The sequence below is a fragment of the Larkinella soli genome (assembly GCF_003703975.1).
In the GTDB taxonomy this organism is placed as follows: domain Bacteria; phylum Bacteroidota; class Bacteroidia; order Cytophagales; family Spirosomataceae; genus Larkinella; species Larkinella soli.
In genome coordinates this window covers 1-57,671 of record NZ_QTJY01000021.1, presented here as the reverse complement: position 1 = coordinate 57,671, position 57,671 = coordinate 1, and the positions used below count along the sequence as shown (strand labels likewise).

Below are 57,671 nucleotides of genomic sequence, written 5' to 3'. Positions count from 1 at the left end.
AAACCGGCGGCCGATCAGCCGGTTGATGCCGTCCCCGGTAAGGGCAATGCCTTTGGCCAGCACCGGCGAAAGGGACGGGATAAACCGGCCTCCGGCCTGTCGGGCAATGGCTTCCTCCAGTTCCCGGACGGATGGATGCACCCCGTCGGTCAGATTGTATATGCCTCCGGCCCGGGCGGCCGCCGGGATAATTCCGGCGACGTCGTCGGCCAGAACCATGCTGCGCCGGGCCGAGCCGCTGCCGATTCGAACGTAACGACGGCCTTGGATGGCCCGGATCAGGGCAGCCAGATTTCCCTGCGGCTGCCGGCCGACGACCAGCGGCAGGCGGAGTACGGTAATCCGCACCCCGGTTCGATCGCCCCAGGCGCAGAGGACTTCCTCGGCCCGGACTTTACTTCGGCCATAGGGGTCGGCGGCTCTCAGGGGCGTCGCTTCGTCCAGCCCGACCCCCTCCGGGCATCCGTAGACCAGCACCGTGCTGAGATGAACGAACGCTTCGGGTAAAGCACCCGATTTCTCCAGGGCCGCCAGCAACCGGCGAAGGCCCTGAACATTTACTTCCTCATATTCGGCTTCCTCGGCCGGATTTCCGGGAACCGAATGAGCCTTCCCGGCGGCATGAACCACATAATCGAAGCGATAGCCCCCCAGGTCCGGGGTCTGGGCGGCAAGATCACAGACGACAGCGTCCGGACTGACGATCTTTCGCCCGAGCGTGGTGACATGGTCGGAATGCCGCAGGGAACGGTACAGGCAGCTGCCGAGAAATCCCGAAGCTCCCGTAAGCAGGACGTTCATGGGGTCAAAAGCTATGGGTGGTTTCCGCTTCCGGCGCGGGATGGCCGGTCTGACGCAGAATTTCCAGGGCCATCCGGCGCACGATGCTTTTCCGCTGAAATCGCTGCCGGAACGCTTCGCGGGAGCAGCGGGTCGGCGGAAACTCTTTCAGCCTCCGGACCAGCGTGTCGGCATCACCCGGATCGAAGAGCAGACAATGGTCGACGTGCCGACGGATAAAATGACGCGCATACCCGGCGACACCGGCCAGAATCGGTTTATCGGTGGATGCGTATTCAAAAATCTTGGAAGGCAAAACCCGCTCGAAAGCGTTCAGGTCATTGAGGTGCAGAAAAAGATAATCGGCCTTTCGATACAGGTCGATCAGGGCTTCGCGCCCAACCGGTTTCCGGAATTCGACATTATCTGCCCCGACGGCTTCCAGCGCGGCCTGAAGTTTCTGCCGGGCACCCCCATCGCCGACAAGGACGAATCGGAAATCTTTTCCCAGTTCCCGGGCGGCCCGGGGAATGATTTTATGCAGCCCCTGCCCTTCCCCGATATTGCCGGCATAGACGATGGTATAAGGCGCACCCGGCTGTCGGGGCCGGTCCTCCCCGGCCGACAGAAAAGCCTCATCGATCCCGTTGGTAAAAAAGGTATAAGTGGCCTGCGGGTAATCCTGAAAGTAAGGCCGGAAGCCTTCGGAAACCAGATTGATGTGACCGGCGTAACCGAACGTATACCGCTCGACGGCCCGCAGAACCGGATTCAGGCCCCACTTTACGACCGGATTGGTCAGAACATCCAGCACCGATTCACGGAAAATGTCGCGGACGTCCAGAAACAGGGGGATGCGCTGCTTCCGGGCAATCCGGGCACCCAGAAAAGCGGTAAACAGCCGCGAGGAGGAAGCCACGACCAGATCATACTGGTGCCGGGAAGTCAGTTTCAGAACCTGACGAAAATACCGGCTGAACGAACGGACCTGGTCCCTGAGGCCGCTGGCGTGTGCCGGAACAGCGATCCGTTCGATGATCAGGCTCGACCCGTTGCTGCTCTGGTGGAGTTCGTGAGCTGCGGCCGGAACCTGGAAACTCCGGTAACGATTGGGCTGGGTGGTCAGGACGTGCAGTCGGTCGCCCCGGCCCAGCAGCCCGGAAAGCTCTTTTACCAGGGGCGTGTTCCGAAACGATCCGGCACATAAATCCGGCTCGAAGTAGAAAGTAAGATATAAAATATTCATTCCGGGACGGTTATCGTCATGATCAGCAAATCGGTAAAGGAAATTTCGACGCGGAAAGCCGGCCGCAGGCGGTGAAAGGATTCGGCGTAATCGTAGCTCCCGACCGACACCTGCTCCATTGAGACGTTCATTCCCGTGATTTGTAACGGTCCGGCCGTTAGTCCCCGATCATTTTTTGTCACCTTCACGGCCGGGTGAAAATGAAGCCGCGCAACGCCCGGGACGCCCGGGCGACCCACCAGCCGGTCGGAGATGACCAGCGTGCGGCTGTCGGGCAGGTGCCAGGACCGTTCATGATCGATGCCATACCGCCGGTAGCCGTCGTGTCGGGCGGCCAGGCGGCAGGACGTATCCTCCAGGAGGGTCACCTTCGCGCGGCCGGCTACCCGAAAACTTCCCCAGACTTCCGACGAATCGGCCCCGGCTACCTGTACGGTATTATGCGCGGCCGTACTCCGCTCCCACTGCCGCCGGTCGCCGGGGTCATACGTGGAGGTTCCGGCGTCTACGATCAGAGGCTGATTACCGGCATACAGAATAAAACTGAAGGTATCGGCGTGGGCATGGCCGGGCTGGTGCGCCGGACCCACCGGCCCGACGTCCATGAAGACTTCCAGAAACGGCGTTCGGAACATCCGGTAGCCGCTGTCGGAAAGCGGATGTTCAACGGTTGCTATTCCGGCTGAAACGGCTTTTACGCGGATCTGCCCGGTGGTTGGAGCGATGCCGCCGGCGGCATCGTTCACCGGCGGCCATTCGCCGTTCCGGAAGGTAACCGCTTCCATCCAGGCCAGCATCCGGCCGGCCTTCCGGTACAGAAAGTCCCGGACGGAAGCCTCCGTGAAAGGCCCGCCTTCCGGCACCATCAGGCACACGTCCAGCAGCCGGTCCAGTAGGATTCCGTGATACATCGGGCTGCGTTCTTCATGCCCTCCATCGGCCAGAATCTGTTCGTCGAGTTGTTTTTTCAACAGCCGGACCGCCGGCTTGTAGATTCGCCGGTCACGGAAATACAACGCCCCGACAAAAAGCGCCAGTGCATTTTCAAGGAGATGATTACCAAGCAGATGGTATTCCAACCGGTTTTTCAACAAATCGATCTGCCCCCGCAGATGGGCATGGACGGACGGATCGTTTACCCGGTGCCGGGAGAGGAACCGCACCCAGTTGATAAGGCGGAGGGAGGTCGGGTACGGGTCAAGACCTGCGGTAATCCGATCGGTACGGCGGATAAACTGATGAATCAGATCCATTCCCGATTCCCGGCTCATCGCGGGCTGGTTCAGGAAGTCGAAATAATTGAGATTGTACTGCCAGAGTTTCCCGAAACCGTCATACTCCCAATCGACCACATCCGGAAAATGGACAGTCCGATTCAGGAAGATAAAATACTGACCACGAACGCTTTGCGGCTTATCCGGTGCAGGAACGGCCAGAAAATAAACCGGCGGTATCCGGGCAGGAATCGATAAAACCGGCTTCGACCGAAGCCGGTGCATGATCTGATAAACGATCTGCTGAAACCGCAGAAACCGGATCGTATTCCAGTACAGCCGGATGCGTCTCATGCGGTCGGTTCGGGATCGACCGGTTCGGTGACCACTACCGGCACCTCGACCCAGCGGTTCTCCCGCAGGCTCTGCAGGGCGGCCAGCGTAGCCCGGGACGTATTGATCAGTTCGGCAAACGGGATGAGCGGCTCCCCACCGGATCGGATTCGGTCCACCAAGCATTGAAACTGGGTCCGATGTCCTTTGTCCTGCCGCGTCCTCAGGCTCGAAAACCCCTTGAAACCGTAGCCCTTCAGCGTCCGGAAGTTATCCAGAATTAGTGTCCGTTCCTGGGAGAAAACCTCGATACGCTCCTTGGAATAGGCTTTATGGCCATTTGAGAAGTAATTAACCACACCGGTCGAGCCGTTTTCGAACCGCAGCAGCAGCGAGGCCGAATCGGTGGTTTCCTTCGGCTGCCGGCCCAGGGCGGTCATGCACACCGCCGATACGGGGCTGCCTGTCAGGTAAACGAGCAAATCGACGAAGTGACAGGCTTCTCCCAGGATTCGCCCGCCCCCGAGGTACCGGTTATGAAACCATAGATTTCCGGGAATAAACCCGGCGTTCATGGTAGCGACGAGGTGCATCGGCACCCCAGCGGAGTCCGGCCCTCCCAGCAGGGATTTCATTTTAAGGGAGTGGGGAGAAAAGCGCCGGTTAAAACCGACCATGACCGTTTTGCCGGTTTTCTGCTGAGCCGCGATCACCTGCTCCAGTTCTTCTTCGAAAATAGCCAGCGGCTTCTCAACGAACACGTGTTTACCGGCCTGAAGCGCTTCCACCGTCATCCGGGCGTGCTGGTGATGGCGGGTAGTGATGACCACCAGATCGATCTCCGGATCGTTCAGTACCTCCCGGTAGTCGGTCGTGCTGACGGAAAATCCGTGTTTCTTCGCCAGGAGCGTTCCATTGAGTCCGCCGGCGCTGGCGATCGCTTTCAAACGCGCCTGCCCTTGCAGCGCCGGCAGGATTACGGCACCGGTAAAATTTCCGGCCCCGATCAGCCCGACGACGCCCGCAGTGCCCTTATACCGGATTTCCCGCAGTTGAATCCGGGGATTCAACGACGGCTGTTCCGGGTAGGTCAGCAGGGAAGCGATGGATCGGGAGCTCCCGATCCGGTCATAAATAGTCCGGTATTCTTCGAACGGAACCACTTCGGAGATCAGGGGCTGCACCTCCAGCCGGCCGGACGCCAGCAAACCGAGCACCGTCTCGAAGTTGCGGTTCTCGGTCCAGCGAACATACGGGAGAGGATAGTCCTGCCCCAGGCGCTCATACGTTTCATCGTACCGGCCCGGGCCGTACGAGCAGGAAACCTGGAACGTCAGTTCTTTTTCGTAAAACTCGGTCCGGTTCAGGTTCAGACCGACCACCCCGACCAGCACAATCCGGCCTCGTTTGCGGGACATACGGGCGGCCTGCGAGATCAGCTCGTCGCCCTGGGCGGAAGCGGTGACGATCACCCCGTCCGCGCCCACCCCGCCGGTATGACCAAGCACCGCCCCGACCGGATCACCTGCCGTCGGGTTGATCGTGTAAATGCCTTTCTGCCGGGCTATTTCCAGTTTTTTTTCCTCCGGGTCGAGGCCGATGACCCGGCAACCATTCAGTTGGAGCAGTTGGGCCGTCAGGAGGCCGATCAGGCCCAGCCCCATCACCACGACGGTTTCTCCCAGCGTCGGATTGAGCAGCCGGAGGCCCTGCAAACCAACCGCTCCAATGACCGTAAAGGCCGCCTGTTCGTCGGACACTTCGTCCGGGATACGGGCCACCAGATGGCGGGGAACGCAGACCACCTCCGCATGCGGTCCGTTGGAAGCCACCCGGTCGCCAACGGTCAGATCCGACACGCCCTCACCCACGGCCAGCACCTCGCCGGCGTTACAGTACCCCAGCGGTAGCGGCTGATCCAGTTTATGAAATACCGCTTCCAGCGTCGGGATCAAGCCATCGGACCGGATTTTATCCAGCACCTGCCGGACCTTTTCCGGCTGCTGCCGCGCCTTGGCAATCAGACCCGCCCTCCCAAATTCTACCAGCATCCGTTCGGTTCCGGGCGACACCAGGCTCCGGCGCGTTCGAATCAGCACCTGACCCCGGCTTACCTGGGGAGCCGGTACTTCCTCCAGCAGGGTTTCACCGGTCCTAAGATTCTGAATGAGCTGTTTCATAAAGTATCATTTGTGTGCCCGAAAGACCAATGGCTAACCCACGCTCAGTAAATTCAAACAGGATTTTGTAACTATGTCCCACCCGGGTAGCCGCGAAGAAAGGTGTTTGCCAATTGCTACCTTTTCCGCCATCTCAGTGGGATTTTGGTAAGCGTTTTCCAAAACGGCCAGCATTGATTGCGCCGACAATGGGTCAAAATAATAGGCGCAATCACCGCAGATTTCAACCGCAAAATCCCTTTCTGACGTGAAAATGGGTATCTGAAAATGCAGAGCATCAACATAGGTAGCCGTGAACGACTCCATTAGCGTCGGCAGAATGAGACCGTCGACCTGACCGTATAATCCAGGTACCGAGGCTGCCGGAACCGTACCGAGGTTGATAACGATCTCTTCCAGGGATTCCTGCTGCCGCCGATTGAGCCATTTTTTTGCGCCGGGATGATGCCTGGCATCAATGGTCGTAATGATCCGAAAGGGCTTATGGGCCTTTTTGATTAGGTTTGCCAAATCCAGCAACCCCTCCAAGTTCTTATGTGGATAATAGCGGGAAAGACAGATTAGGTATTTCAGTCCGGCTGCCTTTGGCAATAAAATTTCGTTCTGTTTTCCGTTGTCCAGTTGAGTATATGCATTGGGCAGCAGTTCGATAGGCGGCATTGGCGAGAAACGGCGGCTGATCCGGTCTCGCATCGTTTGAGTTTGCACCAACAGGGTGCTTACATATTTCAGCCGGCGACGAAACAGACGGGTCCGCAGCCGATTTTTACATGACCCTCTAAAGCCCAGCCGACTCCGGATTTCCGGCAAATCGGCATAGACAAGATGTGGCAAGTGCAGGAGCACGACCTGCCTGAGCCGGATGGGAAGCGCGAAGTTGCCCATAGTAAAGACGACATCCGGCTTTATTTTCTTTAACAACTCACCTACGCGGAATTCAGCATAAGGCCTCAACCACCAGACCGTTTGCCAAGAGGACAGACAGTGAATGTGAAAGTTTTCTCCTGCCAAATCCTCATATCCGCATCCTGCCGGCCCAACTACATGAACCTTACACTCGGGCGGTTTTAGTTGGCGCAGTTCCCTCAGGAAATTCAGAGCTACCGTCAGCCCGCCCGCCGTGGACAGGTTGATGGCGTTAACGAGAACTATCATAAAACGGTTGAGTAGCCCGGCCAATGCTACCGGCGACCAGCCAAATGGGCAGGGATAAATAGACGAAATGATCAACAAATTGTGGAAAGTATCCCCGGGTAATGAACTGAAACAGAGCCAGAGTAAAAGCAAGTTGTTTCAGGAAGCCCAGCGGCTTTTCTACTGGATTCCGGTCAGTGACAAACCGAATCCAACGGCCCATTAGTAAGGGAAGAATTACATAACCGGCTAACCCGAAGGCGGCATAAAACGCGCCGTAATGAAGGCTTGCTTCTCCCGTTCGGGTCCAGCTATTAGGCAATTCGAGAGAATCGTCGAGGGTGCGGACAAACGGAGATGGATACGGTTTTTCTCCATTTGGGAAAAAGGCTCGCGGTAGCGCTTTAATTAGGATGTATCCAAACATGGACAAGCCCCAATCATGCTTTGCGTCAGTATTCTCTTTAAAATACCGCAGCAGGTTCATATCCACCAGTGCACCATGCGTCTGTTCGAAGAATACAGTGTATTCAAATTCGGCCGGATTGAAGGTCAAATCCTGTAAATGTCCTGCTATGAAATTCCAGCGGTTATAGGTAATAAAAAGAATGAAGTAAGCCAGGCCGAATCCGATCGCTGCCCAATGTCGGATGTTTCCGACAAAAGTGGACCTGGAACCGTAGACGATGAGGAGGCCAAGTAAGGTCAGTATGATCCGATATCGAAACCCCATGAGAGCAAACAGCACAAATGCCGGTATCATGAGCAGAAGCAGTTGACTACGCCGACCCTGCATGTACGCAAAGAGAATGATCGTTGTGATGAGACAATCGGCGCAGTTTCGGAAATAATGCGAATTGGTGGCACTCTCTGCGCCAAACAAGTCTTCGTCGGCACTGCCGAAAAGAATATCCAGGGGATTGAGTCCACTGATGAATAAGTCGGCCAGAACAATTCCTGTAAACAGAAGGTATAATCCGATAGTCTGCAAGCGGAGTGAGGGGAGCGAGGTGGGCCTCAATTCATGGCCCTTCGTGGCCACACTTCTTCGCATAGCCACAAAACCATAAATGAAATGGGTGTTTGCGATTAGGTTCAGAAACATTCCCAATTCGTAATAATCCGAAATCGACTTCCCTACAAATCGGAATACTCCATCATCTCCCAATGGCGTCTCCCGGCCGGTCATGTAAAAAAAAACTGGGCTCAACAGGCTATAAACCAACAATAGAATCAATGAAACCGTGAATGGCATCACTGATTGAAACCCCTGCTTTCGGGCATAGTAAAGCCCGGCCACCAATACAAGGAAATTCAACAGGATGCACGCCCAAATCATATCGTAAGATCTTCACTAACTACATCAAATAGGAGGTTGGCGTACGACCGGGAGTCGGTTTTCAAAGCCAGAGCGGCATTGTACGAACCCATTTTCCGGCGGATTTCAGCTGAATGAATAAGCCTCTTCATCGCATCATATAAGGCCAGTTCATGATTGGGAGGACAAAGGATGCCATTGACGCCATTGATGATCCATTCCTGCGCGGCTCCTACCGTTTCAGTGCAGATAATGGGTAAACTGGCCGCGATTGCTTCGTTGATAACGACTCCCCATCCGTCGTAACGAGACGCAAAAATGAAGACGTCGGCCAGATTGAAGTAAGCCGGAAGTTCCTCGGCCTGGCGGAACCCCAATAGTTCAATTCTGGAATCTTTTTCCGTGTATCTTTCCAGTTCTGAACGTTGTGGGCCTTCGCCAAGGATCAGTAAACGGACGTTGGGATATTGCTCCGTATCCAGAAGCCGAAAAGCCCGAACGAGCGTATCCATGCCTTTGCGATGAATCAGCGCTCCAGAACTGAGAAAGATCAGCGTATCGTCACATCGATATTGGGATTGCAGAATGCGAAGCAACCGGCTGGTTACTGCCCGAAACTTTTTGCCGTCGAGGTTGTAAGGTATATTTGTAATTGGAAGCTGAACGCCAAAAGCCTGATAGGTTTGGGCAGCCTCCTGCCCGATAGCAAATATCCTTCGGCAACAAATATGAAGGGGTTGTAAAGCCAATAATTTCATTATTTTGCGCCAACCAGTGGCTCGCGATGAAATCCGCTCCCCGAAAAATGCAACAGGCTTTCCCAGTAGCCAGGCATAAATCATAACAATTAAGGAATTCGGAATCCAATACGCACCTCCCACGATGATGTAATCACTCCGATCATTACGCACGATGCTGAATAGCTGCCAGCTGAAATGAAAGTCTTTCACCCGCATCTGGAACCAGTCAGCTATCCATGAATTCCTGAGTACGATCACATTATATAAGTCGAGATTGGTTTTGAATTTCCATTGCCGTCCTTTTTCGGTTTGAGCATAAAAGACAACATTCAGTTCGAACCGTTCGGCTAACGCCTGGCAGAAATCCAGCTGGTAGGGTGTCGGGATGTTAGTGTAAAAGCTTAACCTCGGCTTCATGGCAGGCTGTTAAAGAAATTAATAAGGCGTTGGGAATAAGCTTCATAACTGGCATATTTAGCTTTTAACAGGGCCGCTTCTGCCATTCCATCTCTTGTGTCGGCCTCCTTTCCCAACTGTTCGATGGCCTGCACCACTGATTCCTGTTCTCCCACCGGCACGATCAATCCCTCCTGCCCGTGCTCGATCACTGATCCTGTATTTGGCGTAACGATCAGCGGAAGTCCGTGCTGCATGGCTTCGTACGTAACCGTGGCTGAGCCTTCGCACACTGAGGGCAGCAGAAATACGTCCGCCCAGCGGTAATGTTCGTGCATCCGGTCGCGCCTGACGCTCCCGATTAGTTCTATATTTTTGGCTAATCCGCCCAACACCGTTCGTGGTACCCGACTGTAATCACCGACCATTCGGAAATTGGCGAATCCTTTGAGTTGCGCGGAGGCCTTCATGACGTAGGGACTCCCTTTCCGAAGCCCAACTTCGCCAACCGTCAGCACGTTCAGTTGCCCTCTGCTTTTTTTTGAACAGGATGCGAGCCCAACGGACCCTGCGCGACGCCATACGGGATTACCTGTACCTTTTCCTCACCGACCGATTGCGCGATAAGTCCTCCTTTCACAAATTCCGATCCACAAACCACCCTGTCGGCGAGCAGAAATTCGTTGCGTTCCCGATCTGCATACCTATTTGAATTCAACGTAAATTCTTGATTTATAGCCCATTCAGGAAACTTTTCCTTTTCAATTTTTAGCAATTGCTTCTCAATATAGTGCAAGCATATTGTTTGCTCATGCACAATAAAAATGCCATTGGCTTTGGCAAACTCCATGATTTCAAGCGCTGCGGAGTTGAAAGTATAAACCACATCTGGTAAATTTTTCCGGATTTGTTTCAGTACCAGCCTCGAAAATTCGAGTCCCCCCTCAAGGTGCCGGCGGATGCGATCTTCTGAGGTCAGGCAACGACTTCGCCCGAGGGAATACCTCAGACCGAAAGGCGGAAAATGACACACTCTGCCAGCCGGTAAACCAGGATGATGTCGGGTATTTAAACGTTTGACGGTAGAAAAAAAAGGCGCTTTTTGTAATAGAGCAAATGGATATTTTCGGCTGTAGAAATCGGTGTACAAGGTCTGTAACAGCCCATTTTCGTGAAGAATCCGCGGAACCGCATAATGCATTCGGGCACCTAACTGAGCAACGGCTATTTTCCTATCCGTCATGATCGGGCAACTATCATTTTGTCTTTCAACCACTCAAAATCAATCAAACCGGAGAACAGCTCCTTTCTATCTTTATGCTGAAGAATGGTGACACATGAGCCGAACACTACCCCGATCATACAGCCGTCAGTTAGCAACAACCCAAGAGGTAAAGCCGGTAAACCGATGGCAGGGATGAGCAAGACAGCACAGAAAAGGCCTAAAATACTCGAACCGACAAACCACAAAGATTCCTTCCGGTGTCGGTTGACCGACATGGGAACTGTGAGGCTGGTCGCCCAGACCGTGTAGGTAACAGTAGCCAGCAGCATGAAGCCGAAGAAAGGCTGGTCTATCGACACCTCGCCCAGAGTCCACCATGCAATCGCATGTTCTCCAACCAGTTGGAAGATAAAGGCTGCTCCAAAGGCAAGACACAGATTAATCTGGCTGGCTCGTTGGTGAAGTCGGCGGGCCAGCAAATAGTTGTGCTGTTCAAGGGCCGGTGACAACTCGATCCAAACCGTACGACTGACGACGGAGATGCCCTGCCGGATCAGGCTACTGAACAGGCGAACCGTCGAAAAAACGACTACCGTTGCGGGCGAAAAAAAGTGGCCTGCCAACAATAGGGTGCCCTGCAACATCACGGCATGTCCCAACGACATAATAAGAAAGCTGAACGACGGCTTTAACAACCGTTTAATCAGCAGATAATCGACGCTGTACATGCCTTTCTGCCGAAACCAGGGATACTTTTGGTAACACGCCCGGAGCATAGCAACCCAGAATACGAGCCGAACAACGGGATACAGGAAAGCCACAACAAAGCAAGACGCTCCGAACATTACCGCCAGGACCACTACAAAAAATTCTACCAGTCTGGTCCGGATAATCCACACCCGACCAATCGTGTATTCTTGAGCCGCCCTGTAAATACTGCTAAGTAGTTCCTGCTGCACAACCAGCAGTGCATGAAAAGACAGCAAAATCGAAATGAGAGCGACCGTCTTCTTATCCATCTCCGTGATATGGAGTTGTGATCGGTAATCAATCAGAAACAACGATGCCAAGAGCAACGCCAGCAGCATCGCTCCCATCAGCAGAACCAATAGCCTGCCCTGGAAATACACTTTTAGTGCCTGCTGGTAATCCTGCCGCACTCCATAAAGAGCCATCTGGTTATCAACAGCCGAGTTGATGCCGAAATCGCTCATTTGAAAGAGCGTGCTGCAGCTAAACAGAATCAACCATTCTCCATAATCAGATTTACCCCAGTAAGTGATAAATATGGGCACGGAAATAAACTGAATAAGAGCCGTTCCTGTCACCTGAAACAGATTGACGGACATTATTTTGACGATTCTTTTTTTCAAGATAACTAAGCGAATGAAAATCTGGAGCCACTATCTCTCTAGGCCTGATTTCATGGAATGATGGCGATACAAAAGTCATGAGCCTGAAGAAACTGCCTACTGTAGTCTTTCCCTTTACATAGACGACAGTGGTGTCAAAAAGTCACCCTACCGGTCACTTCTTTCATCCTAAGGAGGAATAAATTACATCCGCCAGTATTCCATCCCGTCCAGATCTCCGGTTGCATAGAGGCCTTTCAGGTCCAGAAGGATTGGCTGACTGTTCATGATGGAGCGGAAATACGCAATATCCAGTTGCCGGTATTCGTCGTGTCCGACGGCCACCACTACCGCATCATATTGGTTCGAGGGTGAGTCCATCAGAGTCAGGTTATACTCATGCGCCACCTCGTTCGGTGACGCCTGGGCATCGACGATATGGACGTTGACGGAATATTTCATCAGCTCCCGCACCAGGTCGGCGACCTTGGAATTCCGGATGTCGGCGACGTTTTCCTTAAAGGTGATTCCCATGATCAGCACTTTCGTCTGCTGCGGGGCTTTGCCCCGCTTGATCAGCATCTGCACCAGCTTCGTGGCGATGTAGGCCGGCATACCGTCGTTGATCCGGCGGCCGCTGTGAATCACCTGGGGGTCATACCCCAGCTGACGGGATTTGTAAAGCAGGTAGTAGGGATCGACCCCAATGCAGTGTCCGCCGACCAGCCCGGGCGTGAACTTCAGGAAGTTCCACTTCGTCCCGGCGGCCTTGATCACCTCCTGCGTGTCGATACTCATCTTATCGAAGATGATAGATAATTCATTCATCAGGGAGATGTTCAGATCTCGCTGGGTATTCTCGATCACTTTGGCGGCCTCGGCCACCTTGATGGTCGGAGCCTTGTAAATTCCCGCCCGGATGATGCTTCCGTATACGGCCGCAATCTCCTCCAGGGCCTCGGCGTCACTTCCTGAAACGATCTTAAGGATATTGGGCAGGGTCCGTTCCCTGTCGCCCGGATTGATCCGCTCCGGTGAATAGCCGATCCGGAAATCGGCACCCAGCTTCAGGCCGGAGAACTGCTCCAGGATGGGCAGGCAGTCTTCCTCCGTACAACCGGGATACACCGTCGATTCGTAAATCACATAGTCGCCCCGCTTGAGCACTTTTCCGACCGCTTCAGAGGCTCGCTGGAGCGGCTTCAGATCCGGCACCTTATAATCATCGACCGGCGTCGGAACCGCCACCACGAAGAAATGCGCCTGCCGCAGCACCTCGGGATCGGCCGTAAAACGGATGTCTTTACCTTCAAAATCCGCCGGTCCGATCTCGCGTGAGGGGTCTTCCCCGCGCTGCATCATGGCCACCCGGTCCGGGTTGATGTCGAAGCCGATCACTTTGAACTGCCGGGCAAACTCCAGCGCAATCGGAAGCCCCACGTAACCGAGGCCGATCACGGCGATCTGTTTTCGTTTCTGCTTTAATTCCTGGTACACAATTAATTATCTTTACAACAAACCGTATCAATCCTTCCGCTCCGGCCCTTCCTGAGTAATGAAACGAATGCGTCGCCGGAGATGGCCGAGCACATCCGGCCCGGTTATGAGCAAATATATACTGCCAATAACGAAACCGACGAAAGAATAAGTCAATACCATCAACATCCTTTTGGGAGATTCCCGTTTCAGAGGAATCTTCGGCGGTTCGAGTACCTTGAAAACGGGGGTCCGTTCCTGCACCTTGATCCGGGCCTGTTCATGCTGCCGGGCCAGTTCCGAATACACCGACTCGGCGATCACCAGTTCGGCATCGAGCCGCTTCTTCTCCAGAGTGGCCGCCTGAACGATCATGTTTTTATGCTGATCATTGTATTGAAACACCCGATACTGGGCCGCCTGAAAGCGTCGTCTGGCTTCATTGAGCCGGGAACCATAAAACGCCAGATCTTTGCGGGCCTTTTCGGTCCGGTAGCCGGTAACATACCGGGTCAGATAGTCCATGGCCAGTTGGGCGACGGAAGCGACGGCCACCGCGTCGGGCACCCTGGCGGCAATGGTAATAACGCCCGACCGTGTATCCATGCGGGCCGAGATCCGTTTCTGAGCTTCTTCAAGAAGATCCTGCTGGTCTTCGGTTAATTTGATCGGACCGGCCCCGTCGGCAGCCGGCGGAAGAGGCAGTTGAGCTTCCGGAAAAAAACGAGCCTTCCAGGATACCGCTCTCAGCATTTCGGAAACGGTTTTCCGGGTTCCGGCACCGGTCAATACCGGTCGCTCCAGTAAATAAAGAATAAAAGGAGAACTCTGAAGAATGTTGGGGTACAGGTCCGGACGAACGGCTTCAACTTCCTCGATATCGCTTAGATTGAGCCCGGCGAAACCGGCCGCCGAGGCTAACTTGCGAAAGGTATCACCGGCTCCCGGATGCATCTCCGGCATGATTCGCGCTTCGGAAACATACTCGGGGGCGGTCAGCACCGCCAGCACAACTCCCACTCCCGAAAAAAACAGCGTAAATACCGCCAGCGTTCTCCGGCAATGCCATAAGAGCCGGACGGCCTTTTCCGGAGTCAGGCTAACCCAGCCGTCTCTGCCGGGTGCGGGCTCGGCCACTTTTGCTTCTGTCGTCATCGGAGCGGCTTTCATTGGAACAATCGGACCACGGTAAGGACGACGGCCGCCAGAGAGGTAAGGCCCGTTGCAACGGCTACCCGTTCGGCCGGCGTCAGTTTGCTGTCTCCCCGGGGAACCCTGGCCGGCGCGATGACTTCCATCCCCGGCTCGGCATCGGGATAGAACCGGAGGCCCAGGAAGCTTTTTGTCCGCTGAACTTTGCCGTTCGCGTAAACCACATAAAGCTTTCGTCGCATCGCTTTGGTCGTAAATCCGCCCGCTTCATTCAGATAGGATTTCACGGTTTTGACCGGATTATAGTCGACGACCGACGCGTTGAGCACCTCTCCTTTCACCCGAACCAGCTCTACCTGGCGCGGAATATGAATCGAATCGTTGGGAAGGAGAAGCAGATTCCCGGTGTCGGAAGGCCGGGCGAGGATTTCTTTAATATCGACCGAAATCAGTTCGCCCCGGCGCATAAACCGGGTGGCTTTCAGGTAAGCTTCCGGACGAAGGCCTCCGGCACGGGCAATCAGATCGGTGATGCGTTCGAGTTTATCCCGGATGGGATAGCTGCCCGGGTAACGCACTTCGCCCGAGATGATCACTCTTTTTTGTGGTTCGTAGCGGGGCGAAGTTCGGACATAGACCTGGTCAAACGGCTGAAGCGAAAAGCGGGCCTCCGCTTCGGTCAGTCTTAACTGATCATTCAATTCAAACTGGAACAGGCGGACGTTCTGGCTGCGGGGCAGGTCGGCCGTATCGCTCCGGACACGACGCGCAATTTCGATCCGGGAGGCCAGGGCCCCGTCGGTAAAGCCGCCGGCCAGAACAATCAGGTTGGCGATGCTGAGGCTGTCGACGAAATCGTAGGTTCCGGGCCGGTTGACGGCGCCCTCGATATGTACCTTCCGTTGCCCGCGCAGATCCCCATACGAAGCAATAGTGAGAACGTCCTCCCGTTGCAGCGAAATATCGGGCGCCTGCCCACGCATGAGACGGCCAAGATCGACGGCCACCAGTTCGGGATCCAGGTTATCGCGAAGCCGGCGCAGGGTGGCCCGGTTCAGAAAAGCGTCCTCTCTCAGCCCTTCGGCGGATTTGATCAGCTGGCTGAGGGTACGGTTTTTTTCCAGGGCAAAGATTCCAGGTCGGAATACCGCTCCCTGAATCGTTACCCGGTTCTCGTACCGGTCGAGAATGGCACCAACCGTGTATCGGTCTCCCTTTTGGGGCATAAACCCGGCGATTTCGGCGGCCGCTACGGTCAGGACCTCCAGTTCGCGGGGCGTTTGACGGCGCAGCGTGATGGAGGAAGTGTAGGCCTTGTCGGTGAAGCCGCCCGCGAAAGCCAGCACCTGCTTCAGCGGCTCTCCTTTCTGCACTTCATAAACGGCGGGTTGCTTCACTTCCCCTGCCAGCTCGATGCGGGTCTGGTAGTGATTGACAAACAGCACGTCCTGATCCTGAAGGCGAATGTTGTCCTTCTGGTCGGCCCGCAGCAGGAAATCGTACATATCCAGCGTGCGGATCAGTTGGTTATTTCGGTATACCCGGATATCCCGGAACGATCCCCGGCCCGGGTGGGGCCCGCCGGCCGCGTAAAGCGCGTTAAAAACGGTCGCCAGCGAAGAAAGCGTGTAGGTTCCCGGACGCAGGACCTGACCGATCAGCGTGACTTTGATGCTTCGGATGCTGCCCAGAGTGACGGTGGCATAAACTCCGCCGGACCGGGTATTCAAACCGGCGTACAACTGCTGCAACCGGCTGATGATGCGCTGTTCGGCCTGCTCGACGGTCAGCCCGTTCACATAAATGGGGCTCAGATTTTCCAGCCGGATGGCGCCCTCGGGGCTGACTTTCACCCGATAGTTCTGTTGCGCATTCCCATATACGTCGACGATGAGTTCGTCCTCCGGCCCAATCTGGTAATTGCGGGGGGTCGGAATTCGCAGGTTGGGTTCAAAAGTGAGACTCGGGTTGGAAAACAGAGAAGCTCCGAAGATGGGCAATTCCGATTCAACGGCCTCTGACTTTTCCGGAGCCGGCCTTACGCTCAATTCAGCTTGATTCCCTTGTTCCCTGCCGGTCTGAACCGGCGGGCCGGATGGGGGCCGGGCGGGGCTGTTGAGTTCGGCGATCCGCTCCCGCATCCTGGTTATATCGGCGGCCGTAAAGCCGCGTGCGAGAGCAAGCTGTTCGATCTGACTTTCACTCAACCCACTGCCGGCCGCCTGCCGGACGAACTGGCGAACCTGTTCATCGGTCAGGTCACCGACTTGTTGCGAAACAGCCGGAAGGGTAGTACAGAAAAAACAAAACAGAAGCAACAGGAAAAATTTCAAATCCGAAAGCAACACTGGCAAACCGGTTAAATTCCAACTTTTTGCCTCAGGCCGAGACGTCCCTATTGAGACGCAAAAAGCCCCGGCAGGTTACACCTCCGGGGCTTTTTTATTCGGATAAATTGAAAGTCTGTTTTACGGAACCAGTCGGAGTTCAACCCGGCGGTTCTTGGTCAGGCCGTTCCGGGAGTTGTCACCGATCGGTTTGAAGGAGCCGAAGTAATCGATCACAATCCGGTTCGGATCGTTCAGACCCTGTTTCACGAGGTAATTCTTGACGGCTTCTACCCGGCGACGTGAGAGAGCGATGTTGTAGCGGTCGGAAGCCCGGCGGTCGGCATGACCGGAAAGCTGCAGACGGCACTGGGTTTTGTTCATCAGTTCAACCACTTTGTTCAGCATGTCGAAGAACTGCGGTTTGATGATGTTTTTATCCGTATCGAACGTCACGTTGGCGAAGATTTCGGCACAGGCAACACCCGGCAGGGCTGCGCTCACGTATTTTTCGAAGTCGATGGCTTCCCCGGCACCCGACACGATACTGCCGGCAGGCGTGTTGGGCTGACGGTCGAAGTAGTCGGAAACACCGTCGTTATCCGAGTCGGTCAGCAGGCGCGGGTCGATGTCTTTGGGACGGTTGGCTTTAGCTACGGAGTCGATCTGTTCCAGCGTAAGGATAACCGGCGGTTTGATCAGGAGTTTCGGATCGGTCCAGCGCAGGTGGTAGGTACCCTTCGTAGTATCGTACTCATACTTGCCGTTCACTTTCTGAACGCGGATGGCGTTCTTGCCTAATTTATAGGTAACCATGACGGCTCCATAGCCGAGTTTATCAAGGTTGGACTCTCCTCTCCGCTCGGGCGCTCTGTCGAAAGCACCGCGCGTTCCGTAACCATCGAAATAGCTGGAGGAATTACCGCCCACGGTCGCGTCGATGCGGTCGGTGTTAACATGGGTGATCCGGAAGTCCAGGCCGACGTCGAAACGGGGGCTCACCTCATAATGAATGGCGGCACCCAGGGGGATGGCCCAGTCTTTTTCGTATTTGGCTTCGCGCAGGATGCCGTCCCCGTTGTTGGTTTTGGTCCACCGGCGCACGCGGCCCGTTCCGATTTCATAGGCCGTCGACTTGAAGAAGACCACCCCAATCCCCGTATAGGCATCGATTTTCCACCGCTTCATTTTGTTCGGCCCGAACAGGAGGCTTTTCAGGTTGACGCTGCCGGTCAGATCGGTTTGAATGAAGTTGGAGCGGAAATAGGAGAAATATTGACGACGCTTCATGCCGACCAGGTTGCCAAACTGGGCGTCCAGCTGGAGACCGAACAGGTGAGACAGTTGCTTACCGACGGCTACTCCGAAAAAACCAGAATTACGTTCGTTGTAGCTGTCAGAACTTGTCTTCCCGACCGGATAGAAATCATATTCCCTAAGATCTCCAAAGAATTGAGTGGGTCCCCCCATGAGCGAAACAGACCAGGTGTTCAACTTAGCCGGACCCTCATAGGAGGCTTTCGGGTTATACTGAGCACTGGCACCTGTCGCTGCCAGCAGACCCAATCCCATTGCCTTTACGAACAGGGATACTTTTTTCATACTTATCAGGTTATTGTTTGACAGTTTAATAAACCATTGAGTGTGGTGAAACAACAGGAATTGGCCGGCGGAATGCGTTTTAAACGCGATTTTCTCGCTTCGGCGCAAAACTATGGATTTTCGCTTAGTTTACAAACAAGATACGGACGGCTTTGTTTGTACCGTTCTATCAGAATTTGCCGGCACAAGAAAATCAGGATTTTTCATCCATCAAAGACGTTGCATCAGTTTTTTTACCATATTACTTTTCCAATAAATGAAAGTTCCATCCTCGATATGCCGCCTTGCCTGCCTTATTAACCATAAATAGAAAGTAAGGTTATGAAGACTCGCAATCTGGGCCGCTAAAATTTCTTCCGAACGTATCAGGTGCCGTAAATAGGCCTTTGTATAAAAGGTACTGGCATAACCGCCCACTTCCTCGTCAATTGGACTAAAATCATCTTTCCATTTTTCATTCTTTATATTGATCACGCCCTGCGACGTAAACAGAATCCCGTGCCGGGCGTTTCGGGTGGGCATGACGCAATCGAACATATCGACGCCAAGCGCGATAGCCTCCAGAATATTTTCGGGAGTACCAACGCCCATCAGATACCGCGGTTTGTCGGACGGAAGGATCCGATTGACCAGTGCGATCGTCTCATACATCTCCTCCGCCGGTTCGCCGACGGCCAGCCCCCCGATGGCATTCCCCTCCCTTTCCTGAGCCGCTACGAACTCGGCCGACTGCTGCCGCAGGTCCCTGTACGTACTGCCCTGGACGATCGGAAACAGCGTCTGCCGATACCCGTAATGGCCTTCGGTGGCGTCGAAACGCCCGATGCACCGGCGCAGCCAGCGGTGGGTCATCTCCATCGACTCCCGCGCGTAGCCGTACTCGCAGGGATAGGGCGTACACTCGTCGAACGCCATGACGATGTCGGCCCCGATCGTCCGCTGAATATCCATGACGCCTTCCGGCGTAAAGACATGCTTCGAGCCGTCGATGTGCGATTTGAAGGTCACCCCTTCCTCCTTAATCTTCCGGGTGTTGGACAGCGAATACACCTGGTAGCCACCGCTGTCGGTCAGGATGGGGCGGTCCCAGCCGTTGAACCGGTGCAACCCGCCCGCTTTCCTTAAGACGTCAAGACCCGGCCGAAGATACAGGTGATACGTATTTCCAAGAATAATTTCTGCTCCGACGTCCTCTTTCAACTCCCGCTGGTGAACGGCCTTGACGGTACCGGCCGTCCCGACGGGCATAAATATAGGTGTCTGCACTGGCCCGTGGTCTGTTGTCAGGACCCCGGTCCGGGCCTGAGAGTTGGGATCGGTTTTATGAATGGTAAACTGCATTGCTTTCTCAGGATTCCCGGACGCCCGACGTCAGGCCGGGAAGCCCAGGATACAACTTTTGATCCGCAAAGGTCGAAAGGCGGAAGGCGAAAATCAAAATCAGTATATTTGCCGATTCATTGAACGGCCGTCTATTGCCAATTTTTTTACTACTCCGTGACTTATATCTTGCTGATTGTGTGCCTGTTGTCTGTAGGCATACAGCTTTTTTATATTCTGGCCATTTTCTCCCGAACCGCCTTCCGGGCTGTGCCGCCGGCTGTCAAACCCGCCGACAACCCGGATCTTCCCGGAGTAACCATCATTGTCTGCGCCTGGAATGAACTGGACAATCTGCGCGCGCTCCTGCCGCTGCTCGATCAGCAGATTTATCCGAATTTCGAGGTGCTGGTCATGGACGACCGTTCGAGCGACGGTACGAAAGAGTTCCTCGAACGGTCGGCCGGAGCGTTCCGGCACGTCCGCTTCATCCGGATCGACCGCGAACACGAGCACGTCACCCCCAAGAAATACGCCCTGACGATCGGAATCCGGCAGGCGACCCACGACATCGTTCTGCTTACCGACGCCGATTGCCGGCCGGCCGGAGATTCCTGGCTGGCCGGAATGGCCGGCCGGCTCGCCAACCCGCGTGTGCAGATCGTGCTGGGCTTCGGACCGTATCTGCGACACCCGGACAACCGCTGGCTGAACCGGCTGATCCGGTATGAAACGCTCTACACGGCCGTTCAGTATTTTTCTCTGGCGCTGGCCGGTATCCCTTACATGGGGGTGGGCCGGAATCTGCTGTACCGCCGGCAGCTGTTTCTGAACAATAAAGGTTTTTACACCCATATCCGGGTTATGGGGGGCGACGACGATCTGTTCATCAACGAAGTGGCCACCTCCCGAAACACAACCGTCAGCCTGCATCCGGAGACCTTCACCTGGTCAAGTCCGAAAGAGACCTTTGCGGCCTGGCGACACCAGAAGCGCCGGCATCTGTCGGTCGGAAAACACTACCGGACCCGGAATAAACTCTGGCTGGGGGTGCTGTCGGTTACCCATATCCTGAGCTGGATGACCGGCCCGGTTGTGGTTGCCCTAACGTCGGCACGGGTTCTAACCGAAGGGTTTCCGGCCCTTGTGACCCACCCGCAAGGGCAACTTCTGCTGGCCGTGTCCGGGCTGTTTCTATTTCGACTGCTGGCGTTCTGGGGAGTGGTAGGCCGGATCAGTTACCGGCTCGGGCGTACCGTTCACTGGGCAGGAATACCGGTAATGGATTTGGTTTTAAGTATATATTATGCCGTCATGGGCTTCGTCACCCTCCGTCCCCGCCGGAACCGGCACCGGATGACCTGGAGGTAGGCACAGGCAGCAAACCCAGCTATATTTATTCGCTTTTCAATACCGACCATTTTGGAACTGATCAAAAAATATTTTCCGGATCTGACGGCTCTCCAACTGGAGCAGTTTACGACCATGGGCGAGCTGTATCGCCATTGGAATGCAAAGATCAACGTCATCTCGCGGCAGGACATCGATTCCTTATACGAAAAGCACATTCTTCATTCGCTCGGGATCGCCAAAGTGATTCAGTTCGTGCCGGGGACCGAGGTGCTGGATGTCGGCACCGGGGGAGGCTTTCCGGGCGTCCCGCTGGCCGTGTTGTTCCCGCTGGTCGATTTTCACCTGGTCGACAGTATCGGCAAAAAAATCAAGGTGGTAAATGAAGTCGCCGGTGCCCTGGGGCTGACGAACGTCCGGGCGGAGCAGGCCCGCGTAGAGCATCTGGACACGACCTATGATTTTGTGGTGAGCCGCGCCGTGACACGTTTGAAGCCGTTTCTGGGCTGGGTGCGGTATAAAATTCATAAGAACGGTAACAACCGGCTCCGCAACGGAGTTTTGTACCTCAAAGGGGGTGATCTGGAAGAGGAACTGGCTGAAATCAAGGATAAATACCGGATTTTTGATTTATCTGATTACTTTCACGAATCATTTTTCGAAACCAAGAAAGTCATCTACGTACCGAAATGAGTGTAGGAGTGTAAGGGTTGGGGCATTTAGGTGTTGACGAATAGCCGACTCCTAAACGCCAGATCTCCGCTACTCCCCAACTTTTCAATTCTATGGCAGAGATCTTCAAATCGAGTAGTTTCAAGGACCCCATTAACCGGGACATTGTCGAATTCAACGACAAGGGCGTTACTTTTCGGGTCAGGAAGCTGGTCGGCGGGACGGACAACTTCGTCTTTTACTCCGACATATCGGGTGTCGAAATCGATAACGGCATGTTTTTTTCCACGATCCGGATCATTCCGAGAGCGCGGCCGGAAATTATGATCAGGAACTTTACGCGGGGTGATGCCCGAAGAATCAAGGAGTTAATTCTGGAGCGGGTGCCGGGACGTGGTCCGAGTGCCATGTAAACCGGCCGGATCGCCGGGGAATTTTCCAGAAAATACTTGCAAGATTAGTCCGGGGACCTTACTTTTGCACCCACATTCCGACGAAAACGCCGGAACACACTCCCGAATAGCTCAGTCGGTTAGAGCATCTGACTGTTAATCAGAGGGTCGCTGGTTCGAGCCCAGCTTCGGGAGCCTGATAATGAGCCGCTTACAAAAAATTGTAAGCGGCTTTTTTGTTTGCATTGCAATACAAATGCCTTTATTAAATAAATTAAAATCAAGTTTGGCTCTCCGACCAGCAGGACCCAAGCAGGGGGAGTATTTTTTACGGAGCGTAAGATAGAGTTTCCTAAAATTTGTCTACCGGCTAGCATTCTAACCATACCGGGTCTAAATCTTATCGCGCGGGTACTGCTAGCCTAGGTAACGTTTTTATCCCGGGACGAAGAATGTACAACCACCAACCCCTACCGAGCCGAGCGGCGTGACAACGACTACGGCCAGTCATATCCTATAGCAGATGGAGAATGCGGGCTACGTAGTTTTCGAGGATGGTAAGCAGCGGGGATTCAAATAACGGATGTACCCCTTGCTGAAAACAATTCGGACCCTATGTAAAAAATTTATATAGGCTCTGTAAAAATTTTATAAAGCCTATGTAAAAATTTTACATAGGGTCCAATATATATAGGTTTTGAGCTGCACCCGAATTCTGGACGATCGATATTTTGAGGATTGGACGCTTTTGAACCGCACCCAAATTCCGGACAGTGGCCATTTTGAGGATCGGACGTTCATTTCATCATTTCTACTCTTGTAATTGCTTCTTCTGGCGTTAGCCCATTTAGGGAACTATGCGGGCGGAAGGCGTTGTATTCTTGCCGCCAGCTCTCAACCTTTTCCTGAGCATCATCTAAGGATAAAAACCAATTCGTCGATAAGCACTCATCACGAAAGCTACCGCACAGGCGGCCCTGCATTAAAAGATTCGATAAACGCGTTATCAGTTGGTTTGCCTGGTCTTGAGAAGTCAAGGGTTACCTTGTTTTCACTCGCCCATCGATCCAAGGCTTTAGAGATGAACTCGCTGCCATTGTCTACTTTAATCCATCGAGGCACAACCCCTTGATTAGCCTTTATCTGCTCCATAACGGCGACGACATCCACTCCCTTTAACGCTTGGCCCACATGGATGGCTAAGCACTTGCGACTAAAATTATCGACTATAGTTAAAGCCCGAAATCTTCGGCCATCAAAAAGCTGATCGGCCACAAAATCCATGCTCCAGCATTCGTGTGCCGTGGAGGCTTTTGGGCGTTGATGACGGTGGGCGGCAGCTCGATTCCGCTTAGGACGTTTGCTGCGCAGGTTTAACCCTTCTTCACAATAAATTCGGTAAATCCGCTTATGGACGGTCCGCCGTTGCGGTTATCACGCCAGCCTTCCCGCCTAAGCAGAATATAGATCCTGCGATGGCCATAACGAACTCGCACCTGGGCGATTTCCTTAATTCGATGACGGACAATCGTATCATCCCGATCTTGACCTTTGTAGTACCACACTGATCGCTGGAGCAAGACTACTGCGCAGGCTCGTTGAGTCGCTACCTGATAATCCTTCATTATGCTTTTCGCCAGTTCACGCTTCTGAACCGGCTTTAAAGCTTTTTTTTGAGCACATCTTGCAGCATTTGTTTATCAAGGCTCAGATCTGCTACTAATTGCTTGAGATGACGGTTTTCCTCTTCTAATTGCCGAAGTCGCCTTAATTCGGGCACTCCTAAACCGGCATATTTCTTCTTCCAATTGTAGTAGGTAGCCTCACTAACTCCCATTTTGCGGCATACTTCCGCGACGGCTACCCCTGTCTCTGCCTGCTTAAGAGCAAACACGATCTGAGCCTCGGTGAACTTGGTCGTTTTCATGGCAATTGTCTTTAAGTTTAAGGTACGACAATCGCCCGAATCCTTTACTTTTCATTGTCCAGTTTTCTGGGAGCAGGTCAACACTGAAAAATAGTACTACAAATCCATAAATTAGTAAAAGTAAAAGTCCTGTGACGGAGGTATTTTTACTAGGAATCCAGCGAAGTCCTGGTCTAATAAAACCGTTTGTTATGGGATTTGAATCGCTAAGAAACCGTCGGAATTTTCTACGTGGCGGCTTGGGAAGCGTTGCTACGGCCTCAGTGTTTCCAAGTTTGTTGACGGCTTCGGTGGAGGGGCAGCCAAAACAATTTTCAGAAAAACCGGCGCTTGACAAACACCGGAACCTGTTCAACGGGGATACCTGTGTTTATTTTTATAATCCTGAACGCTGGCAACCCGAAGATTACACGCTGAAAACGTTGGTCAACCCCCGCACCGGCAAGATGAGCACCCGGCCAACGGCGGTAGGCGGCCCTTTCCAAGCTAAAGCCATACATCGTTATGTGGACGAACTGGCCGACAACGGAATCGACACCTTTGTGATCAACGCCAACGCCAACCGGGCCTGGTATCCCACCAAAAAATTCCCCAGCATTCTCGACGGTTACCGACGCGGTGACCGGGAGTTTTTCAGAGGCCACGCCATCTGCCAGGGCATCTCGGAGCCCGAAGCCGTGGAAGAATTCCTGGATAATTTCTCCCGTTTTATGGACCGCTATCAGGACCTGATCGACGCGGGCGTGGACTGGCTGGCGGAAACCTCTAGAGCCTGCCGTCGACGGAAAATCTCACCCTGGGTCAGCATCCGGATGAACGACATGCACGGCAGTCGGAATCCGGAAGGCAGCTTTTTCAATCATCCGCTGTTCAAACAGAAGGAAATGCGGCTGCAGTCGGCTTATTACGGCCTGCAAAACCGGCATGACCGGGAGGGCTTCAATTACGAAAAATCGGAGGTCCGGGAAATGATGTTTCAGCAGATTCGGGAGGTGGTGGAGGATTATGACTTCGAGGGGTTGGAGCTGGACTGGTGGCGCCAGCCGCTCTGCTGCGAACCCGGCGCTTCCTCCGCGACGATTGCTATGATGAACGACTGGTTCCGGCAGATTCGGAAACTCACGCAACGGCAGGCGAAGAAAACCGGCAAACCGTATCCGCTGGGAATGCGCATCCCGGGTGACCTCGACCTGTTGAAGGCCATTGGCCTGGATGTGGTCACACTCTGCCGCGAAGGCACCCTCGATTTTGTCATTCCGGCGGGTTTCTGGGCTACGACCTGGGACATGCCGCACGACGAACTGCGACAGCGTCTGGGCAATCGCGTGACCATCTACGGTTCTGTGGACGACGGTGCCAACACATTGCCGACGCAGAACGAGTCGGGAACGATCAGAGAGCGAATGCGGTATATCGGAGCCTGCCCGGAGATTGAACGGGCCAACGCGGCCGGAAAACTGGCGATGGGTGCGCAGGGGATCGAGTGGTTCAACTTTTTCTCTTCGGACCAGAATGCAACACCGGGCTTCCGGGCCGACTATACCGCCCTGCGCGACATTGACAAGCTCGATTTTTTACGGGGTAAACCCAAGCAGTACTGTATGAGCACCGCCGGAAACTTTTCGAATCCGACGCCCTTCGAACTACCCGCCCTGCTGCCCGCCAGCATCGACCCTTTTTCGCAGCGGCCGTTCCGGCTAGCCATGTGCGCCGAGCCCGCCGACCGAAATCTGGAACTGGTGGTACAGGTGGTGCTGAAAGCCGGCAACCCTCCCGCCTACCTGGCGGTTTCGGTCAACGGCTGCTGGCCGAACCTCACGAGCGAGTCCAGTCAGAAACTGCTTTTTCCCTGCGGCCCCCTGACCCACCATATCCCCGACCACCTGGGATATAATTACCGGTTTCCGGTTTCGCTGCTCACCGACGGCTGGAACCGGATTGTGGTTGAAAACCAGAGCAAAGAACTCATCACGGTAGCCGCCATCGAACTGGCCGTTCGGCCTAAAACCGTGTAAGGCCCCACCGGACCAGTTCCCGACAATGATGCACGGTCAACGGCAAGTAAGAAAAGAGCTTTATCTGCTGCTTTGTCTGTTCTTCGGCCTCTTTCGGGCCGACGCACAGGCGGTGAAATGGGACAGCACGGTGCGGCCGGATATTTACAAAGCGCGCGTGGATTTGTTCCGGTCGCTGCCGCATTCACGCAAAGATGTGGTGTTTCTGGGCAACAGCCTGACCTTCTGGGCCGACTGGAGTGATTTGCTGGGCAACTCCCGGTACAAAAACCGGGGCATACCGGGCGACATCACGTTCGGGGTTCTGGAACGGCTGGATGAAGTAATTCAGGGGCGCCCTGCCAGTGTGTTTATTCTGATCGGTATCAACGACCTGGCCCGGCAGATTCCCGATTCGGTTATTCTGGCGAATTACCGCCGGATGGTTCGCCGGCTCAAAGCGGCTTCGCCCCGGACGCAGATTTTTTTTCAGACGCTACTGCCCACCAATGAGGGCTTTGAGAAACTCAAAAGCCATTACAACCGCGAAGACCACATCCGGTTTCTAAACAATGCTCTGAAGGCAATGGCCCCGGCGGAGGGTTTTGCCGTGATCGACCTTCACCCGCACTTTGCCGACGAAGCCGGAAAGCTCAGGAGAGAGTATACCTGGGACGGCGTTCACCTGACGCTGGCGGGCTACCTGAAATGGGCGGAGGTGCTCAGGGCCGGCCGGTACATCCGATGACGGAGTCAGGCATTCAGGCCCCCGTCCATCAGAATGTTCTCACCGTTGATGTAGGCACCCGCCCGCGAGGCCAGTAGCACGATCAGCCCTTTGATGTCGTCGGGATTGGCCATGCGTCGCAGGGGTACTTTTCTGGTGTAATTTTCCAGAAACCGTTCCGGCTGGTGGTTGAACAGCCCGCCGGGGCTGATGCAGTTGACGCGCACGTTTTTGCCGGCCAGCACCTGGGCCATGTATTTCGTCAGGTTGAGCAATCCGGCATTGTGAAAGAAATAGTCTGGGGGCGGGGTGCCCATCGCAGTGCCATCGTAGTTGGAAAGGTCCGGCCCGAACATGCCCATCATCGAACCGATGTTGATGATGCTACCCCCTCCGCTCTCCACGATCAGGTCGGCCATTTCGCGCAGAATGTCCATCGAACCCGTCGCATTGACCCGCATCGATTCGGCAAAATCCTCAATCGGTGCATCGTAGCCTTTCATGGGTCGGGAAACCGCATTGTTGACGAACACGTCCAGCCGCCCGAACTGCGAGCGGATCTGCTCCTTCAGCGTCCGAACCGAAGCCGGATCGCCCTGATCGACCTGCAGGGCGTACACAGTCAGCCCCTGCGCCCGAAACCGGGCGGCCACCTCTTCGCCGGCCGCTACATTCCGGGATGCAATCAACACCGTCGAATCCGCTTCGGCCAGCCCTTCCACGATGCACCTTCCATAATTGCCGGCCCCGCCCGTTACCAGGCTGATGGTATTTTTTAAACTTAGTAACTCTTTGACATGCATACGAATAGACGGTTTTGGATGGACCTACGTCAGCCAGCCCATTCGGTCCCAGTGGGGGAGGTTCAGAAACTGCGGGTCGGGATAGGCCAGATTCCGGGCCCGGGACATAATTTCGGGCGCCAGCCCGGGGCCGTTTACGGCCGCCAGCGCCTGATGGAGATACGCCGGCTTATCGATGCCGACTAGGATGGACGATACTTCCGGAAAGGCCAGCGCAAACCGGACCGCCAGCGTCGAAAGGTCGGGAACGGGTTCCAGAACCAGTTCATCGAACTGCCGGATATGGGTTTCGACCTCCGCCAGCGCCGGGTGCAGCCGGCGGCCCCTGCTGGTTAACAGACCCTTCATCAACACCGACCGAATGACGATGCCGACGCCGTTTTCCCTGGCCAGCGCAAACAGGGCCGCCTGCCGCTGGTCCATCAGATTGAAGGGCAGCTGAACCACATCCCACACGCCGGTTTCGATGGCTTTTCGGGTTTCCTCCACCGAATAGGTAGAAACGCCCGTGCTCCGGATCACACCCTGTGCTTTCAAGTCTGCAAAGACGGCCGGAATCTCTTCGTTCTCCAAAATACCGAGGTCGGCCTGATGGAGCATGAAAATATCCACGTAATACGTCTCAAGGGCCGTCAGACTCTCCAGCAGCGAGGTACTGATGCGTTTTTTCAGGGTGGCGCCGTCCGGCAACCGGCCGTCCGGGTCCCGCAGGTGGCGGCATTTGGTCTCGATCACCACCTGCCCGCGCCGGTCCCGGAATGCTTTGCCCATGATGGTTTCGCTGGCGCCGTACAGCCGGGCCGTATCGAAAAAATTGACACCGGCTTCCGTGGCCGCGTGAAGCAGCCGGATCGCTTCCGGTTCCGTCGGCATGTCGGCTTCGCTGTTAACGCCGATGCCGTACGGCATTCCGATTTCAACCCCGCCGAAGGCCAGTTCCGAAACCGCAATGCCGGTGGTTCCCAGGTCTCTTTTTTTCATCTGTAGCCGCCCGATGCCGGCTGAACGGTCGCCGTTTCTTTATGGAACCGACTAACTAGACCCTGGCAGTAGGTGCTTACGCCCACGACATCGGCCCCAACACTGACAAATTTGTAACCCATGCCGACAAACTCCTCCAGCCGGTCGATGCTGCCGGTTGTGGCCGCAAACTTGCCGTGCCGGACGCAGGCTTCGGCCACGCGCCTGCGGGCATCTTCGAGTCGGGGGTGGTTCCATTCGCCGGGGGCGCCGATGGCCTGGCTGAAATCGCCGGGACCGAAAAACAGCATATCCACGCCTTCGAGAGCGGCAATTGCGTCCAGCTCATCGAGGGGCTCAGGATCTTCGATCTGGAGTACGACAAACCGCTGCTGATTGGCCTGCCGGAGGTATTCGCTGAAATTCAGGTTGGTATACAGCCCGTCGGCGCTGCCGCCGTCGATGGCGCGGAGGCCGATCGGGTGAAACCGGGTCATTCTGACCACGTTTCGGGCGTCTTCCACGCCCATGCAATGCGGCACCAGGATTCCGGTGGCATCAAGTTCCAGCGGTTTGACGTAATCGCTGTAGCTGCCGCGCGGCACCCGAACCATGAGGTCGGTATCGTGTGCTTTGGTGGCCCAGACGTGCGCGCTCACCACCGACCAGTCCTGGGCCAGATGCTCCCGGTCGATCCAGACGCAGTCAAAACCCGACAGGGCGGCCAGTTCAGACGCCTGACCGTCGCCGAAGTTGACCTTGAAACAACTGACTACTTCACCGGCCCGCAGCTTTCGCAGGACCCGGCTTTCGCGCATCTTCATGGCAATTAGCGGTTTATAATGTTTATCAAACCGTATTTAACGAACGCGTTTCCTGGTTTTGCTCAGACCCGCTGCAAACGCATCGGATACACTTTATTCGCATTCCACTGGCAAACGTACACGTTTTCATCGGAGTCGACGCACACGTCGTGCGGGTGAACGAACACCGGCTCAGCCTGGGTCTGCGGCTGTAACGAACCGTCGGAATAAACCGGCGCGGTTCCGCCCGGCGTCGAGATAACAGTATCGTTTTCGTCCAGAATAGTGATATACCCCGACCCGAAATTCCGGTTGGTGGTTGAGCGGAAGACGGCGGCAAACACGTACGGGCCGTGAATAACCGGCCGACAGACAAAGGAACCGGGCAGCGGAATGGTGCCGAGATATTCTCCCTCCAGCGTAAACCGCTTGAGGGCGTTGTGGTTCCGGGACGTAATCAGCAGCGTTGGCTGACCCGGCTTCCGGGTGTCGAGCGCAATGCCGTGGACACAGTCGAACTGCCCGTCGGTATCGCCCCGACCGCCCCAGTGCCGGATGTATTCCCCCCGGCCGGTATACTGTATGACGTATTGCAGGCCGTAGCCGTCAGTCACGTAAAAATCGCCGTTCGGGGCAAGGGCGGTCTGGGTGGGCAGAAATTGGTCGGCGGAGGTATACTGGGGCACTTCTTTCGGATAGTCCAGCACCATCACCACCCTCCCCTGTAGGGTGGTTTTGATGACCTGATGGCGCTCGATGTCGGTAATAAACAGAAACTCCTCGCCGTTTTCGTTCGACAGGGTCAATCCGTGGCCGCCGGGGTAATCCGTGCCCCAGCAATCCAGCAGCCTGCCCGACCGGTCGTAGATCAGGATATTGTTGCGGGTTTCGTTGGTCAGCAGAAAAATTCGCCCGCGGGCGTCGATGACCATTTCGTGGCAGTCGTTGACCGGCCGGATTGCCGGATCGAGTGTTCCCCAGTCCGGGAAGACCCTGTACCGGTAGCTGCCGTGGCCGATAACGAGCGTTTCTGAAATCATGCTACAAACTCAGTTCGGTTTTCAGTTTCTGCTGGTAGGCCGCCTTGGCCTCAGTATCCTCCTGCGCGGATTTTGCCCAGTAAATCAGGCCGATGGCCTTCCGGGTGCGGTTGGCGCTGCGATTGGCCTCCGCCCAGTGAATCGTTAGAGAATGATGAACGAGCAGGTCGCCCGGGCCGGCCGGGAACGCCACCGCCTTGGCCTGATCATCTTCAGTCCAGAAATCCGTAATGCCCTGCGAAAAGCCGAGCGTCCGGGTCCGGCCGTGCGGGCGAACGCCGTGCAGGTGCGAACCGGTTATGTATCGGACGCAGCCATTTTCGGCATCTACGTCTTCCAGAGCCAGCCACATCGTCACGGCTTCGGCCGGCTTCAGCATGAAATAATAGTTATCCTGATGCGGAGGAGTCGGTTTGCCGATTTGGGGGGGTTTATTGAAATACTCCAGCGTTTTGGGAAGCACCTCATCCTCCAGCAGCATTTCGGCAATCTCCTTGAATTTACTCTGGTTCAGCAGCGTATCGAAATAGGCGTCGTACTTCTGCATATCGATCAGCTGCTTGAGGGTCGTCGGGTCGGTCTTATCTTCGTAAAAAACCTGCTCCCGGGGCATACGGTCCACTTCGGTATCGATGAAGTGGTTCACCTTTTCGTTGAGTTCACGGACTTCGCCGGCCGATAAAAACCCGGGCAGGAAAACATACCCATCGGTCCGGAACGACGCTTTTAGAGCTTGGTTGTCAAAGGTTTCCATAGGGATAGAAAAGGGTTGAGTCGTTTATCCGGGTTGATGAACCGGGCTCTCTACGCCGGTTTTCAGCAGCTCCGTCAGTTTCTCGCGGATTGTTTCTTCGGCCCCCGGTTCGAGAAAGCTCGTCCGGCAGCGCCAGGTTTCATACCCTCCGCGCTCGATTTCGTGCGCGGGCGGCACGTAGCCGATATACCCGTTGGCCATCGTAATGGTGAAATAAGCGGAACGGTTCTGCTTCAGCCTGAGGCCGGTTTCGGCAAAGAACTCTCCACCCAGGGCACCGATCCGGCCCTCGCCGATCTGAAGGGCCTGCACGGGAAAGAGGTTTGTGTCGGGATATTCGTTGAGGAGTACCTGCTCGCGGGCGTAAATCCGGCGCAACACGTCCATGTCGACCTGCTGAATCGCTTTATACTGCGTATCCGCCACCAGTCGTCTGGCGGCTTCCAGTTCCTCACCCGTCGGTTTACGAACCCCTGCGGCCACTTCGGCATACTCCGCGGACAGAGCCGGGTCGGCCTGCCAGGCAACGGTCTTCAGGGCATCAAACACCTTTGCGGCAATATCTTTTCCAATCAGCTCGCTTTTGGCGAAGTGCTCTTTCGGATAGCGGTCGGGATCCAGAAAATCCCAGATGTTGGCCTCTCCGCTGGTGCCGTTGCTCATCATGCCGACGAAGCCCGAATCCGCGCCCAGCAGCCGACCGATCTCGGCGGAAAATACGCCAAAGTAGTCGGCCGTGATGGTGCCGTTCTCCCAGTCGCCAACGTAGTGCAGGGAGTAGTTCGCCAATAGGCTGATCCACCGGTCGTCCAGCCCTTTGACGGCCAGGAAACTTACCTGCGGATCGACCGGGGCCACCCGGCGGTCAATCTGCTGCTCATCGCCGAACGGGTTGGTTTTCACGCCGTCCAGACCGCCGGTCACGGGGTTTTGCGCCTGGTAGCCTTCCTTCATGAAAAACCGGCGGCAGACCACATGTTCGGGCACGTCCACGGCCCCGAAACCGATCCGGGCCGGACGCAGCGTCTGCAAAGCCGCCCGGACCGATTCGACTAGCAGACCCGGCAGTTTCTGCCGGTACGGCAAATCGGCCGCCCCCAGCAGCAGGCTGGCTACGGAGCCGGCTGCGTGAGTATGCGTGGCCGCGATCAGGACATTTTGCGGCAGCAAACCCGTCTGCGATTGAATACGAACCTTCACCTCATCCAGCAGGTCTTTCGGCATGGCACAGATATCGACGATCACGATGGCAACCGTCGTGTCACCCCGTTGCAGCACCAGCGCCCTGGCGTAAAGGCTGTCGTGAATGAATCGGGCGTAATGGGTAATGAAGTCCCCGTTGATCAGGGTTCCCGGCGGGGGTGTGATGTCTATCTGTGCCGCGCCGGCCCGAAAATCATGCGCTTCCATGACTGCTACTGTCGTTTAGCTCCAGGCCCGGCGTAAAAACCGCAGCCAGTTTCCGTGAAAAATATTGTCGATATCGTCGGGCCGGTAACCCCGTTTTGCCAGAATGGCTTCGTATTTCCGCAAATCGGCAATCGAGTTCAGGTCCCAGGGTGATTGTTCGGTTCCGAAAATACCGTCCAGATCGCTGCCGATGGCTACGTGCCGGCTGTTCCCGGCGATCTGGCAGATGTGATCCCAGTGATCGACGAGGTTTTCCAGCCGGATGTTCAGTTGCCAGGGGTCAGAGACGGTGTCGATAAACCGGATGTCCATGGCCCAGCAATCCAGCATCCCGCCAATGACCGCGTCCCGTTCGATGAGCCGTCTGATCTGGTCGTCGGTCAACTGCCGCTGCGTCGGAACAAGGGTCCGGACGTTGTGATGACTTGCCCAGACCGGCCCCTGATACCGCTCCAGGGCCTGAGCGAACCCTTCGTCGGTCAGATGGGTCACGTCCAGAATCAGGTTCAGCCGGTCCATTTCCTTCAGCAGCTCCAGCCCCAGGGGGGTAAGGGGGCCTTCCATACGGGTCCCCGGCGCGTAGCGGCCCGGCCCGAAATGCGAAAGGCCGAGCGCCCGCAGCCCGTAATCGTAGGCCCGGTGCAGATACGAAATATCCACCAGCGAGTCGGCCCCTTCCAGGCTGAGGATATACCCGACCGGCTTCCGTTCGTCGGGCAGTCCGTCGTCGTTCCAGAGCGCCAGGTGCCGGTCCAGTTCGGCCAGGTCGGTGATCTGGACCATCTCGCCGAGGGCTTCCATCTCCCGGTACCAGACGAGTTGCGCCTGCGTCATGGCCCAGGCCTGCTGGGGGGAGTGCCAGCCGGGCAGCGAGCTGCCTAAGGGCGTCACCCGCGACAGTTGGGTGGCCACGACGAGGCCGATACCGCCTTTCCGCAGTTCCGGCAGGCAAACCGTGCCCCGGCCCCGATCGGGCTTGTCGCGCATGCCCATCTCGCGCTGCCGGATTTCGGCGAGCGGGCGGGTCAGGTCGCGGTTCCATTCCAGCGCATTCATCGCCAGATCGAGGTGGGCATCGACGATCAGACGCCTATTCATAAACGACCGGTTGCTTGGCCGCCGGTTCCGGGGTTTCTTCGTAATTGAACGGGTATTTGCTGATCAGCAGCCTGATCTGCTGACTGAACTCCCGAAACGACTCCTCCCAGCGCCCGGTTTCACTCTGGTCGTAATCATAAAAGCCTTTCCGGGTCACCATGCCCAACCCGCCCTGCTGCACAAGTTCCTCAAAAAACCGGGGAATATGCCGTGATTTCGCAAGTTCGGGAAACAAATCCTGCATGACCACGCCGTAGATAAAAGCGCCCATCAGGTCCATATACCGGAAATGACCGCTGAACGGCAGGTAATAGCCGGGATCGTTGCGGCAGGCGCGGTCGATGTCCTCGACGGAGACATACCCGTTTTCAAGCAGAAAAAACGCTTCCCGAATCATGGCGCACAGCATCCGGGTACGGATGCCGAGGTCGCTGTAGACGACGTACGGGTCTTTCTGCCAGCGTAATCCGGCCTTCGTGTTCAAATCGTTGACTAGCCGGCGGTCGGTGGTGTCGTTGGCGATAATTTCCAGAAAGAAGGTCATGTCGGCGGGTTCGGTCCAGTTGACGCCGACGATGCGCCCGGGGTGCAGGGCGTCCCGCTGAAGACTGCTCAGGGGAATGCTCTCCGTATTGATGCCAATCAGGGCATCCGGGGCCAGCACCACTTCCAGTTGCCGGATCAGCGCCCGTTTCTGAAACTCGTTTTCGTCCGTACAGGCGATTACCAGATTAAAATCTCCCACATCCTCCAGCCGGTCGGCCACTTTGACGGAGCGGTCCAGCTCCTTTATGTTCAGCGTCTGGGGGGAAACCGGCGCGCACTCGGCCGTCTCAAACCCGTTGCCGGCATATACCGTCACCGGATGGCCTGCCTGCCGTAAACACGCGATAATTCCCCGGGTTGATCGGCCCCAGCCCGTCACTAAAATGGCGTCTCTCTGAGTAATTGTATTCCCCATGATAATAGCATTAACAGGCGGATCGCGCGAATCGCCTTCAGTTCTTGATCGCTTCCAATGCCATGCTTTCCAGCACTTCCCGGACCGTATCGACAGCCTGGTCGATGTCGGCTTCGGTATGAGCCGCGCTGATATACCACAACCCCCGGCCGATCACCCGGATGCCCCGGTCGTGCAGTCCGGCGATGAACCGGGTCATTTTTACCTTGTCGTAGGCTAGCGTCCCACGGTAATCGGTGACAATTTCCAGATCGGTAAAACCGGTGTGGAACATCGGCCCGAGCCCCTGCACCAGCAGATTCTGGTCCATTTCGGCAGCCGCAGCCTGCAACCCTGCCATCAGCTTCCGGCCGAGCCGGTATAGCCGCTCGTAGGGCTGCTCCCGTTCCAGCACCCCGATGGTGGCCAGGGCGGCCGCGACACTCGCATTGCCGGCGTTCATCGTTCCCGCATGAATGACCCGGGCTTCCTCGATCAGCTGCATCCACTCCCGTTTGCCCACAATGGCGCTGATCGGGTACCCGCTGGCGATGGCTTTGGCGAAAATGGACAGGTCGGGCGTGATTCCGAAATGCTGCTGTGCCCCGCCGAGCGACACCCGAAAGCCGGTGATTACCTCGTCAAAAATGAGCGCCATCCCGAACTCATCGCACAGGTCGCGAAGGCCCTGCAGAAAGCCGTCCTGCGGCAGAATACAGCCGTTGTTGCACATGATCGGTTCGGTGATGACAGCGGCCAGCTCGTGATGGTGTTCGGCTACGGTCTTCCGCACGAGCTCCAGATCGTTCCAGGGCAGGATGATGAATTCGTCTCGGGCGTGATCGGCCAGCCCGGCGCTCCAGGGAAATACAGTGGGGTTTTCCCGCTCGCCGAGGGCGTCGGGCGAGGGCGTCGAAAGGCCCCAGGCCACGTTGTCGAGCCAGCCGTGGTAGTGCCCTTCAAAACGCAGGAACTTGGCCTTGCCGGTTTTGGCGCGGGCCACGCGAAATGCCGTCTGCACGGCTTCCGAACCGTCGAGGCAGAACCGCATTAGTTCGGCGGAAGGAATCAGGTCGGCCAGCTTCTCGGCCAGTTTGATTTCCCGGATGTGCTGTCCGGCAAAGAGTTGCCCCAGTTCAGAGTATTCGTTGATGGCCCGCAGGACTTCCGGGTGCGAATGTCCCAGCAGCAGCGGTCCCTGGCTTAGCGTAAAGTCCAGATATTCATTGCCATCCACGTCGTAAATCCGGCTGCCCTGGCCGTGGGTGTAAAAGAGTGCGTGCGGGTGATTGTACCTGCGGAACTCGGACGAAACGCCCCCGGCCAGTACTTTTCTGGCCCGTTCGAGCAGGGCCGCTGATTCGGTGTAGTGTGTCATAGCAGAATTCAGCCGATTCGCGGGTCGGTCCGGAACGGATACCGGGCGGCCAGTTGAAAAATATCCTTGTTAAAAACTGCAAAGGCCTTGTCCCATTCCCTTGCTTCCTCTTCAGTGTATTCGTAGAGGCCCTGTACACTCTGCGTCCCCCGCAACTGCTTCTCCATCAACGGCTTCATCAGTTCCGGAACGGCTTCCGAGTTGGACAGCAGGGGAAATATACGCCGGAATATTTCCGGGTAATCCTGCAAACCGGTATAGTCCATACGCCGGAAAATCCCCATCATTGTCATCCAGGACCCTGAGTCGTAGCGAAAGGCTTTGTCGATGTTGTCCATGCTGGCAGCGCCCGTTTCCACAAGGTGAAAAGCTTCCCGATAGATGGCGTACATGAGCCGGTTAGTGACGAAACCGCGAATGTCTTTTCGCAGCAGCGTGGGTTCCTTTTGCCATTGATGCGCCAGCTCAAACGCCCAGTTGGCCCGTTCCAGTGAAGTCTGCATGCCGCACGTAATCTCCATAAACCGGGTCATATAGGCCGGTTCGGCCCAGTGAATGCCCATGAACCGCTCGGGGTTCGGCACAAACCGCTGGAGCATACTGATCGGTATAGCCGAGGTGTTGCTGGCAATCACGGCATCTCCGGCAACCGCATCGGCGATTTTCCGGTAGACGGTTTGCTTGACGGCGATCTTCTCCGTCACACACTCCAGCACGAGCCGGCAATCGTGCAGGACGCCGTAATCCCCCGAAACCGTCAGGCGGGCCAGGCAGGCTTCCAGCGGCCGGGACAATAAATCCGCTTCTTCGGCGTGTCTGATCTGGTTCAGAATCCGGTCCGACGCGCCGGCCAATTCATCCGGCAGCGGGGCAACGGCTTTCACCGGATGCCCCGACAGCAGCAAGGCGGCCACGATACTGCTGCCCATCAATCCCAGTCCGACCACACCGACGCTGATCTCCTCTGGTTCCATTATCTCATCCATTCGGCGAACGGTTTTCAGTCCGGGAGTTTAACAATGCAATCGATTTCCACTTTCAACCCCTCCGCCAGCACTGACTGCACGGTGGTGCGGGCGGGTTTGATCTCCGGAAAATAGCCGGCATAGACCGCATTATAGCGGTCGAACTCAGCGATGTCGGCCAGGTGAACCGTGCATTTGACGACATCGTCCATCGTCGCTCCCGCCGATTCGACGATGGTTTTGATATTCTGTAAGGTACGGTGGGTTTCTTCTTCAACGGTGCCGGGCACGAACCGAGAGGTCCGGAAGTCGACGGCAGCCTGTCCGCTGACGAACAGGAAACCTCCGGCAATTACACCGTCTGAATAAGCGCCGGTGGCAAAAGCAGGATCACGATCGGGGTGGATTAGTTTGGTTTTACGCATGCGTGAAAAGCAGGTAGAATGTCGCTTGATGGGACCGGGAATTACCGGACCTGGAACGCTCAGCAAAAGTAGCTTCCGAACTTTGCTAATTCTGTTACTTTTATCCATATTTCTGATACTATTTTTCGAAGACTTCCGGGGAATTTCCTATTTTTTGATATACTTACTCACCTCTTTCAGAAAATTAGCCTTTACCCTTATGAAAACCGTTGAAGTTCGGCTACCGCAGGAATATGACAAATCTTTTATTGTCTTCCAGGAGATAGGCCAATTCTTCCCCTGCCCGTGGCATTATCACCCGGAGTACGAACTCGTCCTGGTTCTGAAAAGCACCGGCCGCCGGATGGTGGGCGACCACATCGGCTATTTCGACGCAGGCGACCTGGTGTTTATGGGGCCGTCGCTGCCCCACGTGTGGGTCAATGATCCGGAGTTTTTCAAAGGCGAAGCCGGGTACCAGGCCAACGCCATCGTGGTGCAGTTCGTAGACAATTTTCTGGGAAAACCGTTCATGGAGATTCCGGAGATGGAAGCCTTCCGCCATTTCCTGAAACGCTCGAACCGCGGTATGGCGCTGTCCGGTGCGACCCGCGAAAGGATCACGGAGCTAATGAAGGGAATGCTCGCCATGAACGGTCTGCAGCGGCTTTCCTCCCTGCTGGCGATCTTCGACATTCTGGCCCATACGACTGAATATGAGATGCTTGCCAGCCCCGGCTACGTCCAGAACCACGATCTCAAATCCTCCGATCACCTGCGCCGGATCAACCAGTACATCATGCAGAATTTTCAGGAGGAGATTTCGCTGTCGGAGATTGCGGGCGTGGCGAACATGGCGCTGACCACGTTCTGCTGTTTTTTCAAGGAACACTACCGCGTCTCGTTTGTGGAGTATCTGAATACCGTCCGGATCGGCCACGCCTGCAAGCTGATCTCCGAAAAGGACCTCAATATCGTTGAAGCCGCCACCGAAAGCGGCTTCAACAACCTGGCGAATTTCAACCGCCAGTTCAAAAAAATCAAACGCATGACGCCCAGCGAATACCGCCGGACGCTGAATGCCGCCGTCTGATTTCAGTTTCCCTCCGAAAAAAAGTACTGGTATCGCTTTTCTGAAAAATAGTATTACAAATACAAATAAAAGTAGCAGATTCCGATAAGGACGAAACTTAATTTTGCTTTTGTCAATCTCGGCACGACCTTTTATTTGGGATACTATGAAAAAGAGAACTTTACCAGCTTTTTTCACCGAAAAGCGCTTTTTTCTACTGGTTGCCCTCCTCTGTTGTTGCCTGTCCGTCATCGCCCAGCAGGCGCGCACGGTCAAAGGAAAAATCACCGATGAGCGCAACGAAGGTCTGCCTGGGGTGAGCATCGTTCTGAAGGGGACCACCACCGGCACCACCACGGACGCCGGGGGGCAGTATACCCTCAACGTGCCCAGCGATCAGGCGGTTTTGGTATTCAGCTTTCTGGGTTACGAGTCTCAGGAGATAACCGTCGGAAACCAGACGCTGCTGAATATCACGCTGAAAGGTGACAGCAAAACGCTGAACGAGGTTGTGGTAGTTGGCTACGGAACCCAGTCGCGGGAGGTGCTGACCACCTCCGTCTCCAAACTCGACGCGAAGGTGCTCGAAAACGTCCCCTACGCCAACGCGGCATCGGCCCTGCAGGGGACCATCCCCGGCGTTCGGGTTCAGGCACCGGCCAACGGCGGACAACCGGGCGCTGCTCCCCGGATCATCGTGCGGGGCGGAACGTCCATCAACAACCCCAACGGTGCCTCTCCCCTGTACATCATCGACGGGATCATCCGCACCAACATGAACGACATCAACCCCGATGATATCGAGTCGCTGCAGGTGCTGAAAGACGCGGCTTCCACGGCCATATACGGAGCGCGGGGGTCCAATGGGGTCGTGATCATCACCACCAAAACCGGCAAAAGCGGCAAAACCCGCGTCACTTATTCCTACGACTTCATCTTCTCCCAGCCCGGCAAGCTCTATGAAATGGCGAATGCCCGGGAATATATTTACCTGCAACGGCTCGGCGCCGTTCGGTCTGCCAAGAAAGATCCAACGGCCACCCGCATGCTGACGCTGGCGACCGGAGCCGGAACCGGTAACGACCTGACCAACAATACGATCTATACTACCCAATACCTTTCTCCCGCCAATCAGCACAAGCTTAACGAAGGCTGGGAAAGCATGCCGGATCCGCTGGACTCCTCCAAAACCATCATCTTCCAGAATACGGATTATCAGAGGCTCATCTACCGGAACGGCTATTCCCACAACCACTACGTAGCCCTGACCGGCGGAACCGAGAAAGCCACCTTCAACGCGGGCGTCGGTTACCTGCAGAATCAGGGAACGGCCATCACCACCCGGTACGACCGGCTGACCTTTAACCTAAACGGCGAGCTGAAGGTGCGCGATAACCTGACGTTTTTCGGGCGGACCATGTTTACCCGCTCGACCAACAACGAGGTCTATGACATTGCCCAGATTTTTTACCGGTCGGCGGCCAACGTTCCCACCTCCAAACTCTACTACGAAGACGGCACCCTGGCGCCGGGCGCGAACCGGGGCAACGGAAACGCCAAATATTTTCTGAACAAGGACAAACGGGGCAACTCCATCGAAAACATGACCCTGTCGGTAGGCGGACGCTGGGACATTCTGCCGGGATTATCCTTCGATCCGCAGGTGTCACTGTATAAAGTTACCACGGACGGCTATTCTTTCCTGCCTTCCTACTTCAACGGAACCACGGCGGTCACCACCCGGGCGGCATCGTCGAATTATTCGCGGCTGACGCAGTGGCAGGCCGATGCGGTTTTCTCGTACGATAAAACGTTTGCCACGTTTCACAATCTGTCGGTAAAAGCCGGTTTCTCCTATTTCGGACGGAACAACTACACCCTGACGGCCAGCGGCCAGGGCGCGGCCACCGACCTGATTCCGACGCTGAATGCCGCAGCCACGCCGGTGGCGGTGGGTGGCATCATCAGCGATCAGGTCATTCTGGGCTACTTCGGCCGGATCAACTACGACTACAAACAGAAGTACCTGTTCTCACTGAATGCCCGCTACGACGGGGCGTCCAACCTGGGGGCCAATCATAAATGGGGCTTTTTCCCCGGCGTTTCGGTCGGCTGGAACCTGCACCAGGAAGAGTTCTGGCAGGGGCTGCCGGCCGGGCTGATCCAGCTGAAGCTGCGGGGCAGCTATGGCGTCAACGGGAACATTTCGGGTCTGAGCGACTTCCAGTCGCAGGGGGAATATGGCGTCGGCGCCCGCTACCTGGGCATTTCGGCGGTCCAGAACACCGTCATTCCGAACCCGTCGCTGAAATGGGAACAGTCCAAAACCTTCAACGTCGGTGCCGATCTCGGTCTGTTTAAAAGCCGGGTAAACGTCATCGCCGACGTTTACCGGCGGGTGACCGACAACCTGCTGACCAGCCTCACCCTGCCGCCCTCGACCGGTTTCAACAGCATCTTTACGAACCTGGGCAGCTTGGAAAACCGAGGGGTGGAGCTGGAACTGAGCGCCCAGATTCTGGCGCCCTCGTCGAGGCTGCAATGGCAGATTGCCCTAAATGCCGCCAAAACGACCCATAAAATCCTGACGCTGCCCTACAACGGAACGCCCAACAACCGCATCGGCGGGTACAACGTCTACGACCCGGTTTCCAAAACCTACGTCTGGGGGGGCGGTTTGCAGGAAGGCGGCCGCATCGGCGACCATTATGCCTGGAAACAGATTGGCGTATATGCCACGGACGAAGAAGCCAAATCGGCACCCGTCGATCAGCTCATCACCTACGCAGACAAAACCAAGTACGGTGGGGATGCCAATTTTCTGGATGTGGACGGCAACAACATCATCGACGAACGTGACCGCGTTTACGTCGGAAATCCGTTCCCGGTCTGGACCGGCGGTATTTCCAACACCCTGTCCTACAAGAATTTCACCTTCACGCTTCGGTTCGATTACGCAACGGGCCACACCATCTACAACTACGCCCGGGCGTTTATGGACGGCCAGTGGGCCGGGGTGAACCTGACGAAGGAAATGGCCGAGAAATCCTGGAAACGGCAGGGTGACAACGCCAGCATGGTGCAGTACCAGCCCGGTATCGGAAACTACAGCAACTGGCGCGGGACGGCCCACCACCTAACCACTACGAATTCCATTTACTACGAAACCGGCGATTATCTCTGCGTCCGGGAAGTTACGCTGAGCTACAACATCCCGTCGTCGGTGCTGCAAAAGCTCAAAATCAGCAACCTGCGCTTCAACCTGACCGGAAACAACCTGCACTACTTCACCAACTACAAGGGATTGAACCCGGAAGACGGCGACCGCGACAACGGCCGGTATCCGATTCCGAAAAACATTGCCTTCGGTGCTTCTTTAACCTTCTAAGCCCCCGTCCCATCATGAAATTGACCTATAAAATCGTTTCGGGCGTATTGCTGGGCCTGCTGTTCAGCACCTCGTCCTGCACGGACCAGCTGGAACTCGAACCGACGAGCGTCATTACCAACGCTTCGTTCTGGAAAACGGAAGATGACGCCAGGGGCGGTCTGGCCGGGATGTACGTCCGGCTGCGGAACGAAGCCCTGCTCAACCTCTATATCTACGGCGAAGCCCGCAGTGAGATCATGCAGAAGTCGCTGGCCGGAACGCTCGATTACGACCGGTATTACCTCAACACGCTCAATCAGGCGGCCGCCGGCCCTGACTGGATTGGTCTGTATGCGGCCGTCAATGCGGCCAACCTGATTCTGAAATACGTGCCGACCATTCCGTTCAATCTGGAAAGTACGAAAAACAGTACCCTGGCCCAGGCGCACGCCATGCGGGCTTATCTCTACTTCGTCATGGTCCGGACCTGGGGCGACCTGCCGCTGCGCACCGAACCCACCGAGGGGTTCGATCCGCAATCCACCTTCCTGGAACGCTCACCCGCTTCGGCCGTTTTCACGCTGATCAAGGAAGACATCGACAAGGCCCTTCAGCTTTTTCCGGACAATTCGTTTACCACCGGCCGGGCCCAGTGGTCGAAGGCATCGGTCAACGCCCTGAAAGCCGACGTATATCTGTGGACGGCCAAACGCGCCAACGGCGGTGCCGCCGATTTCACCACGGCCCTGAATGCCTGCGACGAAGTGGCCAAGGCCGATGTGGCCCTGCTGCCGGACTTCAGCAGCATCTTCCGCTATACCAACAAAGGCAACAAGGAAGTTCTGATGGCGTCGGGTTTTCGGTACCTTGAGGTCGGCGACAACTACTTCAACAACATGTACATGGCTGTCGGGGCCTTGCCCGCCAATGCCGAAGCCGTGTCGAAAACCATCGTGGGTGTTTCGGGCGGTAACAACGTGTGGGAGCCGAGCGCGCTCGTCCGCAACCAGTTTTCGACCGACGACCAGCGCCGGAGCGGCACCTTCCATGAGATCTACACCACGGGAGCCAACGGCGCCCGGAACTACTTCATCTCGGTGCAGGTGAAAGGCCAGGGGACAGTGGAAGGGGGCGTCCGGTTTTTTGTCGACGACATCATTCTGTACCGCTACGCCGACGTGCTGCTGATGAAGGCCGAGGCCAAAAACGGGTTGGGCCAGGACCCCAGTGCTGAAATCAACCAGGTGCGGCAGCGGGCCTACGGTGCCAAATTCGACGCCTACAAGTTTGTCAACGGCACGAAGGAAGCCAACGATGCCGCCATTCTTAAGGAACGGCTGCTGGAGCTGATGCTGGAAGGCAAGCGCTGGTGGGACCTGGTGCGGTTCGGCAAGGCGTTCGACATGGTGCCGTCGCTCCAGTCGCAAAAAGGCAAGGATCACCTGCTGCTGTTCCCGATTTCCAGCAACGTGCTGAGTCTGGAACCCAAGATCAAGCAGAACCCCGGCTACTAACCCTTCCCTGCCCATGAAAAAGCCCGCGCTTTTACTGGTCGGCCTGCTGTTTCAAGGCTGGGCCACTGTGGCCCAGCCCTCCTCTGCAACCTGGGAGGAACGGAAGAACACCAGCCTGACCCGCATAACGCCCGGCATTCCGGCTTTTGGAAAAACCGAGCTTCTGTATCAGCGGGAGGGCCGGAAGTCGCTGCGGGTCCGGCTGGGCGAACCGGTGGTGATTACGGTGGCCCAGCAGGAAGAAAAATGGGGATTTTATCAGTTTCCGACTATTTACCGGAGCATCGACGGGACGCTGGTGGCGACCTGGGCGATGCACACCGACCACGCCGAAAGCTACGGAAAGGACAGCGACGGTTTTGCCGTTTCTAACGACGGCGGCCGGACCTGGACCTTTCCCGGCGGTCCCAAACCGCCGGGCAACGGGCTGCTGCTCCCGAACGGGGACCTGATCCAGAACCATACCCCGCCCGCACTGGACACCGCGACCCTGAAACTTCCCCCAAAGCGAGGCACGGTCTCGGAAAACTACGGAAGAACGTTCTCGTTTTACAAACTGGACGAGCTGCCGGAGAACCTGCAGGGCGTTTATCTGAACCGGCTGAAAAAAGGCGAAAAGGAATGGACGCTGGAACACAACCGGCTGATCGACCCGACGGCCGTCCGCTACACGGATGAAAAGCTTTTTCCGGTAGTCTGGTGGGGCGATATGAAGGTGGAGGCTACCAACGACATCATGACCGGCATCTACCCCGGTTTTTACCTCGAAAACGGCAGGGTTCCGCCCTCCGGCGTGCTGTTCTACCGCTCGTCCGATCAGGGAAAAAGCTGGAAAATCGCCGGGCGCATCCCCTATACGCCTGATCTGACCAACGACCCCAACGGCAACCGGCGCCTGGCGCTCGGCTTCACGGAGCCCGCTTTCGAAATTCTGTCCGACGGCTCGTACCTGTGCGTCCTCCGCACGGCCGACGGGCTGGGCAACAGCCCCATGTACCTCAGCCGCTCCACCGACCGGGGAGCCACCTGGAGCCGGCCGCAGGCCTTTACCAGTTCGGGGGTGCTGCCTCAGTTGCTTCAGCTGAAGAACGGCGTCACCGTGCTGGCTGCGGGCCGGCCGGGTATGCAGCTCCGCTTTTCCACCGGTTCGGGCGGGTTGCAGTGGACCGATGCGTTTGAAATGCTGCCGTTCAACGACCCCAAAGAGGTGGTTTCCTGCGGCTATCCGGACCTTCTGGCCATCGGCCCCGACCGGTTCCTGCTCATTTTTTCTGATTTTAGATACAAAAACGAGAAAGGCGAAATCCGGAAGGCCATTAAAGTCCGGGAAGTTACCGTCACCCCGCTTTAGCCGCCCCGACCCAGCCAACCGGCTTTTTCACTGCGCTTAACCTCCAGACACCCGTATGAATAAATTCAGCCTCCCGCTTCTCGTCCTCCTTATCGGCGGGTGTAAAACCGCCCGGAACACGGCCCCCCCCGCCACTGAATGGGCCGAACGGAGCCATGAGCCGCTTTCGGTGATTACGCCCGGTATTCAGGCCTATCACCAGACTACCGTTCTGTACAAACGGAATGGAAAGGCCGGATACCGGGTCACGCTGAGCGAACCGGTGGTGGTAAGTGTGGCCGAAAAAGAAGAGAAATGGGGCCATTTTCAGTTTCCGGACATCGCTCGCACTGTCGACGGAGCCATTGCCGTGAAATGGCAGATGGCCAATGATGCCATGGAAGCCTACGGGAACACATCTTCCCCGACGGCCCTCTCGACCGACGGCGGGAAAACCTGGATGCCCGGCCCCACCGACTGGGAACACGCCCGACTCCAGGAGGGTCTTCTGCTGCCCAACGGCGACCGCATCAAAATCGTAACGCCAAAACCGGTTAAGGAGTCGGAACTGGCGATGCCCCAGCCCGTTGGCTCGATGACCCGCCGGAATTACAAACATACCTTCTACCGACTGACCGAACTCCCCGCCAGCCGCCAGGGCGTTTTTCTGGCGCGCCGGAAAAAAGGTGAACTAGACTGGACCAACGAACAGGCCGCCCTCGACGATCCGCAGGCGCTGCGTTACAGCCTGCGCGGCCAGGTGCCCGTCGTCTGGTGGGGCGATATGAAAGTGGCGGCCGACGGCTCGGTGGTGGCCGGGGTGTATCCGGGCTTCCACCTTCGGGAAGACGGGAGCCTGGACCTGAAGGGGGGCGTTTTCTTTTACCGTTCCACCGATTCGGGTCGTTCCTGGAAGATTCTGAGCCGCATCCCCTATCAGCCTGACACGAAGATCGATACCAACGGCGTCAACAAACACTGGTTTACGGAGCCGGCCTTTGAAATTCTCTCCGACGGCACCTACCTCAGCGTCATTCGTTCCCACGACATCTACAGCGGCCCGATGTATGCGAGCCGGTCGGCGGACCAGGGCCGAACCTGGACCCGACCAAAGGTCATTGCGCCCAACGGGGTGTTGCCGCGCCTGCTGCAATTGCCCAACGGCGTGGTGGTGGCCGCGTCGGGGCGTCCGGGCGTTCAGCTCCGGTTTTCAAACGATGGGAAAGGAGAAATCTGGACCAATCCGTTCGAGATGCTGGCCTATGGGCCGTTCGATTCGCAGCCCTACGTCGAAAATGATCGGGGCAGAACCGAACCGGCGTCCTGCGGTTATACGGGCCTGCTCGCCACCGGGCCGGACCGATTCCTGATCGTGTACTCCGACTTTATGTACAAAAACGCCCAGGGACAAACCCGCAAGGCGATCAAGGTTCGGGAAGTGACGGTTTCTCCGCTCTGAGGATCATGTGCCGGTTTTCAATGATCAACCCACTCAATCTCTACTCCATGAAGTTCCGCCACTGGCTTTTTCTGGTACTGGGAATAGGATACACGGTTTCCGCCGGGGCCGCCGGCCGGCCGGCCGGGCAGAAACCGCCGGCCGCCGATTCGGGCCGGGCAGTCCGACCGGCCCGACTGGTGAAGGAAGCCGTCCCGTTTCTGTACAGCCCGCCGGCGCCACCGTCGCCCCGGCTGCTGTTTGATTATTACCACCATAAAGGCCCCAACACCAAAGTCGGCAACTTCATGGTGACGGGCGCCTGGGTGAACATCAACGGGCGCTATGGCTGGGACGATTTCGTGCATACCAATACCTTCGACCCGGTGTTCGTGGCGCTCGAGAAAGAGTTTGCCATTTCGATGGCACAGGAGCCCTACTCGGAAGCGACGCTGGCGCAGAAGGACGCCGTGGTGATCGTCAACCCCGATAACCCGAAGCTCGACTCCACCGCCAACGTCCTGACCGACGCCGAGATCGCCATGCTCAAGCGTTACGTCGAGAAGGGCGGCAGCCTGATGGTCATGATCAACAGCGGGGGTGCCGACCGGACCGCCGAGGATTTTGAAGGCGTCCAGCTGCGCAAGCTGGTCCGCAGTTTCGGCCTCGACTGGAACAGCGACGACACCCACTATTCCGACGTGGCCATCGGCGAAAACCACCCGTATTTCTACGACGTTCCCATTTTTCACTACGGTTCGGGCTGTACGATCCGGATCCTGCCGGAAGCCAGGCAGCCGACGGTGCTGATGCAGGTGGCCTCCGATGCGGGCTATCCCGACCGCAAGGTGAAAGGGCCGGGTATTGTGATGACGCGGCCGGGAAAGGGCAAATTCATTCTGGTCGGCGACAATGGTTCCTGGACCGGCAACATGTCGCGTCCGTGGGCTGAGAACGAGCGGATTCTGAAGCAGTTGTTCCGCTACCTGAAACCTGACCAGGGCGTGAAACCGCCCCAACTGCCGGCGGGCAAAACGTTCCACTACGAGGTCACGGTGGCCGAGTTGCAGGGCATTCCGGTGACCAATTCGCTCACAAAAATCGAACATCCTCATTTTAAAATGTTTTCGCCCCGGCCAACGACCAGTATGCCGTATCTGGAAGCAACCGCCCGGCTGACGCTAAATGTTGGAAAGCACGGCCCGGAAGAAGCCGCTCCGATGACCGCAGAAGTCGACGGCTTCCGGTGGTTTGAGGAAGCTCCGCACGAGAAGCAGCAGATCAGCTTTTTCGCCAGCCGACAGGGCAAAGTGAGTCGGACCGCTGCCACGGGGCACGCGTCCCGGTGGTTGTTACCGGACGTCTCGATTCTGGTGCCGCTGCTGCCGGTCGACGGCATCCGGCCGGGCGACCGCTGGGAAAGCCTGGAGACCGTGCGGGTTCCGATGCTGAACGGCACCGATCTGCCGCCCGTCAAACCGGCCCTGATGAGTCTGACCTACATCGGCGATACCGAACTGGCGGGCCGGGCCTGCCGCCTGATCCGGGCGACGGGCGAGGTCTGGCTCAGCGACCTCGGTGTTCAGGTTACCGATTTACTCCCCGACGAAGAAGCCCGGCGCGTGGGCGGAAGCCAGTACCGGTTTTTCAACGAGCACGGCGGCAAAATCATGTACAAGCGTGAGCAGTGGGTGGATCGGGAAACGGGTGTGGTAGTCAAAGGCCGGGTGCAGACGCGCATCGTCGCCTGGATCCAGGACACGACCAGACCGGTCGGCAGCAGTAACGCCCTCCGGGATCAGGAAATGATTGTGTCAATGGCGCACAGCACCACCTTTAACCTGAAGGAAGCGAAATGAAGTGGCGGCCGGCGCAAATACAGATACTTGCCGTACTAACGGCCGGAACGCTGCTTTCCGACATGGCGATGGCCCAGGAGAGCCGGGCATCCAAAGTGCCGTTCTATACCTTCGGGACTACCCTCTCCGAACAGGAAGAACAACTAAAAACGAACCCGCTCCTGAAGCGGTTTGAAGCCGCCCGCAAAGAACTCGCCAAAGACCGCCACCGACCCGCCTACCATTACGTCAACCCGGAAGGAATCCTGAACGATCCGAACGGTTTGTGTTTCTGGCAGGGCCGGTGGCATCTGTTCTATCAGGGATTTCCGCCGGAAGACCCGCGGGTCCACTGGGGCCATGCCGTTAGTACGGATCTGATTCACTGGCGTGATCTGCCGTATGCCATCTACCCCGACCCCGAAGACCGGGTTTATTCGGGAACGACATTCGTGGAGCCGGGCCGCGTCATTGCCATGTACCACGGCGTTGGCGCCGGAAGCATGGTGGCCACCGCCACCGACCCGTTGCTGCTGAACTGGACAAAGCTGGGTAACAAGCCCGTAATTCCGATCCCGAAACCGGGTGAGAAACTGCCCTACAACGTCTTCGATCCGGCCATTTGGAAGAAAGGCGATGCCTACTACAGCGTGCTGGCCGGGCAGCGGCCGGTGGGACCGGCCGGCAAAATGGTTCGGGCTTTGTTCCTGTTCCGCTCCACCGATCTGATGAACTGGCAGTATCTGCATCCCTTTATCGAAAACGATGGCTACGGGATGGTGGGCGACGACGGGGCCTGTCCCTACTTCTGGCCGATCGGCGACAAGGGTAAGTATATTCTGCTGCATTTCAGCCACATGAGTGGCGGAAAATACCTTCTGGGCGACTATGATCAGGTCCATGATAAATTCATCGTCACCGATGGCGGCAATTTCAATCACGGCCCCATGCTGCCCAACGGGGTTCATGCCCCTTCGGCTTACCCCGACGGCAAGGGAGGAATCATTGCTATTTTCAACATTAATGAGGGCAAGGCCGATAAAACCTGGGGGCGGATCATGACACTGCCCCGGCGCCTGACGCTGGACGAGAACGGGAAGCTGCAAATGGAACCCACCGGAGACATCGCGTCCCTGCGAACCCGGAAGGTGACCATTGCCGAACAGGTTCTGCCGCCCAATCAGGAAGTTGTCCTGCCGGCGGTTTCCGGGAATGCGCTGGAGATCCACGCGGTCATCGATCCGAAACAGTCGCCGACGATCGAACTAAACGTGCTGCGGTCACCCGGCCGGGAGGAGTATACCCGCATCCTTTTCTACAGAAACGGCGGTTTTCAGGACCGGTCAATGCCGGGAAAAGCCGTCCAGTACAGCGCCGTCTCCATCGATAATTCTACAGCCTCCACGCTGGAGGGCGTCCGGTCGAGGGTGCCGGAGACGGCTTCGGTTCTCCTCCGCGAGGGCGAGCCGCTCGACCTGCGCATCTTTGTCGATAAAAGCATTGTGGAAGTTTTCGTCAACGGCAGGCAGTGTGTGGCCGTGCGGGTGTATCCGGGCCGTACGGACAGTCAGGGCGTGTCGGTCCTCGCCCGGGGCAGCACTGCAACCCTTAAAACGCTGGAAGTCTGGCAGATGGAAAACCTTTTCAGTAAGCAGTAGGGGTGCCTGAACCGCCGGCGCCGGGGCCATTCTTCCCCAAAAACCTGTACAATACTTCAGAAACCATTTGGCCCGACGTTCGGCGCTGTCTGAAGTCTGAAAAATAGTATTACAAATCAAAAGGAAAGTAGAAGCGCCACCTGGATGAAGCACTTAATTTTACGTAGCGCCCCGGCGGAGGAATAACCTGTTCATTTTCGTCGGTTCGATCTTTACCTGACGCCCTAAACCCGTACTTATGAATTTTCGAATAAAAAGCGCCCTCGCCTTTTTCCTGGTTGCCGGCACGGTTTCTCCCGGCATCCTGTCGTTTATGCCGGAACGGCCTTCCCCTCCGGAAACCGCTGATCTGCCGGGGGTTCGGAAAGTAAAGGACCTGGTCATCTACCAGGATGAGCAGTTTTATTCGTCGTTCCCGTCGATCATCAAAAAACCGAATGGAGAACTCCTGCTGGCTTTTCGGCGCGCCCCGGACCGAAAGGTTTTCGGCGAAACCAGAACTACCCACGTAGACCCCAACAGCTATCTGGTGGCGCTCCGCTCCAAAGACGGTGAAAACTGGACAAAAGAGCCTGAACTAATTTATTCCCACGCGTTTGGCGGCTCGCAGGACCCCTGTCTGCTGCAACTGAAAAACGGCGATATTCTCTGCGCCAGCTACGGCTGGGCTTTTCTGCGTCCGGAAGGCATGGCGAACCTGAAAAAACCGTACTTTGAATCGGGCGGAGCCATTTTTCTGGGCGGCTACCTCGTGCGCTCGACCGACGGGGCCAAAACCTGGCAGGGGCCGGTCTATCCCCCGCACATTGCGCCCGAAATCAATCACAGCGCCTTTGGCGGAGAACCCATCCGGGCCTACAACCGGGGAGCGCTGTACGAAGGCAAAAATGGCCGCATCTACTGGGTCGTGGCCTCCAGCGATTCGAATTCGCCCAAGAAAACCTCCAACCACCTGATCGTTTCCGACGACAGGGGCCTGACCTGGAAATACGAAAGCGTCGTTGCGACGGACGACAAAGCCTCGTTCAACGAAACGTCCATTTATGAAACGCCCAAAGGCGATCTGGTGGCTTTTCTGCGGACGGCCAACCTGGACGACCAGGCCTGTATTGCCCGCTCGACCGACGGCGGCAAACACTTTAAATGGGAGAAAATGGGCTTTCAGGGCCATCCAATGCAGGCCCTGCGGCTGGCCGACAACCGGGTGCTGCTGGTCTACGGATACCGTCATAAACCCTTTGGCATCCGGGCGCGCATCCTCAACGCCGAGTGTACGGACTTTGCCTCGGCCCCCGAAATCGTGCTTCGTGAAGACGGCGGCAACGGCGACATCGGCTATCCGTGGTCGGTGCAGCTGGACCGGAAACGCGTGCTGGTGGTGTATTACTTTAACCGCGACAACAGCACCCGCCATATTGCCGGCTCAATTCTGGAAATTCAATAACGTCACCCCTGCTGACCCGACCCGCTATGAAAACCGACACGCTCGCGATGGCCCCCAAAGTTTCCACCGTTCCGGCCCGGGCCTGGCTAGTGGTGGCGCTGCTCTGCGTGGTGGGCTGCCTGAACTACCTCGACCGGATCATGATTACGACCATGCGTGATTCGATCAAGGCCGCCATTCCGATGACCGACGCGCAATTTGGGTTACTGACGGCGGTTTTTCTCTGGATTTACGGTTTACTGAGCCCATATGCCGGTTTTCTGGCCGACCGGTTCAACCGCAGCCGGGTCATCATCGGTAGTTTGTTCGTCTGGTCGCTGGTGACCTGGCTGACGGCCCACGCCACTACCTTTGAAGAGTTGCTGGCCACCCGGGCACTTATGGGCATCAGTGAAGCCTGTTACATCCCGGCGGCTATGGCCCTGATTGTCGACTACCACCGCGGAGCCACCCGATCCCTGGCCACGGGCATTCACATTGCCGGTGTGATGGTGGGGCAGAGCCTGGGTTTTCTGGGCGGGATGATTGCCGAGAACCGCGACTGGAGCTCGGCTTTCAGCGTGTTTGGCATGGTGGGGATCGGGTACGCCGTCGTGCTGGTTTTCTTCCTGCGGGATGCCCCCTCCCCGGCGGCAGCAGAGTCCCCGATCGTCAAAACCGAAGAGTCGGTACGGTTTGGGGAGGCCGTTCGGAATCTGTTCAGTAAGCCGGCCTTCAGTCTTCTGCTGTTGTTCTGGGCGCTGTTGGGCGTGGTGGGCTGGCTGATTGTCGGCTGGCTGCCCACGTTTTATCAGGAACATTTCGGCCTGCCCCAGTCGCAGGCCGGGCTCTACGCCACCGGCTATTTTCACACCGCTGCACTGGTCGGGGTGCTGACCGGCGGGGCTCTCACCGACCGCGTGAGCCGCAGCAACCCGCGGGGCCGGATTCTGGTGCCGGCCGTGGCCCTGTGCATTGCCGCCCCGGCCATCTTCATTGCCAGCACGACAAACGTCCTGACGGTAGCAATCGTCGGCTTCGTTTTCTATGCCTTTACGCGGGTGTTCAGTGACACGAACATGATGCCGATTTTGTGCCTGATTGCCGATGATCGGTATCGGGCGACGGGCTATGGCATTCTGAACCTCGGCAGCTGCATCGTGGGCGGTTTCGGGCTTTACGCGGGCGGGGCGCTGCGGGATGCCCAGGTGAGTTTCAGTCAATTATTTCAGGTGGCAACGGCTTTGCTGCTGGTTTGCGCGGCCACGCTGTTCTGGCTCCATGCCCGAACAAATCTCAAATCCGAAACGTAATTCGACAGATAATGAAATCACGACTTCTATCCCTGATCCTCTTTTTTTGCTGCTCGTGGCCGGTACTGGCGCAGGATACCGCGTTTCCCGACTACGTGAGCGTCATCAAAATCTGGGATCAGCCGCCCCACAGTGCGTTCACCGATCTGGTGCGGTTCCAGAATGCGTTTTACTGTACGTTCCGGGAAGGACTCACGCACGTCGATACGACTAACAGCGGCAAAGTGCGCGTACTGAAATCCACCGACGGAAAGCAGTGGGAAAGTGTGGCGCTGCTGGCCATCCCGAAGATTGATCTACGGGACCCAAAACTGACCATTACGCCGGATCAGAGGCTGATGGTGACGATGGCGGGGGCGGTTTTTGCGCCGGTCAACAATCGAAACAAGGTGCAGCGGATTGCGCCGATGGTATCCTTTTCCGACAAAAGGGGAGCGAATTTTTCCGAGCCGCAGAAGTCGACGCTCGACCCAGCCATCTCGCCTTCGAAAGACTGGATCTGGCGCACCACCTGGCACAACGGCATGGGATACGCCATTGACTATCAGGTGCTGACTGACGACAAGTGGATGATCTACCTGCTGAAAACCAAAGACGGTATTCATTACGATAAAGTCTCAGACCTCGATGTGACGGGCCGCCCGAACGAATCGACCATTCGGTTTGACCAGAACGGGAACATGCTTGTCCTGATCCGGCGCGAAGCCGAAGATCAAATGGGCATTCTGGCCGAAAGCAAAGTGCCCTATACGAACTGGACCTACCATAAAATGGCGATTCGGCTGGGCGGCCCCAATTTCCTGTTTCTCAACGATCAGAAGCTGGTGGTCGGCTCCCGGAATTACGCGTCGCCGAACAAAATGGCCCTGTACCTGACGGACCGGCAGGGGAATATCACCAAAACCATCCCCTTCCCCAGCAGTGGCGACGCCAGCTATCCGGGCATGGTGATTCACCAGAACAAACTCTGGGTGTCGTATTATTCAACGCACGACGGAAAATCGGCCATCTACCTGGCTCAGGTCCCGCTCGATAAGCTCTACTGACTCCGATGCCTGCCTGCACGTCCGCCGGAACCCGCCCGCTCGAAGCCGCCGACATTCGGGGCACCTGGGCCACGCTGATGCTTCCCATCGGCGCGGATGAATCCATCGACTTCCGGCGGTTGGAAATGGACCTGGAACGTCTCATTGGGTTCGGCGTCGACGGGCTATATTCCAACGGGACGGCGGGCGAGTTCTACAACCAGACGGAAAGCGAGTTCAGACGTGTTCACCGGCTGCTAGCCGGGCGTTGCAGGACGCAGGAACTGCCGTTCCAGATCGGCGTCAGCCACATGAGTCCTTGGATTTCGCTCAACCGACTCAAATGGGCCATCCGGCAGGAACCCGGGGCCGTTCAGGTGATTCTGCCCGACTGGTTTCCGCCCGTCGAACCGGAGATCATCGCCTTTTTGAAAAAAATGGCCGCCGTTTCGGCCGAGGTGCGGCTGGTGCTGTACAATCCTCCGCACGCTAAAGTCCGGCTCAGCCCGGCCCAGTTCGGTCGGTTGAAGGACGCAGTGCCGCAACTGGTTGGAGTCAAAGTCTCCGGCGGTGATGCGGACTGGTACCGACAGATGCGCGAACACATGCAGGGGCTTTCGGTATTCGTGCCTGGCCACCGGCTGGCGACTGGCATCCGGGAAGGCGCCCATGGTTCGTATTCGAACATAGCCTGCCTGCATCCGCAAGTAGCACAGGACTGGTATCGGCTGATGCAGACCGATTTGGAGGAAGCCCAGCAACAGGAACGGGGCATCCTTCAATTCATGAATGATTATATTATTCCGTATATCCGTGATCATCAGTATTCCGACCCGGCCTGCGACAAGTTTTTAGCCGCCGTGGGCGGGTGGTCGGCGGCAGGCTGCCGGATGCGCTGGCCCTATCGCTCCATTCCATCGTCCGGAGTGACTGCTGCGCGGGCCGGGGCCCGGAAATTGATCCCGGATTTTTCAACCCATTGCCCGAATGAAACGGTTTAGAGTCCTGCTTTTCTACCTGTTTATGACCCACTACGTGTCTCCTTCCGGTTCCGCCCAGCCCGTTTCCGCGGCCCTGCAAAACCAGTGCCTTCAGGAGCTGCGGACGGTTTTGCAAACCGGGCAGGAGTGGGTGAAGGTGCATGCGGCCGAGTATCTGCTCTGGCTCGGCAAACCGGCGGGCGTTCGGGAGGTGTATCTGGACGAACTACGTCAGTACGGCACAAAACCGCCGTACCGCATCGGCATCTGGCGGGTGCTGGCGCAGGCGGCCGCCAACCCGGCAGAAAAGAAACAATGGACCGATCGAATTGCCGCAGCGTTTGCCGACTTCAATGGCCCCGACCGCATTCATGCCGCCGAAACGCTGGCTAAACTCGGTATTTCGCCCATGACCTTCGCGGCCGAAGCCGCCCGGAAAGCCATCGCGGGCGAGAACCGGGCCCTGTCGCTTTACACGCTCTGGGGAACCGGCCTGTCTGATCCAGAAGCCGGCGCCGGAAACCGGCAAACCTTTCTGAATCTGGTGCTAAATAAAAATGAAGAAACCCCTCCCCGGCGGCTCGGTGCTTTTATTCTCCGTAAACTGGGCGGTCTGACGCCTGCCGAATGGCAGAAACTGGCCGAATCCGCTTTATCGGAGCCGGTATCCTCGGGTGTGCAGCTCAATCTGGTGCATGCTGCGCTGACTACGGCTCCGGCCGACGCCGTTCGTTCGGAACCGTACCGATCGCTTCGCGCCAAACTCCTGGAGGCCCGGCACTCTGCCGCGGTTGGAGATCAGCTGGAACTGGCGACGGCGCTGGCCGAAACCGGCACCGCGGCCGACGTGCCGGTTCTGGTGCGGCTGTTGCAGCACGAGAATGCCGACGTTCGGGCGGGAGCCGCGTACGCAATCCTGAAAATCAATTCCGGAAAAGGTTAGGAATACAACCGAAAAAACTGTGGTAAACATTGGAATCATCGGCATGAGTGCGGGCAATGCCCATCCGTACTCGTGGTCGGCCATCATCAACGGTTTGTTTGATGACGGCGAGATCAACCGGGTAGGTTATCCCGGCGTTTCGGCCTACCTAACGGCCAACCGCGATCTTCTGGGCATCCCGGGCGCGCGGGTCACGCACGTCTGGGCTCAGGACCGGGCCATTTCGGAGAGCATCTCCCGCGCCGTTGGGGTGGACCATGTGGTCGACCGGATCACGGACCTGATCGGGCAGGTCGACGCGGTGATTCTGGCCCGGGACGATCCCGAACACCATGTCGACATGGCGAGACCGTTCATCGACGCGGGCGTACCGCTTTTTATCGACAAACCGCTGGCTGACAGCGCCGGGGATCTGGCTTATTTCGCCGAACAGGTCGCCGGTGGCCGGTTCATCATGTCGTGTTCGTCAATGCGCTATGCGACCGAACTGCGGGCGGTAAAAAATGAGTTCGGGGCGCTGGGCCACCTGCAACTCGCTACGGCGGTCGGAAAAAAAGACTGGATTCGGTATGGTGTGCACATGCTGGAGGGGCTGTTCATGGTGCTCGACGATCCGACGCCTGTTTCAGTGAGGCATGTAGGACGCGAAGGGGGCGATGTTGTCTATCTGGAGTTTGCCGGCGGTTTTCAGGCGACGGTGCACCTGTTCATGGATATTGCTCTGACGTTCCAGATTTCGTTGTTCGGGAAAGACGGCTGGCGGCTGGTGGAAGTCAAAAACTGGTTCGGTATGTTCCGGGACAACCTGATCGAATTTATTCGGTCGGTAGAGGAAAACCGGCCGCGTCTGGATTTTACCAAAACCGAAGCCATCATCTGTACCCTACTGGCCGCCCGCGAGAGCCTGGCGGAAGGCGGAAAAACCGTTTATCTGAATTCATGATGGCCGACTTATTTACCGACACGTTCGGTCTGACCGGAAAAGATATCTGGGTCATCGGCGGGGCCGGTTACCTCGGTCAGGCCACGGTTCGGCTGCTTCGGGCGGCCGGTGCCAACGTTCTGTGCGCCGATCTGGAAGACCAGGCCGCTAGCTTCGTCCACCGTTCCAGCCTGAGTCCGCAGGTCACCCCAGCCACCCTCGACATTCGGCAGGGCCTGGCGATTCGGGAGTTTGTGACAGAACAGGTTTCGTTACGGGGCGTACCGCACGGCTTAGTCAATCTGGCCTATGCTTCGACCGGTAAGAAACTTGAAGACCTGACTGAGCAGGATTTCGACGAGGTAAACCACGGCGGGTTGACGGCAACCTTTTTGCTGACGCGTCAGGTGGGGCAGGAAATGGCACGCCTGAGCCGGGGCAGCATCGTGCTGTTTTCCAGCATGTACGGATCAGTATCACCCGATCCGGCCGCCTACCAGGCCCCTATGAATAAAAATCCGATTGAGTACGGTGTCGGGAAGGCAGGTATCATTCAGATGACGCGCTATCTGGCCGTTCACTGGGGGCGGCAGGGTGTGCGCTGCAATTGCATTTCGCCCGGCCCGTTTCCCAATCCGGCCGTGCGGCAAAGCGAACCGGCCTTTGTGGAACGACTGGCGCAGAAAACCCCGCTGGGGCGCGTCGGCCAGTCGCCAGAAATTGCCGGTGCGGTGGCCTTTCTTCTCTCCGATGCCGCTTCTTACCTGACCGGGCAAAACCTGTCGGTCGACGGCGGCTGGACCTGCTGGTGAGTGCTAATACGCATTGGATTGAAACTACATTCCACCAGACGCGGGGTACGTGGGCACAAGTCTTGCCTATTACCGGCCACAGCAGTGCTTCTTCCATGCGCCCTTCTTGTGGCGCCAGTTAAAGCCAGTATGGCAACCTCAATTCAGAGGGATCCCCAGAATGTGTCGCTAGGTCTATTTTCTGCCCTGCTGCCCCGATAGTCCGGGGAATGTAGAGCAGAATGTGTTAGGGGACACCTGAATCCTACCCAGGTGCGCTGTGACTTACTCCTTCCCTCGGGGTTGCGTACCGATCATGATTTGATACGCAGGAAAGATGCTGGGTTCACCTAAGCTGAGCCAGAGCTCGCACGCACAGAAGAGCTAAATACACTTGTGATGCTGGAGTTGATGGGATGGGGTTAATTTAGTAATGCATTTAATTTTTATATTAAAAATAACTCTTCCGGCCCGATGTGTACGTTCACCCCTGCGTTGCACGCATTGTCTAACCCTTTAGAACTCTGAATATGCTCTTACTCTTATTATTTGGGTAAGTACTATGTAAGGTACAAAAGATATGATACTGCACTAGATTAGAAGCGATTAGGAGCTTACCAGATTGCCCCTATACTCGTACCT

At 56.5% G+C, this 57,671-nt stretch carries 46 protein-coding genes, 1 tRNA gene and 1 pseudogene (1 of these 48 running past the window's edge); 21 read left to right on the top strand and 27 right to left on the bottom strand.

Going from position 1 to position 57,671, the window contains the following annotated elements:
• The 13 genes from DX909_RS26120 to DX909_RS26060 form a co-directional block, all read right to left on the bottom strand.
• A protein-coding gene (locus DX909_RS26120) for an NAD-dependent epimerase/dehydratase family protein (protein WP_128548190.1) crosses the window boundary here: on the bottom strand, positions 1-801 show its 5' portion. It extends 114 nt beyond the left edge of the window; the window shows 801 of its 915 coding nt (coding positions 1-801); it begins with the start codon at positions 799-801; the stop codon falls past the left edge of the window.
• A 4-nt stretch (positions 802-805) separates the two neighbouring features.
• Positions 806-2,026, bottom strand: coding sequence for a glycosyltransferase family 4 protein (locus DX909_RS26115; protein ID WP_128548189.1), 1,221 nt, complete (start codon positions 2,024-2,026; stop codon positions 806-808).
• The gene (locus DX909_RS26110) at positions 2,023-3,594 is read right to left on the bottom strand and encodes a heparinase II/III family protein (RefSeq protein ID WP_128548188.1); all 1,572 of its coding nucleotides are present in this window, start codon (positions 3,592-3,594) and stop codon (positions 2,023-2,025) included. Before DX909_RS26110 ends, DX909_RS26115 begins: the two co-directional genes overlap by 4 nt.
• Complete coding sequence (locus tag DX909_RS26105; protein ID WP_128548187.1) at positions 3,591-5,753, bottom strand: bi-domain-containing oxidoreductase; 2,163 nt, start codon at positions 5,751-5,753, stop codon at positions 3,591-3,593. The genes DX909_RS26110 and DX909_RS26105 overlap by 4 nt, the downstream gene beginning before the upstream one ends.
• A 33-nt stretch (positions 5,754-5,786) precedes the next feature.
• On the bottom strand, positions 5,787-6,908 hold the full coding sequence (locus DX909_RS26100; RefSeq protein WP_128548186.1) for a glycosyltransferase: 1,122 nt from the start codon (positions 6,906-6,908) through the stop codon (positions 5,787-5,789).
• Positions 6,892-8,205 (bottom strand): hypothetical protein, encoded by a 1,314-nt coding sequence (locus tag DX909_RS26095; protein ID WP_206513057.1) that lies wholly within the window; start codon positions 8,203-8,205, stop codon positions 6,892-6,894. The genes DX909_RS26100 and DX909_RS26095 overlap by 17 nt, the downstream gene beginning before the upstream one ends.
• 17 nt (positions 8,206-8,222) lie before the next feature.
• Positions 8,223-9,362 (bottom strand): glycosyltransferase family 4 protein, encoded by a 1,140-nt coding sequence (locus DX909_RS26090; protein WP_128548184.1) that lies wholly within the window; start codon positions 9,360-9,362, stop codon positions 8,223-8,225.
• Positions 9,359-9,859 carry a glycosyltransferase family 4 protein gene (locus DX909_RS26085; RefSeq protein WP_164851412.1) on the bottom strand — a complete coding sequence of 167 codons (501 nt, stop codon included), beginning with the start codon at positions 9,857-9,859 and terminating at the stop codon, positions 9,359-9,361. Before DX909_RS26085 ends, DX909_RS26090 begins: the two co-directional genes overlap by 4 nt.
• Positions 9,860-9,861: 2 nt before the next feature.
• Complete coding sequence (locus DX909_RS26080; protein WP_128548182.1) at positions 9,862-10,584, bottom strand: glycosyltransferase family protein; 723 nt, start codon at positions 10,582-10,584, stop codon at positions 9,862-9,864.
• Positions 10,581-11,915 (bottom strand): lipopolysaccharide biosynthesis protein, encoded by a 1,335-nt coding sequence (locus DX909_RS26075; RefSeq protein ID WP_128548181.1) that lies wholly within the window; start codon positions 11,913-11,915, stop codon positions 10,581-10,583. The genes DX909_RS26080 and DX909_RS26075 overlap by 4 nt, the downstream gene beginning before the upstream one ends.
• 207 nt (positions 11,916-12,122) lie before the next feature.
• Positions 12,123-13,415, bottom strand: coding sequence for a nucleotide sugar dehydrogenase (locus DX909_RS26070; protein ID WP_128548180.1), 1,293 nt, complete (start codon positions 13,413-13,415; stop codon positions 12,123-12,125).
• Positions 13,416-13,442: 27 nt separating this feature from the next.
• Positions 13,443-14,549, bottom strand: coding sequence for a GumC domain-containing protein (locus DX909_RS26065; protein ID WP_206513056.1), 1,107 nt, complete (start codon positions 14,547-14,549; stop codon positions 13,443-13,445).
• 11 nt (positions 14,550-14,560) lie between these two features.
• Positions 14,561-16,546: an SLBB domain-containing protein gene (locus DX909_RS26060; protein WP_229311202.1), complete on the bottom strand. Its 1,986-nt coding sequence runs from the start codon at positions 16,544-16,546 to the stop codon at positions 14,561-14,563.
• Positions 16,547-16,600: 54 nt separating this feature from the next.
• Here DX909_RS26060 and DX909_RS29955 point away from each other — a divergent pair, with 54 nt between their 5' ends.
• Positions 16,601-16,909: a hypothetical protein gene (locus DX909_RS29955; RefSeq protein WP_229311201.1), complete on the top strand. Its 309-nt coding sequence runs from the start codon at positions 16,601-16,603 to the stop codon at positions 16,907-16,909.
• A 105-nt stretch (positions 16,910-17,014) separates the two neighbouring features.
• Here the strand turns inward: DX909_RS29955 and DX909_RS26055 are convergent, their stop codons facing one another.
• Both DX909_RS26055 and tgt read right to left on the bottom strand, forming a co-directional pair.
• Positions 17,015-18,475: an OmpA family protein gene (locus DX909_RS26055; protein WP_128548179.1), complete on the bottom strand. Its 1,461-nt coding sequence runs from the start codon at positions 18,473-18,475 to the stop codon at positions 17,015-17,017.
• 210 nt (positions 18,476-18,685) lie between these two features.
• Positions 18,686-19,816 carry a tRNA guanosine(34) transglycosylase Tgt gene (gene tgt / locus DX909_RS26050; protein WP_128548178.1) on the bottom strand — a complete coding sequence of 377 codons (1,131 nt, stop codon included), beginning with the start codon at positions 19,814-19,816 and terminating at the stop codon, positions 18,686-18,688.
• A 156-nt stretch (positions 19,817-19,972) separates the two neighbouring features.
• Here tgt and DX909_RS26045 point away from each other — a divergent pair, with 156 nt between their 5' ends.
• The 4 genes from DX909_RS26045 (at position 19,973) to DX909_RS26030 (ending at position 22,404) form a co-directional block, all read left to right on the top strand.
• Entirely contained in the window at positions 19,973-21,166 is a 1,194-nt protein-coding gene (locus DX909_RS26045; protein WP_510186351.1) for a glycosyltransferase, read from the top strand.
• Between the two features lie 51 nt (positions 21,167-21,217).
• Complete coding sequence (rsmG, locus tag DX909_RS26040) at positions 21,218-21,838, top strand: 16S rRNA (guanine(527)-N(7))-methyltransferase RsmG (protein WP_128548177.1); 621 nt, start codon at positions 21,218-21,220, stop codon at positions 21,836-21,838.
• A 92-nt stretch (positions 21,839-21,930) separates the two neighbouring features.
• A complete protein-coding gene (locus DX909_RS26035; RefSeq protein ID WP_128548176.1) occupies positions 21,931-22,230 on the top strand; it encodes a hypothetical protein in 300 nt (99 codons plus the stop codon).
• Between the two features lie 100 nt (positions 22,231-22,330).
• A tRNA-Asn gene (locus DX909_RS26030) sits at positions 22,331-22,404 on the top strand.
• A 602-nt stretch (positions 22,405-23,006) separates the two neighbouring features.
• Here the strand turns inward: DX909_RS26030 and DX909_RS26025 are convergent.
• Positions 23,007-24,136: pseudogene (locus tag DX909_RS26025) on the bottom strand (IS3 family transposase).
• Between the two features lie 446 nt (positions 24,137-24,582).
• Between DX909_RS26025 and DX909_RS26020 the strand changes: the two are divergent.
• Positions 24,583-26,151: a hypothetical protein gene (locus DX909_RS26020; protein ID WP_229311199.1), complete on the top strand. Its 1,569-nt coding sequence runs from the start codon at positions 24,583-24,585 to the stop codon at positions 26,149-26,151.
• A 25-nt stretch (positions 26,152-26,176) separates the two neighbouring features.
• Positions 26,177-26,878: a GDSL-type esterase/lipase family protein gene (locus tag DX909_RS26015; protein WP_206513055.1), complete on the top strand. Its 702-nt coding sequence runs from the start codon at positions 26,177-26,179 to the stop codon at positions 26,876-26,878.
• Between the two features lie 5 nt (positions 26,879-26,883).
• Here the strand turns inward: DX909_RS26015 and DX909_RS26010 are convergent, their stop codons facing one another.
• From DX909_RS26010 to DX909_RS25960, 11 genes are all read right to left on the bottom strand, one after another.
• Positions 26,884-27,660 (bottom strand): SDR family oxidoreductase, encoded by a 777-nt coding sequence (locus tag DX909_RS26010; RefSeq protein WP_128548174.1) that lies wholly within the window; start codon positions 27,658-27,660, stop codon positions 26,884-26,886.
• A gap of 24 nt (positions 27,661-27,684) precedes the next feature.
• Positions 27,685-28,641, bottom strand: a complete 957-nt coding sequence (locus DX909_RS26005; protein ID WP_128548173.1) for an aldo/keto reductase — start codon at positions 28,639-28,641, stop codon at positions 27,685-27,687.
• The gene (locus DX909_RS26000; RefSeq protein WP_128548172.1) at positions 28,638-29,444 is read right to left on the bottom strand and encodes an HpcH/HpaI aldolase family protein; all 807 of its coding nucleotides are present in this window, start codon (positions 29,442-29,444) and stop codon (positions 28,638-28,640) included. Before DX909_RS26000 ends, DX909_RS26005 begins: the two co-directional genes overlap by 4 nt.
• 62 nt (positions 29,445-29,506) lie before the next feature.
• Entirely contained in the window at positions 29,507-30,463 is a 957-nt protein-coding gene (locus tag DX909_RS25995) for an NHL repeat-containing protein (RefSeq protein WP_128548171.1), read from the bottom strand.
• Between the two features lies 1 nt (position 30,464).
• Entirely contained in the window at positions 30,465-31,217 is a 753-nt protein-coding gene (locus DX909_RS25990; protein ID WP_128548170.1) for a phytanoyl-CoA dioxygenase family protein, read from the bottom strand.
• A 24-nt stretch (positions 31,218-31,241) separates the two neighbouring features.
• Positions 31,242-32,627 carry a neutral/alkaline non-lysosomal ceramidase N-terminal domain-containing protein gene (locus tag DX909_RS25985; protein ID WP_128548169.1) on the bottom strand — a complete coding sequence of 462 codons (1,386 nt, stop codon included), beginning with the start codon at positions 32,625-32,627 and terminating at the stop codon, positions 31,242-31,244.
• 15 nt (positions 32,628-32,642) lie between these two features.
• Positions 32,643-33,725, bottom strand: a complete 1,083-nt coding sequence (locus tag DX909_RS25980; RefSeq protein ID WP_128548168.1) for a dipeptidase — start codon at positions 33,723-33,725, stop codon at positions 32,643-32,645.
• Entirely contained in the window at positions 33,718-34,686 is a 969-nt protein-coding gene (locus DX909_RS25975) for a 3-hydroxyacyl-CoA dehydrogenase family protein (RefSeq protein WP_128548167.1), read from the bottom strand. Before DX909_RS25975 ends, DX909_RS25980 begins: the two co-directional genes overlap by 8 nt.
• A gap of 37 nt (positions 34,687-34,723) precedes the next feature.
• Entirely contained in the window at positions 34,724-36,043 is a 1,320-nt protein-coding gene (locus tag DX909_RS25970; RefSeq protein WP_128548166.1) for an aspartate aminotransferase family protein, read from the bottom strand.
• 8 nt (positions 36,044-36,051) lie between these two features.
• Positions 36,052-37,029 (bottom strand): 3-hydroxyacyl-CoA dehydrogenase family protein, encoded by a 978-nt coding sequence (locus DX909_RS25965; protein ID WP_229311198.1) that lies wholly within the window; start codon positions 37,027-37,029, stop codon positions 36,052-36,054.
• A gap of 14 nt (positions 37,030-37,043) precedes the next feature.
• Positions 37,044-37,433 carry a RidA family protein gene (locus DX909_RS25960; RefSeq protein ID WP_128548165.1) on the bottom strand — a complete coding sequence of 130 codons (390 nt, stop codon included), beginning with the start codon at positions 37,431-37,433 and terminating at the stop codon, positions 37,044-37,046.
• Between the two features lie 199 nt (positions 37,434-37,632).
• Here DX909_RS25960 and DX909_RS25955 point away from each other — a divergent pair, with 199 nt between their 5' ends.
• The 14 genes from DX909_RS25955 to DX909_RS25890 all read left to right on the top strand — a co-directional run bounded on the left by DX909_RS25955 (position 37,633) and on the right by DX909_RS25890 (position 57,050).
• Positions 37,633-38,505: an AraC family transcriptional regulator gene (locus DX909_RS25955; RefSeq protein ID WP_128548164.1), complete on the top strand. Its 873-nt coding sequence runs from the start codon at positions 37,633-37,635 to the stop codon at positions 38,503-38,505.
• A gap of 145 nt (positions 38,506-38,650) precedes the next feature.
• Positions 38,651-41,872 carry a SusC/RagA family TonB-linked outer membrane protein gene (locus DX909_RS25950; protein WP_128548163.1) on the top strand — a complete coding sequence of 1,074 codons (3,222 nt, stop codon included), beginning with the start codon at positions 38,651-38,653 and terminating at the stop codon, positions 41,870-41,872.
• A 14-nt stretch (positions 41,873-41,886) separates the two neighbouring features.
• The gene (locus DX909_RS25945) at positions 41,887-43,368 is read left to right on the top strand and encodes a RagB/SusD family nutrient uptake outer membrane protein (RefSeq protein WP_128548162.1); all 1,482 of its coding nucleotides are present in this window, start codon (positions 41,887-41,889) and stop codon (positions 43,366-43,368) included.
• A gap of 13 nt (positions 43,369-43,381) precedes the next feature.
• Entirely contained in the window at positions 43,382-44,719 is a 1,338-nt protein-coding gene (locus tag DX909_RS25940) for a sialidase family protein (protein WP_128548161.1), read from the top strand.
• Between the two features lie 55 nt (positions 44,720-44,774).
• A complete protein-coding gene (locus DX909_RS25935; RefSeq protein WP_128548160.1) occupies positions 44,775-46,157 on the top strand; it encodes a sialidase family protein in 1,383 nt (460 codons plus the stop codon).
• Between the two features lie 47 nt (positions 46,158-46,204).
• Entirely contained in the window at positions 46,205-47,995 is a 1,791-nt protein-coding gene (locus DX909_RS25930) for a hypothetical protein (protein WP_128548159.1), read from the top strand.
• Positions 47,992-49,632 (top strand): glycoside hydrolase family 32 protein, encoded by a 1,641-nt coding sequence (locus DX909_RS25925; protein WP_206513054.1) that lies wholly within the window; start codon positions 47,992-47,994, stop codon positions 49,630-49,632. Before DX909_RS25930 ends, DX909_RS25925 begins: the two co-directional genes overlap by 4 nt.
• A gap of 238 nt (positions 49,633-49,870) precedes the next feature.
• Positions 49,871-51,076 (top strand): sialidase family protein, encoded by a 1,206-nt coding sequence (locus tag DX909_RS25920; protein ID WP_229311197.1) that lies wholly within the window; start codon positions 49,871-49,873, stop codon positions 51,074-51,076.
• Positions 51,077-51,102: 26 nt separating this feature from the next.
• On the top strand, positions 51,103-52,368 hold the full coding sequence (locus DX909_RS25915) for an MFS transporter (RefSeq protein ID WP_229311196.1): 1,266 nt from the start codon (positions 51,103-51,105) through the stop codon (positions 52,366-52,368).
• Between the two features lie 11 nt (positions 52,369-52,379).
• Complete coding sequence (locus DX909_RS25910; RefSeq protein WP_128548158.1) at positions 52,380-53,414, top strand: hypothetical protein; 1,035 nt, start codon at positions 52,380-52,382, stop codon at positions 53,412-53,414.
• Between the two features lie 5 nt (positions 53,415-53,419).
• Positions 53,420-54,394 (top strand): dihydrodipicolinate synthase family protein, encoded by a 975-nt coding sequence (locus DX909_RS25905; RefSeq protein WP_128548157.1) that lies wholly within the window; start codon positions 53,420-53,422, stop codon positions 54,392-54,394.
• Positions 54,381-55,316 carry a hypothetical protein gene (locus DX909_RS25900; protein WP_128548156.1) on the top strand — a complete coding sequence of 312 codons (936 nt, stop codon included), beginning with the start codon at positions 54,381-54,383 and terminating at the stop codon, positions 55,314-55,316. Before DX909_RS25905 ends, DX909_RS25900 begins: the two co-directional genes overlap by 14 nt.
• 19 nt (positions 55,317-55,335) lie before the next feature.
• A complete protein-coding gene (locus DX909_RS25895; protein WP_128548155.1) occupies positions 55,336-56,259 on the top strand; it encodes a Gfo/Idh/MocA family oxidoreductase in 924 nt (307 codons plus the stop codon).
• Positions 56,256-57,050: an SDR family oxidoreductase gene (locus DX909_RS25890; protein WP_229311195.1), complete on the top strand. Its 795-nt coding sequence runs from the start codon at positions 56,256-56,258 to the stop codon at positions 57,048-57,050. The genes DX909_RS25895 and DX909_RS25890 overlap by 4 nt, the downstream gene beginning before the upstream one ends.
• The last annotated feature ends 621 nt before the right edge of the window (positions 57,051-57,671 follow it).

What these genes read in the sequence shown, in the direction of transcription:
- DX909_RS25965 (WP_229311198.1), bottom strand. Translation starts at nt 37,029, where the DNA reads ATGGATGAGATAATGGAACCAGAGGAGATCAGCGTCGGTGTGGTCGGA.
- DX909_RS26115 (WP_128548189.1), bottom strand. Translation starts at nt 2,026, where the DNA reads ATGAATATTTTATATCTTACTTTCTACTTCGAGCCGGATTTATGTGCC.
- DX909_RS25955 (WP_128548164.1), top strand. Translation starts at nt 37,633, where the DNA reads ATGAAAACCGTTGAAGTTCGGCTACCGCAGGAATATGACAAATCTTTT.
- DX909_RS25940 (WP_128548161.1), top strand. Translation starts at nt 43,382, where the DNA reads ATGAAAAAGCCCGCGCTTTTACTGGTCGGCCTGCTGTTTCAAGGCTGG.
- DX909_RS25900 (WP_128548156.1), top strand. Translation starts at nt 54,381, where the DNA reads ATGAAACGGTTTAGAGTCCTGCTTTTCTACCTGTTTATGACCCACTAC.
- DX909_RS25990 (WP_128548170.1), bottom strand. Translation starts at nt 31,217, where the DNA reads ATGGAAACCTTTGACAACCAAGCTCTAAAAGCGTCGTTCCGGACCGAT.
- DX909_RS25925 (WP_206513054.1), top strand. Translation starts at nt 47,992, where the DNA reads ATGAAGTGGCGGCCGGCGCAAATACAGATACTTGCCGTACTAACGGCC.
- DX909_RS26080 (WP_128548182.1), bottom strand. Translation starts at nt 10,584, where the DNA reads ATGACGGATAGGAAAATAGCCGTTGCTCAGTTAGGTGCCCGAATGCAT.
- DX909_RS25920 (WP_229311197.1), top strand. Translation starts at nt 49,871, where the DNA reads ATGAATTTTCGAATAAAAAGCGCCCTCGCCTTTTTCCTGGTTGCCGGC.
- DX909_RS25915 (WP_229311196.1), top strand. Translation starts at nt 51,103, where the DNA reads ATGAAAACCGACACGCTCGCGATGGCCCCCAAAGTTTCCACCGTTCCG.
- DX909_RS26020 (WP_229311199.1), top strand. Translation starts at nt 24,583, where the DNA reads ATGAGCACCCGGCCAACGGCGGTAGGCGGCCCTTTCCAAGCTAAAGCC.
- DX909_RS26000 (WP_128548172.1), bottom strand. Translation starts at nt 29,444, where the DNA reads ATGAAGATGCGCGAAAGCCGGGTCCTGCGAAAGCTGCGGGCCGGTGAA.
- DX909_RS26065 (WP_206513056.1), bottom strand. Translation starts at nt 14,549, where the DNA reads ATGACGACAGAAGCAAAAGTGGCCGAGCCCGCACCCGGCAGAGACGGC.
- DX909_RS26105 (WP_128548187.1), bottom strand. Translation starts at nt 5,753, where the DNA reads ATGAAACAGCTCATTCAGAATCTTAGGACCGGTGAAACCCTGCTGGAG.
- DX909_RS25970 (WP_128548166.1), bottom strand. Translation starts at nt 36,043, where the DNA reads ATGACACACTACACCGAATCAGCGGCCCTGCTCGAACGGGCCAGAAAA.
- tgt (WP_128548178.1), bottom strand. Translation starts at nt 19,816, where the DNA reads ATGCAGTTTACCATTCATAAAACCGATCCCAACTCTCAGGCCCGGACC.
- DX909_RS25910 (WP_128548158.1), top strand. Translation starts at nt 52,380, where the DNA reads ATGAAATCACGACTTCTATCCCTGATCCTCTTTTTTTGCTGCTCGTGG.
- DX909_RS25985 (WP_128548169.1), bottom strand. Translation starts at nt 32,627, where the DNA reads ATGGAAGCGCATGATTTTCGGGCCGGCGCGGCACAGATAGACATCACA.
- DX909_RS25905 (WP_128548157.1), top strand. Translation starts at nt 53,420, where the DNA reads ATGCCTGCCTGCACGTCCGCCGGAACCCGCCCGCTCGAAGCCGCCGAC.
- DX909_RS26005 (WP_128548173.1), bottom strand. Translation starts at nt 28,641, where the DNA reads ATGAAAAAAAGAGACCTGGGAACCACCGGCATTGCGGTTTCGGAACTG.
- DX909_RS26100 (WP_128548186.1), bottom strand. Translation starts at nt 6,908, where the DNA reads ATGATAGTTCTCGTTAACGCCATCAACCTGTCCACGGCGGGCGGGCTG.
- DX909_RS25950 (WP_128548163.1), top strand. Translation starts at nt 38,651, where the DNA reads ATGAAAAAGAGAACTTTACCAGCTTTTTTCACCGAAAAGCGCTTTTTT.
- DX909_RS26010 (WP_128548174.1), bottom strand. Translation starts at nt 27,660, where the DNA reads ATGCATGTCAAAGAGTTACTAAGTTTAAAAAATACCATCAGCCTGGTA.
- DX909_RS25960 (WP_128548165.1), bottom strand. Translation starts at nt 37,433, where the DNA reads ATGCGTAAAACCAAACTAATCCACCCCGATCGTGATCCTGCTTTTGCC.
- DX909_RS26110 (WP_128548188.1), bottom strand. Translation starts at nt 3,594, where the DNA reads ATGAGACGCATCCGGCTGTACTGGAATACGATCCGGTTTCTGCGGTTT.
- DX909_RS26015 (WP_206513055.1), top strand. Translation starts at nt 26,177, where the DNA reads ATGATGCACGGTCAACGGCAAGTAAGAAAAGAGCTTTATCTGCTGCTT.
- DX909_RS26090 (WP_128548184.1), bottom strand. Translation starts at nt 9,362, where the DNA reads ATGAAGCCGAGGTTAAGCTTTTACACTAACATCCCGACACCCTACCAG.
- DX909_RS25890 (WP_229311195.1), top strand. Translation starts at nt 56,256, where the DNA reads ATGATGGCCGACTTATTTACCGACACGTTCGGTCTGACCGGAAAAGAT.
- DX909_RS25935 (WP_128548160.1), top strand. Translation starts at nt 44,775, where the DNA reads ATGAATAAATTCAGCCTCCCGCTTCTCGTCCTCCTTATCGGCGGGTGT.
- DX909_RS26035 (WP_128548176.1), top strand. Translation starts at nt 21,931, where the DNA reads ATGGCAGAGATCTTCAAATCGAGTAGTTTCAAGGACCCCATTAACCGG.
- DX909_RS25995 (WP_128548171.1), bottom strand. Translation starts at nt 30,463, where the DNA reads ATGATTTCAGAAACGCTCGTTATCGGCCACGGCAGCTACCGGTACAGG.
- DX909_RS25980 (WP_128548168.1), bottom strand. Translation starts at nt 33,725, where the DNA reads ATGAATAGGCGTCTGATCGTCGATGCCCACCTCGATCTGGCGATGAAT.
- DX909_RS25930 (WP_128548159.1), top strand. Translation starts at nt 46,205, where the DNA reads ATGAAGTTCCGCCACTGGCTTTTTCTGGTACTGGGAATAGGATACACG.
- DX909_RS25945 (WP_128548162.1), top strand. Translation starts at nt 41,887, where the DNA reads ATGAAATTGACCTATAAAATCGTTTCGGGCGTATTGCTGGGCCTGCTG.
- DX909_RS25975 (WP_128548167.1), bottom strand. Translation starts at nt 34,686, where the DNA reads ATGGGGAATACAATTACTCAGAGAGACGCCATTTTAGTGACGGGCTGG.
- DX909_RS26055 (WP_128548179.1), bottom strand. Translation starts at nt 18,475, where the DNA reads ATGAAAAAAGTATCCCTGTTCGTAAAGGCAATGGGATTGGGTCTGCTG.
- DX909_RS26075 (WP_128548181.1), bottom strand. Translation starts at nt 11,915, where the DNA reads ATGTCCGTCAATCTGTTTCAGGTGACAGGAACGGCTCTTATTCAGTTT.